Source organism: Parendozoicomonas sp. Alg238-R29 (assembly GCF_947331445.1).
In the GTDB taxonomy this organism is placed as follows: Bacteria; Pseudomonadota; Gammaproteobacteria; order Pseudomonadales; family Endozoicomonadaceae; genus Sansalvadorimonas.
In genome coordinates this window covers 56,813-114,483 of the sequence record NZ_CAMZOG010000002.1, presented here as the reverse complement: position 1 = coordinate 114,483, position 57,671 = coordinate 56,813, and the positions used below count along the sequence as shown (strand labels likewise).

47 protein-coding genes (2 of these 47 running past the window's edge) are annotated in these 57,671 nt (G+C 48.8%); 15 read left to right on the top strand and 32 right to left on the bottom strand.

What is annotated here, in order from left to right; genetic code table 11:
- On the top strand, positions 1-904 hold part of the coding region annotated (locus QMA35_RS01090) for an autotransporter outer membrane beta-barrel domain-containing protein (protein WP_281645271.1) (this coding region is incomplete at its 5' end). 527 nt of the annotated region lie to the left of the window's left edge; 904 of 1,431 annotated nt are visible.
- Positions 905-974: 70 nt separating this feature from the next.
- Here the strand turns inward: QMA35_RS01090 and hemN are convergent.
- From hemN to ccoN, 10 genes are all read right to left on the bottom strand, one after another.
- Positions 975-2,360 (bottom strand): oxygen-independent coproporphyrinogen III oxidase, encoded by a 1,386-nt coding sequence (hemN, locus tag QMA35_RS01085; RefSeq protein ID WP_281645270.1) that lies wholly within the window; start codon positions 2,358-2,360, stop codon positions 975-977.
- Between the two features lie 257 nt (positions 2,361-2,617).
- A complete protein-coding gene (locus QMA35_RS01080; RefSeq protein ID WP_281645269.1) occupies positions 2,618-3,457 on the bottom strand; it encodes a sulfite exporter TauE/SafE family protein in 840 nt (279 codons plus the stop codon).
- A 25-nt stretch (positions 3,458-3,482) separates the two neighbouring features.
- A complete protein-coding gene (gene ccoS / locus QMA35_RS01075; RefSeq protein WP_281645268.1) occupies positions 3,483-3,653 on the bottom strand; it encodes a cbb3-type cytochrome oxidase assembly protein CcoS in 171 nt (56 codons plus the stop codon).
- Positions 3,654-3,656: 3 nt separating this feature from the next.
- The gene (locus tag QMA35_RS01070) at positions 3,657-6,101 is read right to left on the bottom strand and encodes a heavy metal translocating P-type ATPase (RefSeq protein ID WP_281645267.1); all 2,445 of its coding nucleotides are present in this window, start codon (positions 6,099-6,101) and stop codon (positions 3,657-3,659) included.
- Between the two features lie 24 nt (positions 6,102-6,125).
- Positions 6,126-6,674, bottom strand: coding sequence for a FixH family protein (locus QMA35_RS01065; RefSeq protein ID WP_281645266.1), 549 nt, complete (start codon positions 6,672-6,674; stop codon positions 6,126-6,128).
- Positions 6,671-8,080, bottom strand: a complete 1,410-nt coding sequence (ccoG, locus tag QMA35_RS01060; RefSeq protein WP_281645265.1) for a cytochrome c oxidase accessory protein CcoG — start codon at positions 8,078-8,080, stop codon at positions 6,671-6,673. The genes QMA35_RS01065 and ccoG overlap by 4 nt, the downstream gene beginning before the upstream one ends.
- 133 nt (positions 8,081-8,213) lie before the next feature.
- The gene (gene ccoP, locus QMA35_RS01055) at positions 8,214-9,125 is read right to left on the bottom strand and encodes a cytochrome-c oxidase, cbb3-type subunit III (protein WP_281645264.1); all 912 of its coding nucleotides are present in this window, start codon (positions 9,123-9,125) and stop codon (positions 8,214-8,216) included.
- Positions 9,118-9,324 carry a cbb3-type cytochrome c oxidase subunit 3 gene (locus tag QMA35_RS01050; RefSeq protein ID WP_348650919.1) on the bottom strand — a complete coding sequence of 69 codons (207 nt, stop codon included), beginning with the start codon at positions 9,322-9,324 and terminating at the stop codon, positions 9,118-9,120. Before QMA35_RS01050 ends, ccoP begins: the two co-directional genes overlap by 8 nt.
- Positions 9,325-9,936 carry a cytochrome-c oxidase, cbb3-type subunit II gene (gene ccoO, locus QMA35_RS01045; RefSeq protein ID WP_281645263.1) on the bottom strand — a complete coding sequence of 204 codons (612 nt, stop codon included), beginning with the start codon at positions 9,934-9,936 and terminating at the stop codon, positions 9,325-9,327.
- Positions 9,937-9,949: 13 nt separating this feature from the next.
- Positions 9,950-11,371 carry a cytochrome-c oxidase, cbb3-type subunit I gene (gene ccoN / locus QMA35_RS01040; protein ID WP_281645262.1) on the bottom strand — a complete coding sequence of 474 codons (1,422 nt, stop codon included), beginning with the start codon at positions 11,369-11,371 and terminating at the stop codon, positions 9,950-9,952.
- Between the two features lie 581 nt (positions 11,372-11,952).
- Between ccoN and QMA35_RS01035 the strand changes: the two genes are divergently transcribed.
- The 7 genes from QMA35_RS01035 (at position 11,953) to QMA35_RS01005 (ending at position 19,205) form a co-directional block, all read left to right on the top strand.
- Positions 11,953-12,612, top strand: coding sequence for an alpha/beta family hydrolase (locus QMA35_RS01035; protein WP_281645261.1), 660 nt, complete (start codon positions 11,953-11,955; stop codon positions 12,610-12,612).
- Positions 12,613-12,727: 115 nt separating this feature from the next.
- Positions 12,728-13,801: a 23S rRNA (cytidine(2498)-2'-O)-methyltransferase RlmM gene (rlmM, locus tag QMA35_RS01030; protein WP_281645260.1), complete on the top strand. Its 1,074-nt coding sequence runs from the start codon at positions 12,728-12,730 to the stop codon at positions 13,799-13,801.
- A gap of 289 nt (positions 13,802-14,090) precedes the next feature.
- On the top strand, positions 14,091-15,170 hold the full coding sequence (locus QMA35_RS01025) for a hypothetical protein (protein ID WP_281645259.1): 1,080 nt from the start codon (positions 14,091-14,093) through the stop codon (positions 15,168-15,170).
- The gene (locus QMA35_RS01020) at positions 15,170-16,633 is read left to right on the top strand and encodes a hypothetical protein (protein WP_281645258.1); all 1,464 of its coding nucleotides are present in this window, start codon (positions 15,170-15,172) and stop codon (positions 16,631-16,633) included. Before QMA35_RS01025 ends, QMA35_RS01020 begins: the two co-directional genes overlap by 1 nt.
- A gap of 2 nt (positions 16,634-16,635) precedes the next feature.
- Positions 16,636-17,226: a hypothetical protein gene (locus tag QMA35_RS01015; protein WP_281645257.1), complete on the top strand. Its 591-nt coding sequence runs from the start codon at positions 16,636-16,638 to the stop codon at positions 17,224-17,226.
- Position 17,227: 1 nt separating this feature from the next.
- Positions 17,228-17,713, top strand: a complete 486-nt coding sequence (locus QMA35_RS01010) for a DUF6160 family protein (RefSeq protein ID WP_281645256.1) — start codon at positions 17,228-17,230, stop codon at positions 17,711-17,713.
- A gap of 142 nt (positions 17,714-17,855) precedes the next feature.
- On the top strand, positions 17,856-19,205 hold the full coding sequence (locus QMA35_RS01005) for an MATE family efflux transporter (protein ID WP_281645255.1): 1,350 nt from the start codon (positions 17,856-17,858) through the stop codon (positions 19,203-19,205).
- 17 nt (positions 19,206-19,222) lie between these two features.
- On the opposite strand, the gene QMA35_RS01000 is transcribed toward QMA35_RS01005, so the two are convergent.
- Positions 19,223-19,504 (bottom strand): antibiotic biosynthesis monooxygenase, encoded by a 282-nt coding sequence (locus QMA35_RS01000; RefSeq protein WP_281645254.1) that lies wholly within the window; start codon positions 19,502-19,504, stop codon positions 19,223-19,225.
- A 136-nt stretch (positions 19,505-19,640) separates the two neighbouring features.
- Here QMA35_RS01000 and tusA point away from each other — a divergent pair, with 136 nt between their 5' ends.
- Both tusA and QMA35_RS00990 read left to right on the top strand, forming a co-directional pair.
- Positions 19,641-19,889, top strand: a complete 249-nt coding sequence (gene tusA, locus QMA35_RS00995) for a sulfurtransferase TusA (protein WP_281645253.1) — start codon at positions 19,641-19,643, stop codon at positions 19,887-19,889.
- A gap of 90 nt (positions 19,890-19,979) precedes the next feature.
- Positions 19,980-22,142 carry a hypothetical protein gene (locus tag QMA35_RS00990; RefSeq protein WP_281645252.1) on the top strand — a complete coding sequence of 721 codons (2,163 nt, stop codon included), beginning with the start codon at positions 19,980-19,982 and terminating at the stop codon, positions 22,140-22,142.
- Here the strand turns inward: QMA35_RS00990 and QMA35_RS00985 are convergent.
- Both QMA35_RS00985 and QMA35_RS00980 read right to left on the bottom strand, forming a co-directional pair.
- A complete protein-coding gene (locus QMA35_RS00985) occupies positions 22,087-22,869 on the bottom strand; it encodes a hypothetical protein (protein WP_281645251.1) in 783 nt (260 codons plus the stop codon). The genes QMA35_RS00990 and QMA35_RS00985 overlap by 56 nt on opposite strands.
- 72 nt (positions 22,870-22,941) lie before the next feature.
- Complete coding sequence (locus QMA35_RS00980; protein ID WP_281645250.1) at positions 22,942-24,351, bottom strand: MATE family efflux transporter; 1,410 nt, start codon at positions 24,349-24,351, stop codon at positions 22,942-22,944.
- A gap of 208 nt (positions 24,352-24,559) precedes the next feature.
- Here QMA35_RS00980 and QMA35_RS00975 point away from each other — a divergent pair, with 208 nt between their 5' ends.
- Positions 24,560-26,038: a DASS family sodium-coupled anion symporter gene (locus QMA35_RS00975; RefSeq protein ID WP_281645249.1), complete on the top strand. Its 1,479-nt coding sequence runs from the start codon at positions 24,560-24,562 to the stop codon at positions 26,036-26,038.
- Positions 26,039-26,044: 6 nt separating this feature from the next.
- Here QMA35_RS00975 and QMA35_RS00970 read toward each other — a convergent pair whose 3' ends face one another.
- The gene (locus QMA35_RS00970; RefSeq protein ID WP_281645248.1) at positions 26,045-26,599 is read right to left on the bottom strand and encodes an elongation factor P hydroxylase; all 555 of its coding nucleotides are present in this window, start codon (positions 26,597-26,599) and stop codon (positions 26,045-26,047) included.
- Between the two features lie 94 nt (positions 26,600-26,693).
- Here QMA35_RS00970 and pdxB point away from each other — a divergent pair, with 94 nt between their 5' ends.
- Positions 26,694-27,881: a 4-phosphoerythronate dehydrogenase PdxB gene (gene pdxB, locus QMA35_RS00965; RefSeq protein ID WP_281645247.1), complete on the top strand. Its 1,188-nt coding sequence runs from the start codon at positions 26,694-26,696 to the stop codon at positions 27,879-27,881.
- Positions 27,878-29,020, top strand: a complete 1,143-nt coding sequence (locus QMA35_RS00960) for an ATP-NAD kinase family protein (RefSeq protein ID WP_281645246.1) — start codon at positions 27,878-27,880, stop codon at positions 29,018-29,020. The genes pdxB and QMA35_RS00960 overlap by 4 nt, the downstream gene beginning before the upstream one ends.
- Positions 29,021-29,294: 274 nt before the next feature.
- On the opposite strand, the gene htpX is transcribed toward QMA35_RS00960, so the two are convergent.
- From htpX to QMA35_RS00945, 3 genes are all read right to left on the bottom strand, one after another.
- On the bottom strand, positions 29,295-30,164 hold the full coding sequence (gene htpX, locus QMA35_RS00955; protein WP_281645274.1) for a protease HtpX: 870 nt from the start codon (positions 30,162-30,164) through the stop codon (positions 29,295-29,297).
- Positions 30,165-30,252: 88 nt separating this feature from the next.
- Positions 30,253-30,963 (bottom strand): class I SAM-dependent methyltransferase, encoded by a 711-nt coding sequence (locus QMA35_RS00950; protein WP_281645245.1) that lies wholly within the window; start codon positions 30,961-30,963, stop codon positions 30,253-30,255.
- Positions 30,964-31,027: 64 nt separating this feature from the next.
- Positions 31,028-32,269: a pyridoxal phosphate-dependent aminotransferase gene (locus tag QMA35_RS00945; protein ID WP_281645244.1), complete on the bottom strand. Its 1,242-nt coding sequence runs from the start codon at positions 32,267-32,269 to the stop codon at positions 31,028-31,030.
- A gap of 97 nt (positions 32,270-32,366) precedes the next feature.
- Here QMA35_RS00945 and msrB point away from each other — a divergent pair, with 97 nt between their 5' ends.
- Complete coding sequence (gene msrB, locus QMA35_RS00940; protein WP_281645243.1) at positions 32,367-32,780, top strand: peptide-methionine (R)-S-oxide reductase MsrB; 414 nt, start codon at positions 32,367-32,369, stop codon at positions 32,778-32,780.
- A 5-nt stretch (positions 32,781-32,785) separates the two neighbouring features.
- Here msrB and QMA35_RS00935 read toward each other — a convergent pair whose 3' ends face one another.
- The 14 genes from QMA35_RS00935 to arcA form a co-directional block, all read right to left on the bottom strand.
- The gene (locus QMA35_RS00935) at positions 32,786-35,134 is read right to left on the bottom strand and encodes an ATP-binding protein (protein ID WP_281645242.1); all 2,349 of its coding nucleotides are present in this window, start codon (positions 35,132-35,134) and stop codon (positions 32,786-32,788) included.
- A 141-nt stretch (positions 35,135-35,275) separates the two neighbouring features.
- Positions 35,276-35,455, bottom strand: a complete 180-nt coding sequence (locus QMA35_RS00930) for a hypothetical protein (RefSeq protein ID WP_281645241.1) — start codon at positions 35,453-35,455, stop codon at positions 35,276-35,278.
- A gap of 224 nt (positions 35,456-35,679) precedes the next feature.
- A complete protein-coding gene (locus tag QMA35_RS00925) occupies positions 35,680-40,965 on the bottom strand; it encodes a hypothetical protein (RefSeq protein WP_281645240.1) in 5,286 nt (1,761 codons plus the stop codon).
- Positions 40,966-41,245: 280 nt separating this feature from the next.
- The gene (gene arcC, locus QMA35_RS00920) at positions 41,246-42,196 is read right to left on the bottom strand and encodes a carbamate kinase (RefSeq protein WP_281645239.1); all 951 of its coding nucleotides are present in this window, start codon (positions 42,194-42,196) and stop codon (positions 41,246-41,248) included.
- Between the two features lie 788 nt (positions 42,197-42,984).
- On the bottom strand, positions 42,985-44,832 hold the full coding sequence (locus QMA35_RS00915; RefSeq protein ID WP_281645238.1) for a V-type ATP synthase subunit A: 1,848 nt from the start codon (positions 44,830-44,832) through the stop codon (positions 42,985-42,987).
- A gap of 87 nt (positions 44,833-44,919) precedes the next feature.
- Positions 44,920-45,612 (bottom strand): DUF2764 family protein, encoded by a 693-nt coding sequence (locus QMA35_RS00910; protein ID WP_281645237.1) that lies wholly within the window; start codon positions 45,610-45,612, stop codon positions 44,920-44,922.
- Positions 45,613-45,713: 101 nt separating this feature from the next.
- The gene (locus QMA35_RS00905) at positions 45,714-46,388 is read right to left on the bottom strand and encodes an ATPase (protein ID WP_281645236.1); all 675 of its coding nucleotides are present in this window, start codon (positions 46,386-46,388) and stop codon (positions 45,714-45,716) included.
- A gap of 31 nt (positions 46,389-46,419) precedes the next feature.
- Positions 46,420-46,866 (bottom strand): ATP synthase subunit C, encoded by a 447-nt coding sequence (locus tag QMA35_RS00900; protein ID WP_281645235.1) that lies wholly within the window; start codon positions 46,864-46,866, stop codon positions 46,420-46,422.
- Positions 46,867-46,868: 2 nt separating this feature from the next.
- Positions 46,869-48,665, bottom strand: a complete 1,797-nt coding sequence (locus tag QMA35_RS00895; protein WP_281645234.1) for a V-type ATP synthase subunit I — start codon at positions 48,663-48,665, stop codon at positions 46,869-46,871.
- 14 nt (positions 48,666-48,679) lie between these two features.
- The gene (locus QMA35_RS00890) at positions 48,680-49,330 is read right to left on the bottom strand and encodes a V-type ATP synthase subunit D (protein WP_281645233.1); all 651 of its coding nucleotides are present in this window, start codon (positions 49,328-49,330) and stop codon (positions 48,680-48,682) included.
- A gap of 3 nt (positions 49,331-49,333) precedes the next feature.
- Positions 49,334-50,734: a V-type ATP synthase subunit B gene (locus tag QMA35_RS00885; protein WP_281645232.1), complete on the bottom strand. Its 1,401-nt coding sequence runs from the start codon at positions 50,732-50,734 to the stop codon at positions 49,334-49,336.
- A 364-nt stretch (positions 50,735-51,098) separates the two neighbouring features.
- Positions 51,099-52,037 (bottom strand): carbamate kinase, encoded by a 939-nt coding sequence (arcC, locus tag QMA35_RS00880; RefSeq protein WP_281645231.1) that lies wholly within the window; start codon positions 52,035-52,037, stop codon positions 51,099-51,101.
- Between the two features lie 304 nt (positions 52,038-52,341).
- Entirely contained in the window at positions 52,342-53,343 is a 1,002-nt protein-coding gene (argF, locus tag QMA35_RS00875) for an ornithine carbamoyltransferase (RefSeq protein ID WP_281645230.1), read from the bottom strand.
- Between the two features lie 151 nt (positions 53,344-53,494).
- Positions 53,495-54,715: an arginine deiminase gene (gene arcA, locus QMA35_RS00870; protein ID WP_281645229.1), complete on the bottom strand. Its 1,221-nt coding sequence runs from the start codon at positions 54,713-54,715 to the stop codon at positions 53,495-53,497.
- 639 nt (positions 54,716-55,354) lie between these two features.
- On the opposite strand from arcA, the gene QMA35_RS00865 reads away from it, so the two are divergent.
- Positions 55,355-56,758 carry a YfcC family protein gene (locus QMA35_RS00865; protein ID WP_281645228.1) on the top strand — a complete coding sequence of 468 codons (1,404 nt, stop codon included), beginning with the start codon at positions 55,355-55,357 and terminating at the stop codon, positions 56,756-56,758.
- A 488-nt stretch (positions 56,759-57,246) separates the two neighbouring features.
- Here the strand turns inward: QMA35_RS00865 and QMA35_RS00860 are convergent, their stop codons facing one another.
- Positions 57,247-57,671 carry the 3' portion of a hypothetical protein gene (locus QMA35_RS00860; protein ID WP_281645227.1) on the bottom strand. The gene runs 109 nt beyond the window's last position, so only the last 425 of its 534 coding nucleotides appear in the window; its start codon lies off the right edge, out of view; the stop codon is at positions 57,247-57,249.

Sequence of the window (57,671 nt, the reverse complement as noted above, 5' to 3'; positions counted from 1 at the left end):
CATTGAGCGTGTTGATGCCGGTGCAGTTGAAGCCTTAGTCAAAGGTGGTTTGAAGGACTCTCTGCAGCCCGGTGGTGTTTACAGCTATGTGCGAACCTACGGTCACCGTGGCTCAGCCAAGATGAGTTCTGGCCTGCCTGGGTACAGCAACAGTGGTTATGGTTTCGACATCGGAGCGTTCAAAGCTTTGGATACCGAGCTTCTGGTGGGTGTGATGTTCTCCGCTGAGAATAACAAAACTTCCCCGAAGGGTAAGGGTGGCAGCACCGATATGACCAGTTTGCGGGTTGGCCCATTCTTCTCCTGGAAGCGTGACAACTTCCATATCGACGGTGCTCTGACTGCTGGTCATCACGATGTGAGGGCGAAAGGCAAAGATAAGATCAGTGGTGACAGTTATAAGGGTAACTTCACCATGAACGACTGGGCAGCCTGGATTGGCACCGGCTACGACATTCATCTTGATGAACTTGTACCGGGGCTGACCCTGACACCAATCGCTGAGTTTATGTACATCGATAGCCGTCAATCTGGCTTTGATCTGAAGAGTCAGCACACAGATAAGGTGAAGGTAAAAGGTGGCAGCCGTCATGGCCGTATCGACCGTTATGGTTTGATGATGGATTATCAGGTATCTGACTCCCAGTACCTGACCAGCATTCACGGCGGTGTCGGTGTTCAGATGAACCACTTCGCAGACAATAAAACAACGATGACTCATGTTGAGAGTGGTAATAGTGTGACTGAGAAGCGTGAGCAGCGTGATCGCAAATTACAGTGGTACACGTTGGGCGTGAATTCACAGTTCAGCGATTATAGAAGTCTGTCGTTTGATCTTGAGGGAACCCGCGGACGTGAGAGTCACACTTATGGTGCGTCACTGACCTTTGAGAAGAAGTTCTGATAAATCAGGACTGTAAGATAAAAGAGGGCTGCAATGGTAGCCCTTTTTCTATCTGAAAAAAACAGAAAGGTTAAATAACCCGAGAGAACTTCTGTTGTTCCTGCGCGGCTGCCATATACCGGTCAAAAGTCATGCAGATATTGCGAATCAGTAAACGGCCACGAGGCAGAACACTGATGGACTCGTTATCCAGAACCAGTAGTTCGTCTTTTGCCATCACGGATAATGCTTCCAGTTCTGGTTTGAAGTGCTTGGTGAAATTGATGCCAAACTCAGACTCCACATCGTGGAAGTTCAATTCGAAATCACACAGCAAACGACGAATAATATGGGAGCGCAACTGATCTTCGGCAGAGCTTTTTAGCCCTTTGTTGACAGCAAGGCGGCCTGCATTAATAGCTTCACTGTAACTGGCCATATCAGTGAAGTTCTGGGCATAGGTGTTGCCAACCTGACTGATAGAAGACACGCCAATACCGATCAGATCACAGTGACCATGAGTAGTATACCCTTGGAAGTTACGATGCAGGACACCATCTTCCTGAGCAGCAGCCAGGTCATCGTCGGGTAAGGCGAAGTGATCCATGCCAATGTAAACATATCCGGCTTCAGTCAATCGTTGTGTGGTTGCTTCCATGATGCGCAGCTTTTCTTCCGGGGAAGGAAGATCTTCACTGCGTATACGACGCTGGGGCATAAACCGGTGAGGCAAATGAGCGTAGTTAAAAACAGATAGTCTTTCTGGTGCGATCTCAATGACTCGGTCAACAGTCTTGAGAAAGCTGTCACAGCTTTGTAGGGGCAGTCCGTAAATCAAATCAACATTGATTGAGTCGAAATCCATAGCCCGGGCAGCGTCGATCACGCTTTCGGTCACGGCTCTTGGCTGAATGCGGTTAACGGCTTTTTGTACGGCGGGATCGAAGTCCTGTACGCCGAGGCTTATGCGGTTAAAGCCAAGATTCCGAAGCAATCCCATCATGCCCCAGTCGGCTTCACGGGGGTCGATTTCAATGGAGTAGTCGGAAAATTCACTGAAATCCAAATGGAAATATTTGTTTGCAGTTTCCATTAGCTGGGTTAGCTGTTCCTGACTAAGGAATGTGGGGGTTCCTCCCCCCAGATGCAACTGTTCAACCGTTGCTTTGTAACCAAGATTTTTGGCGTGCATAGCCATTTCCTGGCACATCAGATCCAGATAGGGCTGAGCCTGTTCACGACGTTTGGTAACGATCTTGTTGCAACCACAGTAATAACAGACCGTATCGCAGAACGGAATATGGAAATACAGAGAGATGGGTTTTCTCTGGTGTCCGCTGTCTTGTTCTGCCTGAATAAAGGTATCTGTTTCGAACTCACTGGTGAATTGCACCGCTGTCGGGTATGAGGTGTAACGAGGTCCCGGGCGATCATATCGCTTTAATAAACTGGAGTCCCAGATCAGTGAGTTGTTCATCTATGTTTCCTGCAATCGAAGGTGCAATATTATTTTTTTCGCAAAATGGCAAATTGAATACGATTGCCTGCACTAAATACTGATTGACAGTTTATAGTTTGCTGGTTCTAGTGCCTTGATGTGTATCAATAGAGAACAACTTTTACTCTCAGCTCGTTTTGCTGAGTGACAAAAAGTTGAGTGGGGGTGTGGTCAAACAGCGGGCAGGGGCATCCTTCTGCAAATTCTACAGAAGGATGCAGTAAAAGACATTGTGGTCAATGCTCCATCTTTGAGTGATCTACTGATGGAGGTGTTGTTTGTTTATGGCTCATTTGTGAATGATTCATGTTGTTATGATCCATGCTGCTGTGACCCTTATCGTTGTGCATGTTGCCATGCATCTGATGAGGTTGATCACTGAAATCCAGTTTCATCATAACCCACATCTGATGAGGGCCGGGTATCGTCCAAAGGCCAAACAGAATAACCAGAGTGCCTGCTGCTGAACGAAAGTACTTATTCTGCAGAAGGTTGCGTATCTGTTCAGCAAGAAATCCGGTCAGAAGCAATACGGGAAGTGTTCCCAACCCAAAAGCCAGCATAAGCGAAGCAGACTCAATGGCGTTGCTACTGGCAGCTGCCCAGATGAGCGTGCTGTATACCAGACCGCAGGGTAACCACCCCCAGAGTGCACCAACACCAATGGCTTTTACAGGGCTGTTTACAGGTAGCATGGCAGATGCTGTTGGTTGAATACGACGCCAGAGTTTGTGACCAGCTTTTTCCAGTATAGTAATGCCCATCCACCAGCCCGCAAGATACAACCCCATACCAACCAGCATGATTCCCGCAAACACTCGCAGGGCAATACTGGTTTCTTTGCTGAAGCCACCAATGAACCAACCCAGCCAACCCATCAGGAAACCAATAACTGTGTAGCTGAAAATGCGGCCCAGGTTGTATCCCAGCAGAATATTAAAACTTTTTAACGATCGGGGAGGTGCGCTGCTGCCTATACTCAGTGCCGACATGATACCCCCACACATGCCAATGCAGTGCCCGCCCCCCAGAAGACCCAGCAGGAAAGCTGCTGTCAGGCTCAGTTGGTCAGTCATTACTACTCCTGGATATATTTTTAACCTAAGGCTGCTTATCTTTATTTTGTTTGGTTTCTGGTTCATCGAACAGAATGCTGTGGGCCGGGCCTTCAAGGTCATCAAACTGGTTGTTATCCACAGCCCAAAAGAAGACGGAAACTGCCACAGCGACAAAAACCACGGCAATGGGAATAAGAATGTAGAGGCTGTCCATTGATTATTCTCCGTGTGTTGCGCGATCTTGTTTTGGTGGTTTTGAAAGCCGCAGTGCATTGCCAACTACAACCAGCGAGCTTGCAGACATCCCAATAGCAGCCATCCAGGGCGCCAGCCAGCCAGACGCTGCTAAAGGTAGTACCAGCAGGTTGTACCCCAGAGCCCAGGTCATGTTTTCCCGAATGATTCGACGTGTGTCGCAGGCCTTGTCGATACTGGTCAGCAACTGATTCAGGTCTCCAGACAACAACAGGGCATCGGCATGGGTACGAGCCAGATCAGAAGCGGTGTTCATGGCAACCGACAGATCTGCTGCCGCCAAAACTGGAATATCATTCACGCCGTCTCCAATCATCAAAACGCGATTGCCCTGCGCTTGAAGTTGTTGCACGTAACCAAGTTTGTCGTCTGGTGTCGCCTGAGCATGGCAGCTTTCGATGCCAAGTTCTTTACCAACACGGTTAACAACACCCTGATTGTCACCACTCAGCAGCCCGACTTGCAGGCCTTTTGTTGTCAGTTCGCTGATAATCTGTTTTGCCTCGGGGCGCAGAGTATCATCAAGGCCAAACCAGGCCAGTGGCATTTTGTCGCAGCTTAACAGCAGCCAGGTGAGATGATTGTCTGGCGGGCTGGCCTCCATGCCAGGGCTGACAAAAGAGGGTTTACCTATACGCCAGGTATGACCAGCAATTCTGCCTTGAAGACCTTGTGCGGTAATATTTTCAACATCCTTCACTGGGGTGGTTGAAGCGGGGAAGGCATGGGCAATAGGGTGTTCGGAATGACTTTCCAGAGCCGCGGCTACATCCAGTAATTCACTTCTGCTGTAGGTTTTGTTGAGGATTTTTACACTTGTGAGGCTAAGGTCTCCTTGAGTCAAAGTGCCAGTTTTGTCGAAAATGACGTGTGTAATCTGTGGCAAACCTTCCAAAACACGACTGTGGCTGATAAGCATGCCTTTGGATTGGAGGAATCCGGTCACAGCTGTCAGAGCCGCAGGGGTTGCCAGGGAAAGCGCGCAGGGGCAGGTTGCCACGAGTACAGAAAGAACAATCCAGAACGCATCATCTGGCTCGTGCTGGAGCCAGTAAAAGTAAACCCCAACAGATGCAATCAATACTGTGCAGACAAACCAACCTGCCACACGATCAGCTTGTCGGGCGATGGTGGGTTTATCCCCCTGAGCTTGTTCCAGTAAGCGAGCAATAGCGGACAAGCGGGTGTTTTGCCCAACATGGGTGACTTCTACTTCAATAGCGTTTTCGGTATTGATCGTTCCGGCAGTAACCTGATCACCTATATGTTTGGCTACTGGTAGATATTCACCCGTTAACGCAGATTCATTGATTGAGCTTTGACCGTTGAGAATGGTGCCATCAGCAGGAATATTTTCGCCGGTAAGAATACGAATGTTGTCGCCAACCTGTAGATCGGAGGGGCTGACCCGTTCCGTGTTGCCATCTTTATTAACCCGTAAGCAGCTTTCAGGAAGGAGTAAATGCAGGCTGCGTGACGTTTGATTAGTGTGATGGCGTGCCCGCATTTCCAGAAAACGACCACTCAACAAGAACAGGGTAAACATACTGACAGAGTCAAAATACACTTCACCGGTACCTTGTATGGTTCCCCAGAGGCTGGCCAGATATGCGCCGCCAATGGCAATGGATACAGGAACATCCATGCCAGGGTGGCGATTCTTAATATCTCGCCAGGCTGCGGAAAAGAACGGGCGGGCAGAATAAAATACAACAGGCGTCGCAATCAGGGCGCTGACCCAGCGCATCAATGTGCGAAACTCTGATTCCATACCCTGTGACCCGCCAGCATACATAGCAATGGCATACATCATGACTTGCATGGTGCCAATGCTGGCAACAGCAAGACGTCGGATAAATTGTTTATGTTCTTTTTCCAGCAGAGCATCTTGCTGCTCCTGGCGCCAAGGGTGAGCCCGGTAGCCAACCGCAAGAACCGCCAGCATGATTTCGCTGATTTTTACAGTGTCTGAAATGAAGGTCACTGTTGCCGTATGCTGGCTGAGATTTACAGTGACGGATTCGACCCCTTTTATAGACGAAATATGGTGTTCAAGAAGCCAGACACAAGCAGAGCAAGTGATACCTTCTATCAGCAACCGTGCTTCATACTTTTGCTGAGGGCTGTGTGAAGAACGGCTCGAGGGAAGGCTGCGAATAAAGCTCTGCTGAAGATCTTCCCGGTCATAGAGTTTATATTCCGCTTTTAAGGCTTGGCTTAAGTCGGCTTGCTGCGCAGGTTCAGAACGGTAGCGGTAATAGTTATCAAGCCCGCCGGATACTATGGCTGTCGCAACAGCCTGACATCCGGGGCAACACATGGGGCGGTCTTCACCATCAATAAGCGCTGTAAATTGAACAGGTCCATTGATTGGCAGATGGCAGTGAAAACAACTTTTTTCACTCATGTATATTCACATCCAGGGGCATGCCTACTCGTAAGCGGCCAATTCAACAGGCATATTTTCTTCGATCCAGATTTCACGGTTTAAGCGCCAGCCGCTCAGGTAGCCTTTTTCCGGAGTGATTTCGTCAAGGGTTTCCAGGTGCACGTAGTAACGACCTGCTGGAATCCCCTGAGATTGACCTTTATAAAGGGTGTTTTGAGCGGGTGTTTGCAGCAGGGCAATAACCTGTTTTTCCACGCCTTTGGCCGCAGGTAGAAGGCGAAGGCGCAACTGCTGGGGCCAGCTGTCAAGGGAGCCGGACATCGCCACGTTTAAAGAGCCAGACGCTTCATCGAAGTTGATGTTGGCCGCGATATTTTGCTCATGGGCCCGGCGATCACGACTCAGATCCTGGTTGATGGCCTTACCCACCTTGTAATAGTCATCAACCACAACCTCGTCAGCATTTTTAAATGAAACTATGACCTGGAATGTGCCCCAGGTAATAGTGACAAGAATTACACCAACAATGTACCAAGCCCATGGTTCCTGGTACCAGTATGTAAATGGCTCTTTTTCTGCATTTGGCGTCATGGCGTTGTCCTTGGGGACAGGAAACGGCTCTCTGCGGAAGTCGCTGGACCGTCTGCACTGTCACTGTTCGCATGGAACTCAATAGTGGTGTTGGTTCCGGTTAATACTTCAGGTGGAACGGTCAGTCGCACAGGAAGGCTTGCTACAGAACCCGGGTCCAGTGTGATACGGGTATCGCCGCGGATAATAACACCTTTCAGGCCAGACACACTGATATTCAGTGTTTGCGGCTGCTGAGATTTGTTAACCAGTTTGAGTGTGTAGATGTTTTCAATCTGGCCCGCAGTGTTGGTGCTGTACAGGCTTTGACGATCTCGCAGAGCTTCAAATTCCAGCACCGTGCGTTGGGTCAGGGTAACAATAAACAAGCCGGTAATCAGACACAGGGCGATGAAGTAGCCAATCAGACGTGGGCGGAACAAGTGAGTTTTGTTGCCTTCAATGGCGCTTTCACTGGTATAGGTGATCAGCTCACGATCGTAGCCCATCTTGTCCATAATGCCGTTACAGGCATCGACACAGGCTCCGCAGCTGATGCACTCGTATTGCAGACCGTCACGGATATCAATGCCAGTGGGGCAAACATGTACGCACAGGTTGCAGTCGATGCAATCACCAATACCCAGTTCTTTCGGGTCGGCATTGCGTTTGCGGGGGCCACGGCTTTCACCGCGAGTGGCATCGTAGTGAACAGTCAGAGTGTCTTTGTCATACATGACGCTCTGGAAGCGGGCGTAAGGGCACATATAAATGCACACCTGCTCACGCAGCCAGCCAGCATTACCGTAAGTGGCAAGAGTGAAGAAGCCAATCCAGAACACGGCCCATGCCGATGCTTCTATGGTCAGCAGATCGCCAATCAGCGCGCGAATTGGGGTGAAATAACCAACAAAAGTAATACCGACGGCCAGAGAAATCAGCAGCCAGAGCAGGTGCTTGGCAAATTTTCGGGCAAACTTTTCGGTACTCATTGGGGCTTTGTCGAGGCGCATGCGTTTGTTGCGATCACCTTCGGTGACTTTCTCAACCCACATAAATACCCAGGTAAAAACACTTTGCGGGCAGGTGTAACCACACCAAACCCGGCCTGCCAGTACCGTGATGAAGAACAGGCCAAAGGCGCAGATAATCAGCATCCAGGATAGAAGGATGAAGTCTTGAGGCAGAAAAGTTTCGCTGAAAATATGAAATTGGCGGGTGCCCAGATCCCAGAGTATGGCCTGACGGTCGCCCCATGTGAACCAGACTGTACCGAAATAAAGAAGAAACAGGAGTGCGCCGCCGTAGTTACGCAGATTCCGGTAGAAACCTTCAAAGGCGCGGGTGTAAATCTTTTCCCTGCGTTCATAAAGGTTAATTGTTTCTATTATTTCCGGTTCATTCTGCTGGTTTTCAGGCTTGATCACGGGGCATTCCTCAACCGTTATTCTTCAGGCTCTCGACGCTTCTTGGTTTTATTTGTTGTAAGGCTGGGGAGAGTTGTTCTTGGACTTAAAAAGATAAGCAGGCAACTAGCTAAGTTGCCTGCTGTTATGCAGTTTACTGTGTTGCCTTGTCTTTATCGGACAGGCTGTAAACATAGGCAGAAACGAGGTGAACCTTCTGTGGGCCGAGAATATCTTTCCAGGCCGGCATTACACCGTTACGTCCCTTACGGATAGTGTATTCCACCTGAGTCTGGCTGTTACCATAGAGCCAGATATTATCGGTTAGATTTGGTGCGCCAAACAGCTTGTTACCGCTGGCATCGGCACCGTGACACACAGCACAGGTAGTCGCGTAAGCGGCTTTACCGGCTGCCAGATCTTCTTCGCTGGCGTTGACCGTGAGGCCGCTCAGGTCACGTACATAAGACGCAACATTGCGAACACCCTTTTCACCAAGAACCGGTCCCCAGGCGGGCATCTGGCCGTTACGGCCATTCAGTACCGTGGCTTCAATGTCTGCAGCAGAACCACCCCACAACCAATCGTGGTCGTTCAGCTGAGGAAAACCAAAAGTACCGCCAGCATCGCTACCGTGGCACAGGGCACAGTTATTCAGGAAGATACGCTTACCCATAGACAGTGCCTTGGGGTTGCTCTGCAGTTCTTCAATACTTTTGGCTGCGTACTGATCAAACAGTGGCTGGTATTGACGTGCATGTTTTTCCTGATCGGCTTTCAGCTCACCCCGAGAGGTCCAGCCAAGGATGCCATCAAACTTGCCAGGCCAGATACCTGGGTAGAGTACCAGGTAAACAGCACTGAAAATCATGGTTCCCAGGAACAGGCCAATCCACCACATAGGCATGGGGTTGTCATATTCAGTGATACCATCAAATTCATGGCCGACAGTTTCTTCAGTGGCCTTTTTACGCTGAACTTTCCAAGTGGAAAACAGCACGAAACTGATAAATGCCAGGCATCCCAGAGTCAGGACCAGAACCCATGCGCTCCAGAAATCAGACATGTGGAGCCTCCTTCTTATTCTTGTGTGTGCTGCCCGTTAGCCCTTCATCCTGAAAGGGCAGATTGGCAGCTTCTTCAAAATCCTTATGCTTACGGTCGCTGTAAGCCCAGAGTACAACTGCGATAAAGGCCACCAAGCAGAACACTGTTGCCAGGCCTCGCAGGGTATTAATGTCGATATCCATTGCACTTTCCCCCACTTAACGCTTCTGGGTAATAACGGTGCCGAGGTTTTGCAGGTAAGCAACCAGAGCATCCATTTCAGTCTTACCCTGCACAGCCTCAGAAGCACCGGCGATATCTTCGTCGGTATAAGGAACACCCAGAGTTTTCAGGGCTTCCAGCTTCTTAGGTGTAACAGCACTGTCAATCAGGTTTTCATTCAGGTGTGGGTAGGCCGGCATGATAGAAGCTGGCACCACGTCACGGGGATTGTACAGGTGGGCGCGATGCCACTCGTCAGAGTAACGTTCGCCAACACGAGCCAGATCAGGACCGGTACGTTTGGAACCCCACAGGAATGGATAGTCGTAGACCGACTCACCAGCGACAGAGTAGTGACCGTAACGTTCTACCTCAGCCCGCAGTGGACGAATCATCTGGGAGTGACAGCCTACGCAGCCCTCTTTGATGTAAACGTCACGACCTTCCAATTGTAAGGCAGTGTATGGCTTGAGGCCTTCAACGGGCTCAGTGGTTTCCTTCAGGTTGAACAGAGGAACAATTTCCACGAGGCCGCCGAAGCTGATGGCGAAAATGACGCCAATAACCATCAGACCAATGTTTTTTTCAATAATTTCGTGCTTGAGCATGTCCTTATTCCCCTTACGCCATGGCCGCAGCTGCTTCAGACTTTTCGGGCTCGGATGCGCGAATTGTCTGCCAGACGTTATAAAGCATGACGAACATGCCGATCACAAAGAATCCACCACCAATAAGGCGAACAACATAACCAGGCATACTGGCTTCTACTGATTCAATAAAGCTGTACTGCAAGGTGCCATCTACGTTAACAGCCTGCCACATCAAACCTTGTGTGATGCCGTTCACCCACAGGGCAACGATGTATAATACGGTGCCAATTGTCGCCAGCCAGAAGTGAGTATTGATCAGGCTTGTGCTGTACATGCCGTCGCGACCAAACACTTTTGGAATCAGGTGGTAGAGAGCACCGATAGAAACCATGGCAACCCAGCCCAGAGCACCGGAGTGTACGTGACCGATGGTCCAGTCTGTGTAGTGAGACAGGGCGTTAACAGTCTTGATGGCCATCATCGGACCTTCAAAGGTAGACATGCCGTAGAAGGACAGGGATACCACCAGGAAGCGCAGGATTGGATCAGTACGCAGTTTGTGCCATGCGCCGGAGAGAGTCATGACACCGTTGATCATACCGCCCCAGGAAGGTGCCAGCAGGATCAGGGACATAACCATACCAAGGCTCTGTGCCCAATCAGGCAGAGCGGTGTAGTGCAGGTGGTGTGGGCCAGCCCAGATGTAGATAGCTACCAGCGCCCAGAAGTGCACGATAGACAGGCGGTAGGAATAAACCGGACGCTCTGCCTGTTTGGGGACGAAGTAGTACATGATGCCCAGGAAGCCGGCAGTCAGGAAGAAGCCAACAGCGTTGTGTCCGTACCACCATTGGATGGTGGCATCCATGGCGCCGGAGTAAGCCGAGTAAGACTTAAACAGCGTAACCGGGATTTCCATGTTGTTAACTATATGGAGAACAGCGACAGTTACGATGAATGCTCCGTAGAACCAGTTAGCCACATAAATGTGACTGGTTTTACGCTTCATTATCGTACCGAAGAAAACGATGGCGTAGGTGACCCAGACCACTGCAATCAGGATATCAATAGGCCATTCGAGTTCGGCATACTCTTTGGAGGATGTCATACCCAGAGGCAGGGTAATGGCCGCCAGAACAATCACCAGATTCCAGCCCCAGAAGGTGAAAGCTGCGAGAGTGTCTGACAAGAGTCGAGCCTGACAGGTCCGCTGTACAACATAATAAGATGTTGCGAACAGAGCTGATCCGCCAAACGCAAAAATCACCGCATTGGTATGCAGTGGTCTGAGTCGGCCGAAGGTCAGGTAGGGTTCAAAATTCAGTTCTGGCCAGACCAGCTGGGCGGCGATTAGGAGCCCGACGGTCATGCCGACAATCCCCCATATCACCGTCATCACTGCAAACTGGCGAACCACTTTGTAATTGTAATGTGTGTCCGTTGCGTTGCTCATGTCGCGATCCACGATTGCGGTTGTACGTATAAACCGAGAGGAGTATGAAAAAAACGAAAGCTGCCAACAATGACCCAGATCAATAGGTGATCATATAACAGGCAATTTTGCAGTTTTCAGACACATTCTACAGCTTATGATGTAGTGGAGCGTACTACCTTATTGCTTTTTTTAGAGTGGTATGCGGTGCGCGAATGCGGTAATTGCTACGCCACCGGCTCCATTTGGCGGCGCAATCATAACAGAAGTTAGGTGTATGTACGCAAGGGTGCTTTGCAATAACCAGATAGAAAATATGGTTATTATCTGTCGTTTAATCAACCGGCAGGGCTGCGCATTCGTACTGTTCGCTGGTCACTTCTGCTATGGATAGGTACATAGCCGATGCTCCACAGATTATACTTTCATAACCGGCAAAGGTTCTGATGCTGACAGAGCCAGTAAAATCCCTGGTTGCTAATAGAAAAACAACAACGCGAGAGATGCCAAATTGTAGAACTTTTGGGTGGCGAAGGGTTCCGAAAAACATAAATAGCGTGAAAGCGCCCCCAGAGCCCCATCAATTTTCAGGATGTAAAAGTATGAGCGAATACCTGTGGAATAAAGCTAAGGGGCAGGAAAAGGCCGTTCTGGTTCTGGCCCATGGCGCGGGCGCATCTATGGACAGTTCTTTTATGGAGGATATTGCCCAACTTCTCTCTGGGCGGGGCGTAACGGTTGTTCGCTTTGAGTTCCCTTATATGGTTGAACGCCGGGTTAATGGTAAGAAACGTCCACCTGATAGAGCTCCCAAACTACTGGACAGCTGGCGTATAACAATTACCGATATTCAAAAGCAGGTTTCGAGCGTGCCTCTTTATATAGGAGGCAAATCCATGGGCGGCCGAATGGCGACTCTTGTGGTAGCCGAAGGTGAGGGTGTTGAAGGTGAGGGTGTTGAAGGTGTAGCTGGTGTCGTATGTTTGGGGTACCCCTTCTACGCAACGGGTAAACCAGAAAAGCCTCGCATAGATCATTTGCGGAACATCTCTCTGCCAGTATTGGTGTTGCAGGGGGAGCGTGATGCTATGGGAAACCAGGAAGCTGTTGCGGGTTATGACTTGTCTGATCGAATAGAGATTTGCTGGCTCGCGGATGGTAATCATGATCTGAAACCTCGCAAAGCTTCCGGTTTAACCCATGAGCAACATCTTGCAACCACTGCTGAAAAAATTGAGTCCTGGATTATGGGAGTTAGGTGAAGTTGTAAGAGAAGCTGCTTGTTGGGAAGAGACTGGCAGTCACGAAGGGGTTGGTGATTCTGACCGTCCGAGCATAGAATGTTTGCCGTTTTCTTAGCCGTTGTATGAATCAATTATGTCCCGTAATCATCTTCTACTGTATTGCCGTCCCGGGTTTGAATCGGATATGGCAGGGGAGATTCAGGATAAAGCTGCTGTTGCTGGCATTTATGGTTATGTGAAAACCAAAAAAGACAGCGGCTATGTGGTGTATATCACCCAGGAGCCGGATGGTGCCTGGAAGTTAATGGGCAATCTACGCTTCGACGATTTAGTCTTTGCCCGCCAGTGGTGTGCGGCAGTGCCTATGCTGGAAAATATTTCGCAAACCGACCGGGTTTCAGCCATTCTTGAAGCTCTCAATGAGCATGACTTCCCGTGCTGTGGTGATGTTGTGCTGGAAACGGCAGATACCAATGAAGCCAAAGAGCTTTCCGGGTTCTGCAAAAAGTTTGTGAATCCGTTGCGGCAGTCATTAAGAAAGGCAGACAAGCTTACTTCCAAGCCTAACGAGAAGATTTCACGACTGCACTGCTTCTTTCTGGATTCTACCAATGTGTATGTGGGAATAACCGATACCCGTAATAGCAGCCCGTGGTCGGGTGGTATTCTCCGACTGAAGTTCCCCAAAGCTGCACCCAGCCGTTCAACACTTAAGCTCGAAGAGGCTTTTCACACCTTTATTCCTGCCGATGACAGGGACACCCGATTAGCGCCGGGCATGAAAAGTGTTGACCTTGGTGCAGCCCCTGGTGGTTGGACTTGGCAATTAGTGAACCGTTCCATGATGGTGATAGCCGTTGATAACGGCCCAATGCAGCAGGAACTTCTGGATACCGCGCAAGTGGATCACCGGGAAGAAGATGCCTTTACCTTTCAGCCTCCTAAGCAGGTTGACTGGATGGTTTGCGATATTGTTGATAAACCCTCTCGTTCTGCAGAATTAATGGCTCGCTGGCTGGTTAACGGTTGGTGTCGGGAAACAATTTTTAATCTTAAGTTACCGATGAAACAAAGATGGCAGGCAGTGCAGAGTGCCTTGCAGATGGTTGAGGATATTTGTGCCGGGCAGGGTGTGCAGGTGGAATTGCGTTGCAAGCAGCTGTTTCATGACCGTGAAGAAGTCACTGTACACGGAATCTCCGTTTGATAACTGACATGAGGCTGAACTTTAGTTGTCGAAGTGCATTTTCGGGTATGCGACTCTTCCTTTTCGGTTGACCTTGATGACGAATGTTGTTGGTGTAAATGTCAGTTCTTGGTGCTATTGACGGGGGATTGCGGCGAATAGGTCATTGGAAAAATAAAAGCAATATTTGTTGGCACTATAGTTCTTGTACTATGGTATTAAGTTTATGGTTTTTCGGTGTTTTTTGTTGTGAATGTGCAAAATCGTGGGATATAGTGGCGAGCATAAATATAATAAGAAAGAGTTCGCTATGTCCTTCAAACGACAACAACTATTTCACTGCCTTTCTCTTATTACCATTCTTGCCACAGGTTTTTCGTTGCCTGTATTGGCGCTTCAAAGTCTTAATGATGATGAACTGGGTGATGTCACCGGTCAGGCGGTTGTGAATCTGGTAACAGATACTATTGGCAGTGGAGCCAATGAAACCCGATATACCCGTGTGGATTTGGGTATCGACGTAAAAACCCAATTAAACGCAGATCAGATCTCTCTGGGTACCCGAACCCGTGATGGCGTCGAAGGCGCAGACCTCAATATCGATAATCTGGCCCTTGGTTACATCACTGATAATGGCAACGGTGAAATTGAGCCTTTCCGTATACGTAATCCCTATATTGAGTTTGCCTACCAGGGGGATGAAATTGTGGGTATGCGGGTGGGATTTGGTGAAGCGAAAGGTTATCTCTCCGGGGATATCAGCCAGCTGAGCGGGAATATTGCTGTTGGTATTAACGGCACATTAGGCGAGATTCGTGATGCCTTGCGGGCAACGGGTCAGGATGTTCCTTTTTTGATTAATCTGGCAGCGGGGATTTCATCCGGGGCCAATATGGAGGCAGAAGCGGAGCTGGTACTGGAAAATGGTGTGCCCAGTAATGTCCGCGCCACACGGGTTGGTATACCCAATGGGGAATCTCTGGCAACGGATGATCCTCTGGTGGCTGCCATCGGTGGTTTGCTGGGTATATTAACCTCCAATGATTGCGGTGCTGCCGGTTTGAGTACTTGTTTTCCTCTGACCAATTATCGTTCACTGCCGGTTGGAAATGTGGATGTCCCAGATGATCTGACAACAGATAATATTGAAGGGGCAGCGAGAGGGATGTTCCTTGCCTTTGGTCATCAGGATGTGCAATGGCGGGATTTGGAAAATACTGCAAATACTGTGTCATCGGCAGCGGGTGCTTTTTTGAATGTGCCCAAATTCCGGAACGAAGATGGGGAGTTGCAGGCGCCTATCAATGTGAATTTCACCCAGGTATTCAGTGGTATTCAACGCTTGGCCAGCTGTTATAACAGTGGTGGCCAGGGGACGGTGGGTTGCTGATGGGTTGTTCACAGAGTGTTCGTTTGAGAAAGGCCTGGTTCGTCCTGGTCGCACTTTGTCTGACTGGCTTTGTCAGGGCTGAACTGCAGGAGCTGGATGATGATGATCTTTCCAGTGCTCAGGGTTCAGGTGTGGGGCTTGTGATCGAAGACTTCAGCTTCGACGGCTCCACCGGGTCGCTCTCTGTCGGCGGTGTGGAACAGAAAACACCCTCCGGAAGTGATGTAGAAGTGGGTATTAGTGTAACCCGCCTCTATCTTAAGGGTGAAGGCAGTCGCCGTGGTATAGACGACGTTCGGTATGGTTTTGGCAGCATTGAGAACCCTTTGCGGCTGGATATTCTTTCCGGCTCGGATATCGCCAATGTACCCGATACCAGTACTGTGCTGCAGGTGGCCTGGCCAACGTACCAGGAGCGCTCAGTTGATGAGGTTCTTAATGATAACAGTGTTGATCTGAACGGCTTGGATGGATTGCTAGCCGAACGACGCGTTGCATTGCAGGATAACCTCGCCGCTGTTGCGGCTATCAACCCTACGGATTTGGCTCGCTGGGAAGCAGAGGCGGCTGTAAGAAATGCAGAAATTGCTCGACTGAATGCATTGAGGGAAGATGTACTGGATCGTGCCAGAGACGCTGGTATTGATATCGAAGATATTACCGATGGGTGCGGTTTGTTTGGTAGCCGGGCTTGTCGCAGACTTCGGGATGAATATCAAGAGTATGGCGATGATTTACAGGATGAGAGAACAGCTTTGAGCAGCGTGCTTGAAGATTTGACCCCTGCCAGAAGAACTCTGTCCCAGACCCCGGGAAGAGAGGCCCAGGTGAAATCCATCGAGGGGGTCATCCAACGTCTGGGCGGGGGGATATCCGGTGCAGATGTCGGGATCAGTTTCAGTTATGAGGTTGCAGACTTTTCCAGCCTTGCTTCCGATGCTACGCAAACGGGCACCAGAGTAGATCATCATTCTTATGACCTCACCGGTGTAGATATTTACGGAACGTCTTTACGGTTGTTTGGGAATTCCAGAGCTGGAAAGCGCACACTGGATGGTGAACTGGATCTAAAACTGTATGTGAAATCCCTTGACTTAACCAGTTGCGATATTTCTCAGGGGGCCTGTCTGAACAACCCTGTTTATCGTGGCAACAGAACCTATTATTTTTCCGATATCTTTTTTGACCTGCGTTTGGGCTATGGCACCATACAGCCGCTGGAATTTGCTGTCACGCCGGAGGGACATATCAATCTGCGACTGGCACCTGTTACATCAGCAACGGCCGCAGACTTTTATGCTAACAGCCCTAAATCCAATATCTACATTGGCCATGTTGATCACGGTGGTGTTCGCCCTGCGGGTGGAGGGCTGCCTTCAGGTTCTGGGCACCAGTCATTTGGTGCATCTGAGGTGGCGGGTTTGAGAATTCAGTATCTTGATGTCACAACACACGATCTGTAATTATGAAAAAACAAATAATAAAAAAGATTGCAGTTACTAGTTGTTTTTTGTCTATCAGTTGCTTTTTTTCTGGATTGGCTCAGGCAGAACTTGAAGCCTTGGATGATGACATGCTGTCTGGCAGTACTGCGCAGGGGGTTACGCTCTCGGGAAATTTTTCTCTGAATGAAAATGGCGGCCCACTTTGGCGTGCCCCGGATGGAAATTGCTCTGTGTCCACGAATAATGGCGAGTGCGGAACGCGTATAGCCATTCAGGAAGATGAGGGGAGCGGCTGGATTATTCTGGATATTTTCCAAGGCAGTCTGGCGTTTGGTAGTTACGCAAACTCTGATCCGATGGTTCTTTCTATTGAAGAACGCCAGATTGCGGATAACCCGAATACTCCCGAAAATGAAGCGCGCTCTCTGGATGTTATCAGTGCTGATTACGAAGGGCGATTGGAGTATGAAAACCTGAGTCTTAAGATTGCCTCTCAACCATTGAATCAGGGGCCGGAGCCAAACCCAGCCAGCCAGCGCGATCTGATGTCTCTGAACTTCAATGGTTACAGTACTTTTACTGGCAACCTCTTGCTTTTCCCGGTGGACTGATATGAATACTCTCAGAATATTTTTGACGACCGCACTGCTTGTCTTTTTGAATGCTGCCTCTTTCAATGCTGTCTCTGAACTAAAGAGCTTGGATGACAGTGTATTAGGAGAAACCAGTGGTCAGTCGGGCGTGACTATTGAATACAAGACAACACTTGCAAAAGGTTCAGAAAGCCAGCCTCAGAACAATATCCGATGGAAGAGTAATGACTCTGATCCGAACACATTTATTGAGTTTCAGAATATTCATACTGAAGATGTGGATGCTGGTAATGGGTTTGAAGGCTTGAGCGTGATTACTAAAGTTGATGTGATCGAACGGTCAGGAGCGGCCGTCAACAATGGCAGCTTTCTGGTTCTTGATACTGTGACCGAAACAGAAAAGCTCAATGTTGGCCGAGTCAACCTTGGCAATAATACAGCGTTGCACTCGGTGCAGATCTTTAACCCTAGTCTCAGAGCACAAATGGAAATAGGTGCTCAGTAGACGTCGTATATACCTAGCCATTTAGGCAAAGCCCACGGTACTTTACATAAGAAAGCCCGGTAAAATCCGGGCTTTCTTATGTCAGCAATAAAACCAATAACAACTGGCATTCTCAAGCTCAATACTCCACCAGGAAAATATCTTGCCCAAGCCTCCTTCTTCCGTGCCGGTTTCGACTAATCGTCAGGTCTGGCAGTTTGCCTGGCCAGTGATTCTCTCCAATATCACTGTATCCCTGTTGGGTTTGGTGGATTCTGCTGTACTTGGGCGACAGGATTCCCCTATCTATCTCGGTGCTGTTGCCGTTGGTGCCAGCCTGTTCAGTTTTATCTTCTGGGCTTTTGGTTTTCTGCGTATGGGAACCACGGGTGAAGTCTCCCGTGCTTATGGCCGGGGGCACTATCAACGTATGTATGATGTGCTGATTCAGGCGCTCACCATTGCTGGTGTTTTGGGGGTTGCCATAATCGTAATATCTCGACCCATTCTTGATCTGGCCTTGCCATTCTTTAATCCTGGCCAGGCTGTTAGTTCGGAAGTGGGTAACTACTTCTTTATCCGGGTACTATCTGCACCGGCGACACTGGCTAACTATGCTGTGTTGGGCTGGTTGCTGGGTCGGCAGGTTGCTAAAGCGTCTTTGATTCTGCTGGTGTTTCAAAACCTACTGAATATCGTTCTGAACCTGCTCTTTGTTCTTGGCTTAGGGATGGCAGTAAAAGGTGTGGCACTGGCAACAGTGATCGCAGAATACGCCAGCCTCGGCTTGGGTCTTTATCTTTGTTTGCGTTATCTCAGCGGTGTGAGTGGGCACTTTCGTTTTCGAGAAGCTTTGTATTTGTCTCAATTAAAAGCACTGATGGTTGTTAACCGGCAGCTGTTTATCCGCACACTGTGCCTGCTATTAACCATGTCTATGTTTACCGCATGGGGCGCTCGGCAGGGGGATGAAATTCTTGCCGCCAACGCTTTGTTGATTAATCTGCTCATGCTGGTGATTTATGCGCTGGATGGTTTTGCTTTTGCAGCGGAAGCTCTTATTGGAAAAGCGACAGGTGAAGGTTGTATTCGCCTAATTAACAAACTTCTGACGTCTACTTTTCTGTGCTCTGTGTTAATGGCCGCGGTATTCAGTATTTTCTTCGTTGTATTTGGTCAGTTGTTACTGTCGTTTTTAACAGATATTGAAGGCTTGGCTGAACTGGCTGGAAATTACCTTCCCTGGTTGATTGCGATGCCGTTTCTTGGTGTGATTTGTTTCTGGCTGGATGGCGTTTACATTGGCATTGGTCGAACAGGGTTGATGCAAAATATTATGGTGCTTTCAACGTTTCTTGTTTTTATCCCTGTACTGTATCTGACCCGTTCAGCTGGGAACCACGGCTTATGGTTTGCGTTTGCCGTATTCACCGCCGCGAGAAGCAGCGGTATGCTGATGTCTTTCTTGCCCATTTATCGAAAAATACGCAAGGGGCAGAGTTTTAGCTTTTAAAGTGTCGTTTCTGGGGTTCAGTGGGTCAGTACTGTGATTTCTTCTTCGTGATCCAGTAAGGGATCAATCTTATTGTGGAGAAGACGGCGGTTCTCGGAATGCAGCCACTGGCTCCAGCACTGGACATTATCCCAAAGGCTGACGGTGACTCTGTGGCAGGAATTTTCTATATCCCGCAGAGTCTCACTTCCCAGAAAGCCTTTGGTATCCTGAATCAGGGGAACAGTATCCCGCAGGCAGTGGTCGTAGTGTTGTTCCAGTCCTTCGGCTATGGTGCGGTCTATGATCACCTTGATCATGGGGTATGTCCTTATCAAAGTCGTTTCTGGATCGGATTAGGCTATCGAGCCTGTTGGGGTTTTATTCCTGGGCTCAGTGGCTCTAAAATATTTTCGCCCGTTTCGAATATTTTTTAAGTGTAAGCGTATTTTTGTAATGACCTATAGCATTTCCCGTACTCTCGATACCTGTGGCCTTAACTGCCCTGAACCTGTAATGATGCTGCACAAGGTCGTGCGGGATATGGCGGCGGGGGATATCGTCGAGGTCATTGCCACCGACCCCTCTACCAGCCGGGATATTCCCAAGTTTTGTAACTTTCTGGATCATGACCTGTTGACCCAGGAAGAGCGGGATAATCGGTTCTATTACCATATTCGAAAAAAGCAGCTTGATGGCCTCTAGCTATCAGGCTTGTCAGTTCCGCTTACGCACAGATTGCTGATTTCTGCTGTCTTACAAAAAATGTGAGGCTAATGTGCAGGATGAGTCATTATGAAATCAGTGAAATCAGTGAAATCATCGTTGTTGCCGACCTCTTCTCCAGTGGATTATTTACAATCTGGTTCTCGGGGGAGAGGTCGGGGATCTTTGGCGGCTGATCAGAAGCGGACTCCGGGACTTACCATAAGCCCACCACAAAAAAAAGCTGTTGTAGGTGTAGGTGTAGGTGTAGGTGTAGGTGTAGGTGTAGGGCAAACTCGCAGGAGTTGTGAAGTTGTCACAGGGCTGGGTTCTGGAAGGGTAGCCACATCAGATAAAGATAGATACCTGAGTGCAGGGTCGCTTGGAGAAAGGGAAAGAGTCGAAAAGCGAGATGCTCAGCGTAGTACTGCTGTTCATCCATTGGGAAAGGATAGGGTAGAAGAGTTAGAGGGGCTCTGTAGGGCAGTAGATCAGTGTGATAAGCTCGATGAGAAATTGGGGTCAATATGCAATAAGCTTTTTCAAGAGCTTGAGAAAGGTCTAAAGGGAAAAGCTGCTTCCCCAATTCTGCATGCTCTTATTAAATATATAAGAATGCTAAACAATGCCAGTCAGTATTCAAAAGCGGTTCAATGTTGTGGTGACTTGTATCCTTATAAAGCTGTTATGAGTACTAGACAGAAGGGTTATATAGATAAACAATTGGGTTACTCTCTGGATAAGATGAGTAAAGACCTCTTTCATGCAGATTTTTCTGGCATTCGCGCTAATAGGGCTATGCCTGAGCGACTCAGGCTTCTGTTGAACGTTTTTTATGAAGCACCTGACACCTTCAATTTGATGGAAAAAAAACATCAACTGGGATTTCTTGCCAGTGCCTTTCAGTATGCAGCAGAGCTTGCCGAATATGAAGAAATTAGTCATATCCTAAGGTTTGTAAACAAAGATGACTTGTTAAAGAGTCGTGTCTGGGAAACTGAAGACCCGATCTTTCCATATAGCTGGATGTGCTGGATGAGCTGGATTGGGATGGAAGCAAGATGCCGACAAAATTCTAGCGCTGAAGTTACAGCTGAAATTGAAAATCTTAAAGAATTTGAAAAAGTCCTTTCCTCTGTGACGTCTAAGACAGCCAAAGATCGCTTATATATGCAGTACTTGCATGTGCGCGTTTTGGGGCTTGAGGCATTTTTTATTGAAGAAAAAGATAATGATGAAGTCGTAGCTAAGAACCTGATAACAGAATTGAGTGACGAAAATAAAGGGGGGGTGTCCATATCCAAGGGGTATGCAGAATATCTTCTTACCAAGAGCCAGATAGTACTGAGCAGGATTCTGTTAAGCCGTGAAAGAATAGAGGAGGCTAAGCAGGCACTGGACGAATGCGAAAAATACCAGCTTTACCAAGGGAAGGTTGTGACTAAGAGAATGGTGCAGGCAGAAATTGATTTAGCCCTCTATGCCAAAAAAGCAATAAGTAATTCAGATTTAGAGAAAAATATCCCCAGCTTGGAAATGTCTATATCTGAGGAAAATTGCGAATCTGCCAAAGTGATTTTGGCACAAATCTATATAGCACTTGGAAGCAGGGATAAGGCTGAAGAGGTTCTGAAAACTTACCAGGGGAAAGGTTTAAGAGGTTTAAAGATACGAGCAATGAATCTTACTTATTTGAAACAGTTCGAGCTAGCGAGTGAGCTGTATCAATATATAGAGCCATTGGCTGGTGTCGGCGCCTATTCTACGTACGTTGATCATGGCGCATGCCTGTCAGACTGGGCGCTATCCATTATAGAGCAAGATAAAACGAGTGCTGTTGCCCATATGAGCGCTGCGCTAACGAAGTTCACCACAGGCATTAATATGAGGCCTGGATGGTGCGGTGGCTGGAACTGTTTTGCCCATCGGCTGGGCTCGTTAAGCGATACGCCATTGCTTCAATTCGATGTTTTCAAAAGGAAGCTGCCTTCTCCGTTGGACAAAGCAAACAGTTGGGGTCTCGCGACAAGAATGGCATTTCATATTTCAGGCTCAAACTCTGTCACAGAGACTATTCAAGGGTATCGCAGTCTTACCCGTGTGCGCGACATCCGCTCATATGCGTCGCGTTCTAGGTACGTTCCCGGGGGGGCTGAGGGGCATACAAGTAGTCGCTGGCAACGGCTTTCGGACACAGCTACTGATCCAACAAGCGCGAAAACGCAGCTACGGCTTCGGGATCCCCAGCTTTGATCTTATTGGCGATAATATGGTGGAAGAAGTATTTGAAATCACTGTTTTTCTGAACTGGATACAAGCATTCGTCTCCCGGCAGCACAGGGGTGTTGTCAATTTTGTCCGTATCCGCAATCATGGCCTGAATTGTTCCATCATCCATTAAACGCCAGCTGGTGATTTGGGTGAGGGTGATGGTGTGGAAAGAGTTTCCGGTCAGCACTGCATGTGTGCCAATATTATCAGGAATTTCCTGAATAATCTCAGGCTCTTCATTACCTTCTGCTCCCACTCTCTCCATTCTTTCTTCCAGGCTCTGGAAATAGGTCACAGCACCTTCCAGCTCAACAACCTTATGAACAGGAGGCTCGTAGAACAACCGCTCAAGTTTATTATCGTAATAACCTTCCCAGTGTCCGTTCAGAGGATCTTTCAAATCCTGCGCCGGAACCAGCCTGCTTAGCCAAGGCACCATGGCATCAACCTGGCCATTCTGTCGCAGCGCCCAGCACAGTATTTTCATGCTGAACATTTTATCTTTGTTGGCGTCGTTGCTGTAAAGCATTTCCAGACCATCTAGCTCAGGAGCCATTCGTACAATGCGATTGGTGTTGTTATCAATCACCTTTTTTCGGGTGAAGATATCAACCACATTATCGGGCTCAGACTCAGGCTTGAGTGGTGCCGAGGTATTTTCTTTACGGTTTTTGTTATTACGACTTTTCTCGCTAAATCGATCAGACATGCCACATCCTTGTGAACACCGCTGTAAAAGCAGGAAAATCCTTTTCCTGATCTTTTCAATCTAGTCGTTAACTTAAGTTGATGCTTTATAACTTGAAGACATTAATGTGACAGAGTGTTGTTCTGTACGTTTGATAACAATCAAAAGGCGCGTGCCAAGGAAAATAGCTGCAGCGGTTAAGCCGCTAACTAGTCCGATCCAGAATCCTGCTGAGCCCATAGGTTGAGTAATGATGCTGGTTAATCCCAGGATGTAGCCAATGGGTAAGCCAATCAGCCAGTAAGCGATACTTACCAGAATCATAGGTGTCCTGGTATCTTTAAATCCTCGTAGTGCGCCATTAGCAGAAGCTTGTAGGGAATCGGAAATCTGGTAAACGGCCGCATAAACCAGCAGAAGGGCTGCACCCTGGGCAACAACAGGGTCTGTTGTGTAAACGCGAATAATGGCTTCCGGGAACAGCAAAATACACACAGCTGTGATTGTTGCGAACATTATTCCGAGAATTGTTCCGCTTAGAGTTCTTAGCTTGGCTTCACTGAGATTATTGGCTCCAATAGCATGTCCTACGCGGATGGTGATACCGAAAGAAATACTGAGTGGCACCATAAAGGTTAAACCTGAAAAGTTCAGGGCAATCTGGTGAGCAGCGACGGCGGTAGCACCCAGCTGACCAATCAACAAAGCGATGATGGCGAAGATGCTGCCTTCAATAAAAATAGTGATACCAATTGGAATCCCCAGTTTTAGCTGTTCACCAATTCGGTGGCCAATCATTTTCAACTGATTGCCTGCAGGCAACAGGTTTGTGTAGCGGTGGTGACTTTTGAGATAGAGAATCATAAGCAGCGACATCACACAGTACACCAGGCTTGTTGCCCAGCCACAACCAACAGCACCTAACGCGGGTAATCCCAACTTTCCGTAAATCAACACGTAGTTCACTGGAACGTTCACCAATAATCCGGCGATAGCTACCACCATCGGAGCGCGGGTATTGCCCATCCCTTCACACAGGCTGTTGAGGGTGAAATAGATAGCAATGCCGGGTACACCAAACGACAGCGCATACAGATAACCGGTAGCAATAGGGATAATTGCCGAGTCAACATCCATAAATGAGAGGATGTGTCCTGCGATATTCAGGTAAACAATAAGAATGACACTGGAAAAAAGGGCAATCCAGAGTGTCTGGCTAAGATCAGCAGGGATTCTTTGTTCCGTTCCTGCTCCCCGGTGGTGAGCCACTATAGGGGTGAGAGCCATCAGGGTTCCGCGCATCAGCAGGTTAACTGGCATCCAAAGGCTGGCGGCCACAGCAATAGCGGCCAGGTCTCTGGCACTGGCCTGCCCGGCCATAGAGGTATCTACAAAACTCATCCCCTGGATAGCAAGCTGGGAAATGATGATCGGCATGGAAAGAGCAAGAAGGGCTCTGGCCTCTGTAAAAAAGCGAGGCAAATAAGATTGAGCTTTATTCATTAATTGTGAGTTGTATCTGCACGGTTTGCCGGGGTTAGGGCGATATGGCGAAGGGAGGCAGCCGTGGGATAAACCTTTCGGATCGTGGGCATTTTATCCCGTCAAGAGCCCGAAGTCTTTTGTATTTGTTCTGTATCTTTGAGGCCTGCAGTTATGGATACCGAGAGGAGGACGATATTTCTCTATAAGAGAATGGCGGGATACCCTTGTGAGCTTAAATTCAGAACAACAGGTCGCTTCAGAGCTGTCAGAAGAGAAAAACCATAGACTCTGGCGAGTCGGCTTTGTCGCTGGCTGGGTACTTCTGTTACTTCCTTTGTTTGTGGATGCCCCGGAAGGCATGTCTGATATGGCCTGGCGCTGTTCTGGCCTGGCTTTGATGATGGCGGTCTGGTGGTCTCTGGAAATTATGCCCATTGCCATCACCGCACTTCTTCCTCTGGTCATGGGGCCGCTTTTAGGGCTTGGCAAGCTGGACACTGTGGCTGCGCCCTATGCACATCCGGTTATTTTCCTCTACCTCGGTGGATTCATGCTGGGGTTGGCTATGGAGCGCTGGGGGCTGCACCGGCGTATAGCTATTCACATCATGCTTAAGGTGGGAACGGGCGAACAAAGGTTGGTGATCGGTTTTATGCTGGCTACGGCTCTGCTCAGTATGTGGGTCAGTAATACCGCAACGGCAGTGATGATGTTGCCCATCGGTGTTTCCGTGATTCATATGTTGCGGGAAGAAGGGCAAGGGAAGGCAGGATTCTCTAATGCCTTGCTTCTGGCTATTGCCTACGGTGCTTCCATTGGTGGCATGGCCACACTGATAGGAACTCCCCCCAATGCCTTGATGGTCGCATTTCTAGAAGAACAGTACGGCTTGAAAATTGGTTTCGCTCAATGGCTGATGATTGGCCTGCCAATCTCTGTATTAATGTTGATCTTTACCGGCTGGTGGCTAAGTAAAGGTGGCTATCAGCTTGAGTCAGTCAGCAGTGACAAGGTTCATCAGGAACTAGCCAAAGAATTGAGTGATCTTGGAGGCTTGGGCCGTGGTGAGAAAATGGTGGCTTCTGTCTTCTCTTTGGCCGCCATTTGCTGGTTGTTTCGGCCTTTGTTGGTAGACATGCTGCCTTGGTTGCCGATCTCCGACACCCTTATTGCACTGATGGCCGGCATTACCCTGTTCCTGTTGCCAGTAAATCTTCGCAAGCTGGAATTTGTGATGAACTGGGGGGCTATGAAGAAGCTGCCCTGGGACATTTTGCTGTTATTTGGTGGTGGCTTGAGTATTGCGGCAATGATTCAGAAGAGTGGTCTGGCAGGCTGGACAGCCAGCCTGTTTTCCTCAATCCCCGGGGGGACAGAGCTGTTAGCTGTGATCTTGGTTGTTACGGTGATTATTTTCTTAACCGAGATTACCAGTAATGCTGCAACGACTGCGGCATTTCTTCCACCTTTGGGAGCTTTGGCATTGTCTTTGGGGATTCCTCCCGCGATGCTGGCCATTCCCGCAACACTGGCCGCCAGCTGTGCCTTTATGTTACCGGTGGCAACACCACCTAATGCCATAGTGTTTGGGTCAGGCATGATTACCATTCGCCAGATGCTGAGAAGCGGCCTGATTCTGAATCTGATGGGGATTATGATTATTGGTTTGCTTGCTTACTGGCTGGCAGGCTTTGCTCTGGCGTAACATCATTTAAAGAGTGGCTGGATCAAGCTCGCTGGCAGCAGGTGATGTATCTTCTCTAAAGTGTCGGGACAGTGCTTTGGCAAAATGCTGAGGCCGTTCCGGCAAGCCATTCTCCAGATACTCCACTGCTTTGTTATAAACATTTCTTTTGAATGATTCACTGGCTCCTATGGTGCTATTGAGGTTGTCTGCACTGATTCGGAAAGGAGCGTTGCAGCACAGAGAGAAAATCCATTCTAAAGCCTGGGGCTCGATTTCCACAGATTCAAACAATGCCTGTTGCTCTTCTGTACGGCCATCCGGCTCATACCAGTAACCGTAATCTTCCAGAGTGCGCCGGTATTCACCGGCAATACACCAGTGGGCAATCTCATGAAGGGCGCTGGCGAAATAATCCCGGGTAAAGTGAATTCTGGCTGGCTGATCAGGTGTGGCCGGTGTATACAAAGGCTCTTCGGCATGTGCAGACAGAGTTGTGTGATAATCACGGTAAAAGCACTGATTAAACAGGGTGATCAGATCGTTATGGTTATAAACACTGTTATCAGGTGTAGTGAGCATGGATAAGATGTCATGTTTCCGAATTGCTGGTATAACGCTCGGCATTATAACATTCTGTTCTCAATCGTATTGTGTGGAGTAACCACGGACGCTGATGAAAATCGTTGCCGATGAAAATATTCCCCTTTTAACCAGCTTCTTTGGTGGTTTTGGTGACATTGTGTCCTGTCATGGGCGCACCATGACTGCTGCTGATGTGAGAGATGCTGACCTTCTCCTTGTTCGTTCTGTTACAAAAGTGAATGAGCAGCTGCTCTCTGGAAGCTCGGTTAAGTTTGTCGCCACAGCCACGAGTGGAACAGATCATGTGGACAAAGATTGGCTTCGGGAAAATAACATTGGTTTTTCCTCGGCTGCGGGGTGTAATGCCGAGGCCGTAGTGGATTATGTGATGGCGGCTCTGGATACTTTGATGGAGGAGCAGGGTTTTCACCTTCAAGATAAAACCGTTGGTATTGTTGGTTACGGGCAGGTGGGGAGCCGCCTGTATCAACGTCTGACGGCCTTGGGCGTTAACTGCCTCAACTGTGACCCTTTCAAAGACGCTCCTGATAACACCGAGATTGACGAGCTGATTGAAAAGGTTGATATCCTTTCTCTGCACACGCCTTATACCCGTAACTGCCAGCACCCAACATTTCATCTGTTAAATGATAAGCGGCTTCGTTATTTCTCAGAGAATGCCGGCAATGGCATTTTGATTAATGCCGGGCGCGGAGAAGTTGTAGACAATGCCGCGCTGAAGTCGCTTTTAAAAGAAACTCATTCTTTAACAGCGGTGCTTGATGTTTGGGAAAGCGAACCTTCTATTGATCCGGAACTTCTGGATTTGGTAACACTCGGTACACCTCATATTGCTGGTTACAGTGTGGATGGCAAAGTTCGCGGCACAGCAATGATCTATCAAGCTGCCTGTGAGTTTTTGAATCGTCGTGAAGATGTGAAATACGATGAAGTGAATCCGGCACCTTTACTGCAATCTCTGACTATTGCCAGCGATAATCATCAGGAAGCGTCGGCTGCCACTATTCGCATGGTTTACGATATTCGCCGGGATGATATGCGTTTACGCAGGGCAGTGGCTCGCCATCCTGAAAATATTGCCAGGGAATTTGATCTGCTGCGCCGCCATTATCCCCGCCGTAGAGAGTTCAGCACCTTGTGCCTTGAACTGGAAGACTGCTCGCCAGAGGTTCGTGAGTACCTTGCTGGTTACGGCTTCTCTATTAACGACAACTCTTACAATAACAATTCTTCCAAAAGCAGCGCAGGCAACCGATGACGCAGTTAACCATTGGGCTGATTATTAACCCTCTCGCCGGTATCGGTGGCTCCGTAGGATTGAAAGGCAGTGACGGGGAAGACACCGTTACTAAAGCGCTGGCTATGGGAGCTGTCCCTAAAGCCGAAAAGCGCGCCCAAACGGCGCTGGAAAAGCTGCTTCCGTATAAAGAACACATTGAGTTTTTAGCCTGGTCTGGCCCAATGGGAGAAAACCTTCTCAAGGCGATGGGGTTCTCGTTTCAGGTTGTTGGCAGTATAGAAAGTGAACAGAGTTCTGCAGAGGATACCATTGCTGCTGTTCACTGCTTGTCTGAGCGCAAGGTTGATCTGATTCTGTTTGCTGGTGGTGATGGCACCGCCAGAAATATCTGCGACAACGTACCGGAAGGGCAGCCAGTTCTCGGGATTCCTGCCGGAGTCAAAATTCATTCTGCGGTTTATGCGGTGACCCCTTCTGCTGCTGGTGAAGTTCTGAAAGGTTTAATCACCGGTGAAATGACCGATATCCGCAATCGTGATGTAAGGGATATTGACGAGCAAGCGTTTCGAGAAGGGCGTGTGCGCGCCCGCCATTATGGCGAAATGCTGGTGCCGGAAGCCGGTCAGTTTCTGCAAAACGTAAAGCAAGGCGGTCGGGAAGTTGAAGAGCTGGTGCTGCAGGATGTTGCCGATGATCTGCGGGAACAGTTAGACGACGGCACACTGATTATTGCTGGCCCGGGTTCGACTACGCGAGGTGTAATGGAATGTCTGGGGCACGACAGCACTTTGCTGGGTGTTGATTTGTTCCGGGATGATGAATGTCTTGCGGATGATGTCCGTGAAGAAGGTATTCTTGAAGTGTTGCGCCATCACGATGGGCCGGTGTTGATTATGGTGACCGTAATTGGCGGTCAGGGGCATGTACTGGGGCGTGGGAACCAGCAATTGAGCCCGAAAGTTATTCGCACCGTATTGGAGCGGGAAGGGCGTGATGGTTTGCTGGTCATTGCTACCAAAACCAAGATCAAAGCCCTGGAAGGACGACCGTTGTTGCTGGATTCTGGTGATCCAGAACTGGATGCAGAATTATCCGGAACTTTGAAGGTCATGACCGGCTACCGGGATGCAGTGCTTTATCCGGTCAGTGCGCTGTAAGTATCTGCTCAGGGGGGCTAACCCCTCTGTTATCCACATTAACCGCACCCTATCTGAACAATTGCACTCTCAGTGGTTTATTAAGTGGTTTATTGAGCAATAGGTCACAGGAATTATGTGTACATGTTATCAAACCCCATCAGAACCTCTCCTTGTTTATGATCTGCAAGCATTCAGGAAACGGTAAGTATCTGGGAGCAATCAACAACGGTATCAACAACGGTTTAGAGGAAAGCATGGCTTCGGGATATTTCCGAAACCATGCCATTGGGCATTACAGGCTTTGCAGGTGAGCGATACGCTTTTCCAGTGGCGGATGGCTCAGGAACATTTCAGAAACGGTGCGCTTACCGTTAATGCCGAAAGCCATCATCGAACCTTCCAGCTGTGGCTCATGGCTTTGCTGCAGACGACGCAGAGCCGCGACCATCTTTTCACGGCCAGCTAACCGGGCTCCACCTTCATCGGCACGAAATTCTCGCTGACGGGAGAACCACATAACAATAATGCTGGCACCAATACCCAGAATCGCTTCAAGAACAAAAACAACGCCCATATAGGCAAACATGCCCAAGCCACCTTCTTCATCATCCCCTTTCAGGAAATTATCAATCACCATGGCAATCGCTCGGGCTATGAAAATCACAAAGGTGTTTACCACTCCCTGAATCAGAGTCAGGGTAACCATATCACCATTGGCAATATGAGCGATTTCATGACCCAGGACAGCTTCTGCTTCGTCCTGACTCATGTTGCGTATCAAGCCCGAACTTACGGCAACCAGAGCTTTGTTCTTGCTGGCACCAGTGGCAAAAGCATTGATATCGGGGGAGTCATACATGGCAACTTGTGGCATGCCAATGCCGGCCGCCTGAGCCTGACGGGCAACAGTTTCAAGAAGCCACTGCTGGGTGCTATTACGGGGTTGCTCAATAACTTCGGCACCTGTGGTTTTCAATGCCATCCATTTGGAAATAGCCAAAGAAATAAAGGAACCACCAAAACCGAAGATCAGGGCAAAGACCAGAAGGCCTCCCATACCTCTAGTGTTCAGCCCCAATAGAGGCAAAACAATACTGGTGACTGTACCCAGAACCAACACCACGGCCAGGTTTGTCGCTAAAAATAAGGCTATTCGCTTCATCAGGAATAATTCTCCACTGCTTCCCATTCCATTACCCCATTTATGTGGGTTTTTGAAGAGGATTCAAGGGGGAAAGTGTATTGAATTGTCATACCTTAGATTTTCTCGTTATATAAATATTCATTGGTGAGACATGGAGCTCATCTTTCCAGGGGGTATCGTCCTCTGGTTTTCCGAGAGGTTGATGGAGTTCGATCAGTTCAAGGTTTGCGGTTTCAAACGCCTGTTTATAGTCGTTGTCCGTCCAGTAATAATCTTCGAAGACTATATCTGTGCCCCGAAGCTGGCACCGCACACGGCTGCCGCTGCATAATGGGGGAAGGTCGGGGAAGTCGGTTTTTATGTGAAGCCACTGGTTGCTTGGTGTGTAGCGTGCCTTATTTCCAGTAATAGCGATAAGAATGCCGTTAGGTTTTAATACTCTGTGAATGTCTGTTAACACCTCAGTTATTTCTGTGATGGTGCCAATTTCAACTAACACAAAATTTAATATAACGAGATCATAGCTCTTGTCTGCTTTGGGAATAGCGGCAGAGTTAATATGGAAGAAAGCTGTATTCTTCACATTAGTTAGTGCCTGAGAAAGCATACTAGGTTCTATATCCATTCCATCCACCAGATATCCTTCGCGCTGCAATAAAGGAATGAAGGTACCGGTGCCACATCCGTAATCAAGAGCTTTTCGTCCAGTGGTGACGTAGTGGCTGATTAAAGTCGGTATATCTCTTGTGAGAAGAGTGGTGATTTCCGTGGTTATTAGCTGTTGGTATTGTTGGCTTAGCTTTTGGGAGTATTCCACTACTTAAGGTTCCTTGATTAAAGGAACCTTAAGGTAGCAGTGAGACGATCATGAAGATTAATATTTAACCGGGCATGGAAACGACTTGATGCTTTCTTTTTAGCCGATCAAGAAAACGGGCAAATTTTTCCATGGCTTCTTCCAGCACATCAACCCGGGGAAGGGTGACAATCCGAACGTGATCATGGCTGGGCCAATTAAACCCGGAGCCCTGTACCAGTAACACTTTCTCTTGGCGGAGAAACTCCAGAACCATCTGTTCGTCATTTTCAATGGGGTAGATTTTCGGGTCAAGCTTTGGAAACAGATAAAGCGCTCCTTTGGGCTTTACGCAGCTCACTCCCGGAATGGATGTCACCATCTCCCAGGCTTTATCCCGTTGTTCTTTCAATCGCCCACCGGGTAAAACCAAATCATTGATGCTTTGGTATCCGCCCAAAGCTGTTTGAATGGCGTATTGAGAGGGAACATTGGAGCACAGACGCATCGAGGCCAGCATCTGCAAACCGTCGTGATAATCTTTAGCCAGATGCATGGCGCCACTCAGAATCATCCAGCCTGTACGAAAGCCTGCGGCTCTCCAGGATTTTGAAAGGCCATTGAAGGTGACACAGAGAACATCCTGAGTCAGAGAGCCCATAGGAATATGTTCGGCTTCGTCATATAAAATTTTGTCGTATATCTCATCGGAAAAAATAATCAGGTTATGTTCCCGGGCCAATTCAACAATACCTTCGAGAACCTCCCGGGGATAAACGGCACCAGTCGGATTATTGGGATTGATGACAACAATACCCCGGGTTTTGCTGGTGATTTTGCTGCGAATGTCGTCTAAGTCCGGGCACCAGTCCGACTGTTCATCTTTGATGTAATGAACCGGACTTCCTCCGGCGAGGGTAACGGCCGCTGTCCAGAGCGGATAGTCTGGAGCTGGAACCAGCATCTCATCGCCATTGTTTAAGAGCCCCTGCATGGCCATCACAATGAGTTCGCTGACTCCGTTACCGATATAAACGTCATCAATGGTGACGTTGTCGATCTGGCGCTGCTGACAATATTGCATCACCGATTTACGGGCGGAGAAGAGGCCTTTGGCATCACAGTATCCCTGAGACGCAGGGATATTGAGGATCATGTCTTGAATGATTTCTTCAGGAGCATCAAAGCCAAAAGGGGCCGGGTTGCCGATGTTGAGCTTAAGTATCCGCTGACCTTCTTCTTCCAGCCGACGGGCTTCATGAAGAATGGGGCCACGAATTTCATAACAGACGTTCTGGAGCTTGCCTGACTTCTGTATATCCTGCATGGTGCTGGTTATTGTTATCTGATAATAATGTGATAGGCATATTATCAGAGATTTTGAGAAATTTTGGTCTGAACTCTGAAAAGTTCGGGAGTGGGACATGGCTAAGCAGAAAATAACGAAAACAGAATCCGCCTGGCGTGAGCAACTTACGCCAGAACAGTTTCACGTTTGCAGGGAGAAGGGCACTGAGCGTCCCTTTACTGGTGAATACCTGAATCACAAAGAAACAGGTTTGTATGTGTGCACCGCATGCTCCTCTCCGCTTTTTCGTTCTGATGCCAAGTTCGAAAGTGGTTGCGGCTGGCCGAGCTATTGGGCGCCGGTATCAAAGGACGCCATTGTGTATATAGAAGATAACTCTCTGGGAATGACACGAACAGAAATTCTGTGCGCCTGCTGTGAGTCTCACCTTGGCCATGTTTTTCCCGATGGTCCTGAGCCTACCGGGTTACGGTATTGCGTGAATTCCGTGTCTTTGGGGTTTAATGAATCAGGTAACCAGGGGGGGTAAACCGCTCAACGGGTTGTTTTTATCCATTGACTCAGCTTGGCTTGCAAAACCTTCCTGTCCAGAGGTTTACTCATGTAGTCCTGCATGCCGTTATGAAGGCACCGGTCTTTGTCGTGTTCAAGGGCATTAGCCGTCAAGGCAATAATGGGAACGTCCTTCAGGTAGTCGCTTTTACGAAGGTTACGACTGGCATCGTAACCATTCATAACTGGCATATTGCAGTCCATTAAAATCAGATCAAACAGAGTCTCTTTACAGATATCCAGACACTGCTGACCATTGCGGGCTGTTTTTACATGAAACCCCATTTGCTCGAGCATACCTTCTGTCACCATCAGGTTGGTGGGGTTGTCTTCAACAACAAGAATTGTTCTTTGTTCAGGTTCCGGGCTGTTCGAGATAACCTTAATCTCTTGATCAGGTTTTTGTCCTCTCAGGAAGGCTTCGACCTCTTCTTTTAGTGTTCCGAGAGCTTTCTTTCTGATTGGCGAGTGAATAACAGGAGTTGTGGGTTTTTGGGGCAAAGTCTGCCCATGCTGGTATACAGGAATACAGAGTTTCGGTGCTTTGGGAAGCAGGTGTTCTGGCAGGTTTGTTATGAATACCCCTGCCAGCGCATTATTCATTTCGTCAGGGTGCCATGGGCCATACCAGCTCAAAACAGAGGGGTTGAGTCCGGGAGTGTCGAGAGAATATTTATAGAGAGCTTCTGCCAGCAGAGGCGGCGCAAGAATTGTAATATCTATCGAGGAAACCAAGGCTTCCTGTTCGCTGGTGGCTTGCTGAACATTCTGGTAAGGCAGCTGCAATTCAAACCGACTGCCTCCACCTTTAATATTTCTTGCCTGAAGCCTTCCTCCTAAGGCTTCTGCCATATTTCTAGATAGCGCCAACCCCAGCCCAGAGCCCCCGAATACCCGATGTGTTTCTGCAGTGGCTTGTGAAAAAGGTTGGAAAATAGTTTCCAGCCTGTTCTCAGGAATACCAATACCCGTATCAGATACGGCAATATTTATCAGTGTTTTGGCGTTGGCAACGGCTCGTGCTTCTACCAGAACGGCAACATGACCTGCTTTTGTAAATTTAATCGCATTGCTGACTAAATTGGTAATGATTTGCTGAAGCCGGGTCGGGTCACCTTTTACCATTTGTGGAACAGATGAATCAATAATGCATTGTAAAGCAATCTGCTTTTGAGCAGCTTGTTGGGAGAACTGCTCTACAGTCATTTCAACTTTATTGTGAATATCAAAATTCAATGATTCAAAGACGAGTTTCCCCGACTCGAAACGGGAAAAGTCCAAAATGTCATTCAACAGTTGGAGGAGTTGCTTTCCAGATTCGTGAGCAAGCGCCAACCTTGTTTGCTGACTGTATTCTGTGGCGTTTTCTTTTGCCAGATCAACAAGCCCTAACAGGCTGCCGAGAGGGGTTCGTATTTCATGACTCATGCTTGCCAGTAAGGTGGCTCTTGCCTGCGCCATTTGTAGCGCCCTCTGCCGAGCATCCTCTAATTCCTGATTCGAATCAGTCAGCTGACGGTTACGAGCATTGAGTTCGGCGGTTCGACTGACAATGCCGCTTTCCAGGGTGGCCAGATGATCTCTTAGCTGACGCTCTGCCCGGTAGCGGCGTTTGGTATTACTGCTGATGGAATAAAGCAGGTTATTGATCTCTTCGATCAGCAGGCCAATTTCATCACTCTTATGCGCTTCGGGACAGGTAAGGTGAGATGACGGTGATGGTTCATGGCTGCGCAGTTTGCTCAGGGATTTTGTCAGCGCCATCAGAGGGCTGGTTAACATACGGTAAAACAGCAGTAGAAGTATGAGAGCCATCATCAATCCTTTCACCAGCCCGGTGAAAAAGGTGGTCAGGGCGCGTTGCAAAAATGAGCTGCCGTAATTAAATGTGTCGACTTCAAGTTGGATAAAGCCCAGCGGCTCATCCGGGTCATAATCCACCTTAAGAACCTGACGATAAATACGACTGCGACCGAACAGGGAGTCACTTATCCAGCGTGCCTGATCCTGACGACTATCTCGGCGAACATAACCAAGCCTTTGATTAGTATCGTCCCGTATTTCTGCACTGATAACAGAGGGCGATCGGATCAGGCCATTCAAAAGCTCCTGAGCCAGTTCTGAGTCAATGTTATAGGAAATGCGTGAAGCAGGAGCGCTACTGATTTCAAGGAGGGCGGTTATTTCATCGTCAATGGCTTGATTCTGGTGGCGGTAATCCAGAGCGATTTGCAAACAGCTGAAAACCAGTCCGGTTACAAATGCGACGACAAGAGTATATTGAGTCTGGCGAAAGGAAAGCCTCTTGCTGAAATGTGTGGTTTTCTCCACGGCTGTTGCGCCTTCCTGATTATTATTGATTTTCTCTTTCCTGCATTCTATCGCCGTTATGAAAGGATGACTATCTCTCGCTTTCTTAGTGTGGTTTTTATAGACGTTGCCGCAGATGGAAAATACAAGAATAAAGGTTGTCTATTCAAAGCCTCCAGAGTCGTCTTCTTCTATATCCTGACTTTCCTGTTCATCCTGCCAGTCTGCATCCATACCGCTGGACGTGTCATCATATTCATCTTCTTCCAGGTCACTCTCTTCGGTATAAATACTATCCTCATTGAAGTCTGCCTCAAAAGCAAAGCTACTTTGCAAAGACAAAAGGTAACCTGTGCACAACAGGGCACATGAGAAAAAGGCGAAATATAGAAGCCTTGGGAAATGTTTGAGGGCGTTCAGCATAAACATTGGCCTCTTAAAAACAGGGTATCTTAAAAAATAGGGCATCTTAAAAACAGGATGACTTAAATAACCAAGCCCCCCGTAGAAAAACTACGAGAGGCTGGTAGAGGTTCGATTAAAGTCCGTTGTTGGTAGCAGAAATCCTAATCATCATCTTCAGGCAATGATTCTGACTCGGAAACTGTTGAAGGATCAAAACCGTCTGTTATTCCAGCCTGACCCTTTAGCGCTATTGCAAAGCGCTTGGCTTCTCTGGCTTCCTGATTGAGTTTTTTCTGTGTTTCCTTTAGAGCGCTGTGCTTCTTCTCAAGTTCACCTAGCTGACTGGATACAGTCTTTTTCTCTGAGCGCAAACGTTCCACCTCAGAATTAGCGTTGTGAAGCTCAGTCTCTATCTGTAAGGTCTTGTCCCTGGCTGCTTTCAGATCTTTCAGTTCTTTCAGTTCGGCTTCTACAGTTTCCAGCTCGGTGCTCACTGAGCTGACGCTTGAATCAGCGTTATCACGATTGTCTGCCAGTTGAGTGACTTTCTCTTCAAGTTCTGCCAGTTGCTCCGCCACCTTTCCAGCTGATGTGGCTTCGTGTGCTTTTCGTTCCAGCTCTTGTTGCACTGTCTTGGCTTGGCCAAGTTCACGATTCAGCCGCTGAGTATCATCTTTGTGTTGAATGAGTTGCAGTTCCAAATCCAGATGTTGAGACTGAGCAGTACGTGCTTGATCATCCAGTTGATTTGCCTTGCGCTCTGTCTCTTGAAGCTCAGCTGTGAGTTGACTTACTCTATCTTTCCATTCAGGGATTGATTCTTTTGATAAGGATTCACGCGCTTTTTGGAGCTCTGTTTTCAGCCCTTGTACATCGGTTTGGGTATTATTCAGATGACTCTTCGTGGTCGCTAGCTTTTGTTCTGCTTGACTCTTGTCAGCACTTAAGTTTTCTAATGCAGCTTGTTTGTTTACAACCTGTTGTTTGGCTTGTTCGGTTTCAGCTTCAGACGATTGAAGAGCAGTCCTTGTATTCTGTACGGTGATGCTTACATTCTTATGATGTTGCTCAACGTGTTGCCAATGATCCTGTACGGTTTGTTTTTTCTGATCAATGCTAGTAATTTCCGTAGTAACTTCTTCGAGGTTCTGCTTAGCAGTGCGTATTTTCTGTTCCAGTTGTCTATGGCTATTGATCGAATCCTTGGCTGCATCAGTAGCCCTTTTAACAGTTGTATTTGCCTCTTCTAGTTGAGCATCAATCTTCTTATCTGTTGTTTGGGCGCTGTCCAGTTGACTCTGCAAGTTATCTATTTGCCCTTGAACTGTTGTGACTGCATTCTCCAGCTCTTTAGTTTTACTTGCATTTTCTGTCAAGCGAGGCTCTGTTTCGATCCGTTGAGTATCAGTTTCTCCCTCCTTGTTAGTATGGCCGTCGGTAATCTGTTCTATTGGAGAGTCAGTGATTTTCGTGAGACTTTCGCTTAATTTACTGCCTTGTGGTTCCAGTTTTTCAATTGCTTCCTTGTGGGTGGTTAGTGCAGAAAGTGCAGCCTGTTTATGCTCATTGGCCTCTTGAATTCGTTTTTGAAGCTGGAGGATGTTTTCCTTAGCTATTTGATGCTCGCTAGCCACTGTTTCTGCATGAACATTAGCTTTTCTCAAAGCCTCGTGTTGCTCCGCTCTTAAAGGCGCTCCCTTCCCTATTTCCTCTTGCAGTTGTTTGATCTCTTCATATAGCTCATTTCTTTGTGCTTGAATACTCTCTAGCTGGCCATTAAACTCTTTAGTCTGTTTTTCTTCAGCTTCGCGAGCTGTCTTCAGTTTTGGCTCAAGGTCTTTGAGTTCGGATTCTGCTTTCTCAAGTTCGGTCTTCAATTCAGTGGTTTTACCTTCCAGTTCGCCCTGCTTGGTCCTCAGTTGTTGAGCTTCCTGATTCTCGTCGTCCAAGCGTTGTGCAAGACCCTTATACTCGATCTCTGCGGCAGAGGCTGTATTCTCAAATTCTGAGATTGTGTCTTGCATTTGTGCGAAGTTACCCTCTAGGGTTTTAATCCTCTCGTTGGCTGTTTGATGGGCTGTTTTGGCTTTAGTCAGAGCTTCCCGTTCCTGCCGCTCCTTGGCTCTGAGATTTTCCAGTTCAGTTATGGCTTTCTGATGGTCGGCTTTAAATGTCTTAGATTTGGCTTCTTCCTCACGGCTCCTCCGGGTCAGCTCAGCCACATTATCATCAGCCGTCTTCACTTGAGATTCCAGATCGGCCATGTGTCGAGCTGCATCACTAACCTGGGATTGGAGATCTTCTGCGAGTTCTTTAATCGAGCTCTTGTCTGTGGCGGTGTCCAGGCCAGCTGTAAGTTGCTTTAGCTCTTTCTGAAGTTGTTTTTTATTTGCTTTAGCGGTTGCATGTTGGTTTTTCAGGTTATTGGCACGGGTTTCGGCGTCCTGCAGTCTCTTGTTTGTCTCATCTCGTTTTTTGTTAGTTTTAGAGTGTTGAGCCGCTAGCGCTTCCGCAGCCTGTTTTTCTTGCTCATAGTCTTCGTGGGTTTGGGCTAATTGCTGCTCATGGTTCTTTATGTTTTCGGCCAACGTGGTGTTGCGTGCTGTGGTTTCATCAAGTTCCTCTTTAACCTGTTCTCGTTCCGCTTTTACAGCTGTGTAGCCTGCTCTCAGCTGTTTGGAGTGTTCAATTTTTCCCTGCAACTCGGCTTTTTGCTGTTCAAGTTCACTCTCCTGTGCGCCTTTTTCTTGCTCCAGTTCTCTCTTAGCTATTTCAGCTGCTTTCAGATCATTTTCAAGTCGGCTTATTTCGGCCATCGCAGTTTTCTCAGCGTCCTCTTCACTGGCGGTACTCAGCTCTTTCTTCTTAGTGGCCAGAGTTTTGTTGATGGCATCAATATCTGTTATCGCGTACAGCAGCTTACCGCTGGTCTCATCCAAAGCCTGCTGTTTGTCTTCAATAGTTTTCAGCTCATCGTCCACTTTGGCTTGACGTTGTTTCTCCTGACGTTGCTTCAGTGCTTCCTTTGCCGCAGCCTTCGCATCCTGTGCTCGTTTCTCCATAGTTTCTTTGTGATACGCTAGCTCTGCCTCTGGTCCAAAGTGAGAACCAATAACAGGAATGGAGCCAACGAGGTTTTTAAAGAAGGCTTTGGTTTCGTACCAAGAGCCACCGGGTAGAGTCCAACGACTTTGGCCCACCTTGCGCATATCATTGAGCATGCCTTTAAGGGTATCTTCACTGGCATCAGCCTCAACACTTTTGCCAAGCTTATTCAGTTGATCTAGCACAGAATGAAGAACAAGCGTTTCATGTGAGGTGATATGCGCATCCCTCGCTGCTTTCTTTGCCTCAATATCGCTCTGAGCCCTAATTATTCTGTCTTGCAGATTGTTTTTGTCTTTTGTGGCTTTCGTTAATTCACCCCGCTGTTTGTAATCTGTTTGAAGCAACAACAATGTTACTTTTGTAGGAGATTGCAGCTTGAGTGATTTTAAATAATCGGAAAAACTTTTATCGGCTGCGTCAAAACCGTCTTTCCCTTTTTTATTTTCAGCCTCATCTTTAAGTGTCCGAGCTGCTTTCAGATTTTGGGGCGTTAGCTTGTGTTTTTCCATCAGGTCTTTGTAGGTTCTTTCGAGATTTTCCTGCGCTTCAGAAAAGGCCTTCTCTACGTCGCTCTGTGCCTGCTTTGTAGGCACTTTGGCTTCTAGATCCTTAAGTTCCCCCTCAAGTTTAAGGAGCTGGTTGTATTCGTCTAATTCCTGAATCTCGGCCATCGATTGCTCAAGAGCTTCTTGGGGATCCATCCCTTGAGTTGCTTCGTCACCCAGCTGGTTAATAGTTGCCATATCGCTTGCCGTAAAGCTGTCTGGCATATTTTTTATGTAGCGTTGTGCCATCTCTTGCTGGGCTTTAAACTGTTTGGAGCGAACCATCATTAATCGCTGTACAACCCAGCTGTAGGCCTGACCTTTCGCCCAGGTAAAGGCAATTTTGTAACTACCACGGTACTGTAACCATGGCATGTGTTTCTCAAGCTCCAGTAAAGTGGCAGTTTTAACATCGTCGGAGCTACTTCGGGTTACCATCACCATGATGGGTAGTTCTGCCCCCTGACTGTAGTGGCCATCCATAAACAGGAAAGCTTTCTTTTTGCCAGCTTGTATTACGGTGTGATTCATTGATTGCTTGGGTTTCCCGGGGTAGCCAAGATTCAAATCATCTTCTGTATCAACAACATCCGGCTCAGCAGCTGTATGTTTCTGTTGCTCAAGGTTAAAGCCGTAGTCGTTGGCAATAGGTTCATTTGAGGCCCACTCAATTAATCCAGGCAGTTTTTCAAGAATGCCATCGGACAGCGGTGTAATAACGCTGCTTTTGTAGTCCATCAGGCTGTTGAGGTATTTGACGATGGAATACTGATCGTCGTTATAAGTCCGCTCAAGGATTCCCCGATCCATCGCGTCTGTCCACCAGATACGAGTGCTGCTCGAACCAAATCGTGCCGGGAAACGTACCAGTGGCCCTGGTTGATGGTTGAAGTAAGGACGTATAAATAGAGCCAATTCACCACCTTTTCTCTGATCCCCCATAACCGATGGATAGAGACGAATGCGGGTAACATTATGGGTGCGGCTGGCTTTATCGAGCGCAACAAGCGCTTCTTCAAATCTGCCTTTTGGGTCATCAAAAGGCTTTGGCTGGTTTACAAAATCAAGGTCTAAGTAAGCGCTGTCTGGCCTGCCTGGGTCATCTGCGGTACTGGAACTGATAAATGTCAGTGCAAAATGTTTATTAAGCGATGCTGTTTCGAATGGAATTCCGACAAATCCTACAGAGTTCACAACATGCTGACGGAGAGCGTCTGGAATATTACTTCCGATCATATAGCTATAGGCTAAGCCTCGCTTCAAAAGTCGCCATGCGATGGCTCCATTCTGACTGTCGGCAAAGTCTGGTGATTTAAAGAAATCAGCGTTGGTAGCAAACAGTCGCCACATCAGTTCAGTGACAGTGTCAGTTGTAGCGAGGTCACCAATCGCCTCGCCGAAGCGCCAGGCGTAGTCGGCGACCTTTTCAGGATTTGCCCGCCATAACTGGTGGAACTGCAGACCTGCGGTGGTGGATAAAGAATGAAGCGCAACAATCGTGAGCAGGGGCATTATTTCGCCAGAAATGGCTTCATAGGCACGATCAGCAAAGGTGTAGGGGGTTTTTGAAAGGCTCTCGATTTTATAGCTGGGCAGCCATCCCCACTCAGGGTGGTGACGGAGGATTTCCTGAAGCTGTGGTGATGAAGCAAACCCGTTGCTACCAGCAAGAGCTCCCCCCAGAACCCTGAAGTTATCCACATCTGTAGAAGCCATAGCTTGTGTGGAAACAGCAATACTGGCAGTTAGCAATAGACGACTGGAATCGATCTTAGGGCTCTGAATACCTGGCATAGTCCTTCCTCTGCACACTCCGGCAGAATGAGCGTTAAACGCATGATTAAAATGGATAGGGGGTATATCTAGCAGGGGTTTACGGTCTTGCAAGGAAGGGGATATAAAAAGCCGAAATAATAGTGCCTGATTTATCTAATGTTATATGGGTTCATACATGTATACGTTCAGGTTATAAAAACAGGGGTGTGATAGAAGATAACTGTCGGGTAGTTTGCTTTTTTGGGGAGGAGAGGGGCAGAGGGGAAACAGGCGGGGAGATATCCCCGCCCAAGTTTGATCAGGCTTCAGCAGCGTTTTTCTTTTCGTAGAAAGAGATGCCTTCAATCTCGTTGGTGATCCAGGTGCCTGCCTGGCCTTCAACAATGTGCTCAACATCGTACAGGCTGCCGATAGCGGCGAAGCGGCCTCCCTGCTCAACGAAGTTGGCGCAGGAATCGATCTTTGGTCCCATGGAACCGGCAGGGAAATCCAGTTCGCCAATACTCTGGGTGGAAGCTTTGTGGATTTCTTTCTGGTCTGGTTGGCCGAAGTTTATGCAAACAGCGGACACGTCGGTCATGATAACCAGAGCATCAGCGCCCAGTTGCTCAGCCATCAGGGCAGCTGTCAGGTCTTTGTCTACTACAGCTTCAACACCAGACAATTTGCCTTCTTCGTCTTTACGAACGGGAACGCCGCCACCACCGGAGCAGATAACCAGGGCGCCCATTTCAGACAACTTCTTAACGATATCAACTTCTACGATGCTCTGAGGCAGAGGAGAAGGTACTACACGGCGGAAATATTCGCCGTCAGCTTTGATGTCCCAGCCTTTTTCAGCGGCCAGGGCTTCAGCATCTTCCTTGCTGTATACAGGGCCAACAAACTTGGTTGGGTTCTGGAATGCGGGATCGTTGTTGTCAACCAGAGTCTGGGTTACCAGAGTGGCAACCTGGGCGCCTGGCATCTGGTTATACAGTTCCTGCTCCATCATGTAACCGATCATGCCGGCCGTTTCTGCACCCAGAACGTCCAGTGGGTAAGGGGATACTTTGTCGTAAGCGGCGTTCTGCAGAGCCAGCAGGCCAACTTGCGGGCCGTTGCCGTGGGTCAGAATCACTTCGTGCTTCTGGGCAACACGGGCAATAACTTCAGCAGCATTACGGATGTTCTCACGCTGAATGCTTGCTTCCAGAGGTTGACCGCGCTGAAGCATGGCGTTGCCGCCAAGTGCGATAACAATACGCATCTTGTTTTCCTTGAATCCAATATATGTTCGGACGCATAAGAAAGAGGGTAGCTCTAGATTACAAGCGTCCAGTCAGTGGTGGAGGTGCTCTCCGGTAGGTACTTGCCATCTTATTCCTATTGAAATCAGAAGGAATAAGTAGATGTTCTTAATACCCATTAACTCTGCTAATGTTCGGTGGTGTTCTGAAAACCTTCAGTCAGACTTAACCTTGCAGTCGCCTGCATTGTCACTTCTTCCCCTCCTTCTGCCGTTTTATAGTAAAAAGAGTCCAAGCTCTGACGCCAAAATCCAGGAAGGAAAAAATGCATACATCTTGCTTTATAAAACTCGTTATTGTCGGGTTTGCTCAGGCAGGCTTTTCAACGAATTGAATTCTTTGCGGCTGTGAACAACAGTCAGCCGGGACATTCCAATGTCAGCGAGACAACTCAGCGAGACAATTCAGCGAGACAACTCAGTGAGACAATTCAGCGAGACAACTCAGTGAGACAACAAAGATGGCCGTTACTATTTTTAAATGGTGTTTACATTTGCTGAGGCATGACGCCAGAACACAGCTCACCTGTGGTACTTATGAAATGCAAAGCGACCTTATCAGTTGCAGAGAAGTCTCAGGGAATATCTATATAAGACAGCTGAAAGACCTTGGATAACAGGGTATAGAGGTAGGAGAAGTTTCTATCTTCTTATGCTTAAAACTTTCTTTTGTTTGCTAATCGTCAGGCATAAAAGAACCGGCGAAGTTATTCGCCGGTTTTTGTATAACAGCTCAAAGGATGAGCTGATTATGCCGCTTCTACAGAGGACTTGAACTCGCCCAGCAGTTCTTCGATTTTGGCAACGTACTCTTTGTACTCGCTGGATTCGAAGTGTGCGTAGTTCAGGTTCTTGAACAGACCGGTCAGTTTCACGAAGAAGTCGCGGGCTTCTTTCTTGTCTGCAAACTTCAGCTCACTATGAGCGATGTCGGCGATCAGATTGAAACAGAAACGCTGACGTTCCATTGGGCATGCAGAATCAATTTTGTCAAAAGCATCCTGCTGCAGATAAACCATATCCATGAACAGGGCTTTCTGGAAGGTAAGGTAGTCAGCGAGCGTGACACCTTCTTCACCCGTTACCTGCATCATCTGGTTAATGCTTTCACCTGTAGCGATCAGGTTTTGCATCTGCTTAACATCATCCACCCAGGTGTCGGAGATATTCTCTTTGTACCATGGGGCGAGCTGTTCCAGATAACGAGACCAGGAGATCAGTGGATCTACAGCCGGGAAGAAACGCTTGTAGGCACGGTCATAAGACAGGCCCAGAAAGCACTTCACGGTGGCCAGAGTGGACTGGGTCACTGGTTCTTCAAAGTTACCGCCGGCTGGAGATACGGTACCGATCATGGTCATGGAACCACTTTCGCCGTCTTCATTGGTGATAACACCGGCACGCTCATACAAACCCTTGATAGCGGAGTCGATGTAAGCCGGGAAGCCTTCTTCACCTGGAATCTCTTCCAAACGGTTGGAGGTTTCACGCATCGCCTGCGCCCAGCGAGATGTAGAGTCGGCCAGCAGAAGAACGTTGAAGCCCATCTGACGGTAGTATTCCCCCAGAGTCATACCGGTGTAGATAGAGGCTTCACGTGCCGCAACAGGCATGGAAGAGGTATTACAGATGATGGTGGTACGATCCATCAGAGTACCGGAGCCCGTCGGATCAGACAGCTGCGGGAATTCGGTGATGGTTTCTACAACTTCACCCGCACGCTCACCACAGGCGATAACGATAACGATATCAACAGAGGCGTACTTGGATAAAGTGTGCTGCATAACTGTTTTTCCTGCACCGAAAGGTCCAGGAATACAGCCGGTTCCGCCACGAGCGATAGGGAAGAAGGTATCAATCAGACGTTGCTGAGTGATCAGAGGCTCAGAAGGGAACTGACGAGCGGTTTTACCTTTACGGCCCAGAGTTTCGGCAATGGATTGCTTAACAGGCCAGCGCTGAATCATGTTCAGCTCGATCTCTTTGCCTTGTTCATCACGAACACGGGCAACAGTTACGTCTACAGTGAAGGTGCCTTCCTGAATCCATTCCACAGCTACAGTGCCGCGCTGGTTGAAAGGAATCATGATTTTATGGGTGAAACGGCCTTCCTGAACGGTACCCAGGGTTTCACCGGCACGGAGCTTGTCGCCAACGCGGGCCGTTGCAACGAAAGACCACTCTTTGGTACGGTCCAGTGCATCAACCTGAACACCACGCTTCAGGAAAGTGCCGTGCATTTGTGCCAGACGTTCCAGAGGGTTCTGAAGACCATCAAAGATCTGACTCAGACAGCCTGGGCCGAGTTCTACAGACAGCAGTTCGCCAGATTGGTAAACCTCGTCACCAACACCAACACCACTGGTGTCTTCAAAAACCTGAATGTCTGCAGTTCTACCGTTTACACGCAGAACTTCGGACATCAGTTTTTCGTCAAGGTCTTCGTTCTCTTTGCGGCTTGGAGCCACATAAACCACTTCGTTCTTGACCAGGCGAGTCTCATCGCTGGCCGCTTCAATGGTGAGGATGTCACCATTTACCGCAACCACTCGGGCTGTGGCAGTTGTCTCACCTTTGGTTTTAAAATCAGTGCTCATAATATTCTGTAATCCTCGCCCCTATTCATTTACGCAAAGCTTGTCGTTTACGAAAAGCTCACTTCAGAGTGGCTATGAAAGGCTCGCTTAAGTACGGTTACTCGCGGGCAGCTGATCTTTAAAGTCACCAAGACTGTTTTCGATCAGGTTGCGGAAGCGAACCCGGGCTTTGTCAGTATCGTAGGCTGTCCACCGTGCCACCAGGTTCCAGCGCAGTACGTAGATAACGACAGCTTCGAAATCGTGGTGGTGCTTCATGGCTAAATGGTTCAGATGTTCCCAGACAGCCTGAAGCAGAATTTTTTCAAGAGCTACGCATTCACCGTTGCGCAGACATTCATTCACCTTTGGAATCCATGGGAATGCGCTTCCCAGGCCAAGAGTGGGTGAATTCCAGTGGTTGCGGATATATTCGTAGCGGGTGCCGTAGCTCCACTTTGGAACGGTAGGCGCCTGCTGTCCTGCGTGTTTTCTGCGCAGGGCAGCAATAATCGTGCGCATATCCAGACGCCAGTCGATCAGGTCGTTCAGAGCCTGACTTCCCAGAGTCGCCCGGGCGCGCTCGGCCTGACGAATCAGGACGGTCTCGTCAACATCGTCGCCCAGATGATCCCAGTGCAGCAGGTTCTCGATCGTTACCAGTCGTTGCTGGTCCGCGGTGTTCAGCATGGACAGACGTTTGTCGAGCTGAAAGCGGGAGATCGGAGTGATCTTGCTGCTGAACAGGGAGTCAATATGAGGCAGCGAAGTCAGTAAGGTGTAATAGGCATTTTCTGCCATGACTTGCTCCGTTGCGTTTGTTCAAAGACTGCTTTACAGAGGCTGTTCGGGAAGCAGGACTGCTGCTGCCCGAACAGAGTGCAACCTTACCTGGTGGATGGTTACTTGATAGTACCTTCCAGCAGCGCACGGAAGCGGGGCTGCAGATGCTTCAGCAGCATTTCGCTGACAGCTGCATCGTCCAGTTCCACCTCAATGTTTTTGTCGTTCAAGCGGAAAGTCACGCCGGACTTCTGCTCATTGCTGACTTCAAAGGTTACGCCGTCTTTCAGCATTTCCATGCCATTACGGGCTACAAAGTAAGCCAGAGTGCCTTCTTTCAGCTCTTCCGGATTAGCGCGCAGGTCATCAACACCCACTACCTTGCTTGGCAGGATAGCTTCGATGTTGCTTTCAGCTTTCAGGGAGCTGCGACCGGCTACTTCCAGAATCATGCTCTGAAGAATGCCCTGGTTTTGCATTTCACTGGTAACGGCTTCGCCAATACGGTTGGAGAACTTCTCCATCAGGTAGGCTTTCAGTTCCAGTACTGCGTTACGGCCAGCCAGTTCCAGAGACTCTTCACCGGATTTGATGGTGAAGTCAGCTTCTTTCTTGGCTTTGGAAGTGATGGACTCAGCTTCCTTTTTTGCTTCAGCAACGATACGGGCAGCTTCATCACGAGCCTGCTCGATCAGGCGTTCGCCTTCAGTGCGGCCGGAGCTCACACCCTGGCTGCGCAGCTTTTCGATCAGCTGCTGAACGCCTACTGAGATCTGTTCGTTAGTTACGCTCATCAGTATCCCTCTCTATTCTTAATGGGTCGGATCAGACGATTGCCTGACCCAGAACCAGTGCGAATACAAAGGCGAATACCGCAAAGCCTTCTACGATAGCCGCAGGCGCGATAGACAGGCCGAAAACTTCAGGCTTGTTCTTGGAAGCATTAATACAAGCGGCAACGGCTTGACCCTGATAGATGGCAGAGTACATCAGAGCAATACCGGTCAGCAGACCAATACCGAACAGGCCTGCAGAGGTCGTCATGGTTACACCCAGACCAGACAGGGTGAACATGATTACGATACCGTAGATAACCTGGGAGGAAGGCATCGCGGAAACACCAACGAATTTACCGTAACCAGATTCAACATCCAGCATGGCGCCACAGGCAGCCTGACCAGCCACAGAACAGCCGATAGCAGAACCAACGGCACCCAGTGCAACCGGTGCGAATACGCCAACCCAGCCCAGTGCGATAATCAGTTGTTCCATTTTCAGTCCTCTTGTTTACGAAACGCTTTAAACGGGTAGCCTTCGTCAGACATACCCCAGTTAACAAATTCAATAACGTTGAGACGCATACCGTGTACCACGCCACTCATGATGCAGAGTGCGAAGTTCAGTACGTGACCCAGCAGTAAGATCAAGCCAGCGAACAGGACACCGGTTACCGGGCTGCTGTTCAGGGCGTCTGCTGCCAGATTGTTGAAAGTCATAGCCAGAGATGCACCGGACAGACCTAAGGCAAACAAACGCATGTAACTCAAAACATCACCAAATGCACTGGTGACGTTATAGACGCCTTTCAATCCGTCGAGTATGCGCAGCAGAAGATTGGTGATGCTGGTGATTTTCCGTTCACTGGTGAACAGGAAGATCATGGCAGCACCTAGAATCATCAGCGCAGGACCTGCGGTATCGGCAAAAACAACCGGCAGGTAGTCACTCTTGGCCAAGTAAAGGCCGAGACCACCAGCCATCAGCACAGCCCAGCCCAGAGGTGCCAGAGCGGTACTTCGATGTCGGTTCACCCAAGCACTCATGCTGTTGGCAATCACCAGATGGGCAACACCGATAACGATAGACAGTGACATCATGGCGCCATAGTCATTGAGATCGATAAACGCGATCTTGCCGAGCAGCGAGATTTCATCGGGAGAAACACCAAAGTAACTGCCGATCAATACACCCCAGATCACTCCTAGCAGAGACATGAAATAGCCCATGTTTCTCAGGCGGATACCACCAGTGCTGCTGTTAAGCTTGCTGCGATTCATAAAGATAATGCCGGCAAAAATCGCACAGTAAGCGGCATCACTCATGATCATGGCGAAGAACAAAGCAAAGGAGTAAAACACCATGTTGCCTGGGTCCCACGCCCGGTAACCGGGTACCTGGAAGAAGCTGAAGGCTTCGCTGCCGCCACCGGTTGATTCCGCACTCTCAAGTAGAGTAGGGGGCACATCATCTTCCGTTGGCTCTTCAATGGTGACAGCCGCAGGCTGTGCATCAATGAAGTCGCGGACATCTTCTTCCCGGTCTGTAGGCATCCAGCCAGACAGCAGGAAGAACTGGTCATCGTCCAGAACGCTGTTGCTGACATCTGCCAGAACCTTTTCATCTTCAAAGCGGGCAACCGCCTGGCCGATGATATAGATCCAGCGAGTCAGACTTTCGCGTTCACCCTGGACGTCTTCCAAACGCATTTCTGCTGCTTCTAACATCTCTTCCAATTCAGAAAGAGAGTGCTCGCCTACGTGGGAACGCTTAACAGGCAGGATTTCCGTGTCGGGCTCTTCTTCAGAGAGAATCACCACATAGCAATCCTTGTTGTCCCGGTGAACAACCTCACAGGGCAACTCCAGAGCGTTAACGGCTTCCATATCTTTCTGCGGCACGACATAGAACCACAGGCGGATGTTGGCCATGTCACTCAGATACGGGAAGGAAAATTCACCCCATGGGCGAACTTCCTTAATCCGTTTCACCAAAGCGTCACGCTCGTCTGAGGCATGACGATGCTGGATCTTGTTCTCCAGAACGCTGGCCACAATCGAGTCGGCTGTAAAATCACCCGCAGCCTTGGCTTCACGACGTTTTGTCGGGCAGCTGGTCAGCCAGTTCAGTGCGTCCTTGGCAGACTGAGGTTCGGTCAGTTCGCCTTCACCGCTCTGAGCTTCTGTCAGTGGGATCAGATGCATGCAGCCCAGGCTTTGCAGCCCACGCAACAGAGCATCTTTCTCACTGGCCAGCCCGTAGAGGGTGATTTTTTTGAGCGCTTTAATACTCATACACGTCCTCTCCTTTAGCTGGCCGCGGCGGCTTTGGCAGCAGCCCGCTCTTTCAACATAAGCGCTTCCGCGGCATCCATTTTGCCTTTCGAGATCTTGGCGTTAACAACGCCGGCCCGATCCTGGTCGGACAGGAAGATCTTGATCTTGGCAATGTTCTGCTTGGTCTTTGGAATCAAAACCTTGGAGAACAGGTTCACCCGCTGAGAAGTGGTTTTGGTCGCAGCGCTGATTTCCTGGTAACGCAGTTCACGTACCTGGCTTTCAACGTACAGTTCAACCATCTCTTTCAGCTTTTCAACCAGAAAGTCGACCCAGTGAGGTTTAGTCAGAAAGCTGTAAGGCTTTACTTCGACTTCGACCCGTTCCAGCAGAGGAACACTGGTGCCAACAATATTTTGTTCAGTCAGAACAACATTGGTGACCTTAACCAGATCATCGATATTGATATCTTCGCAGGCCAGCATAGGTAGCTGTGCAGCGATATCCGCTTCGATGTGCTCAATACGGTCATGCACCTCTCTAAGGGCTTCTTCCGCCTTTTTGCGCTCGGCCATTAACTGCTGACGCTTGAGTTCAAGCGCAGGAAGATAACGGTTAAACGTTTTAAGGCTGGCTTTTTCCTTATTGAGCGAGCTTTTGTTCAGAGATATTTTGGTGGCCATGATTTAGGCCTCCGCTGCTTTTTCCGGGCTCAGGGCAGCTACAGCCTCGGCATTGACCTTGGCCTGAACATTGGCGGGCCAGTACTTCTCAACCAGGCTTTGCTTCATCAGCGTTTCTTCGGGAGTGAAGCACTCCGCCAGAGTCTGCCAGCAGGTATCCAGAGCTTCTTCCAGAGGCATGGCGGCATTCAGGGCCATGAATCTCTCGCGGAAGAAATCACCGAACTTGATAGTTTTGAGGTCATAGTCGGACAGCTCAAAGGCCATGGCTTGCTTCTGCTTCGCGTTCACGGAGTCGGAGTAGAAACGGATCATGGTGTTCATGATCTGGGAGTGATCCTCACGGGTCTCCTTGCCGACAACCATTTGCTTGAGACGAGACAGGGAGCCGAACGGGTCCAGTACGCCGTCGTGCAGATAGAACTGACCTTCGGTGATGTAACCCGTGTTATCTGGTACCGGGTGGGTCACGTCATTACCTGGCATGGTGGTTACAGCCAGAATGGTTACGGAGCCAGCGCCCTTGTAGTCAGCAGCCTTTTCATAACGTTTGGCCAGCTGGGAGTACAGGTCACCCATGTAACCACGGTTTGCAGGGATCTTGTCCATCGCTACACCGATTTCCTTCATCGCGTCAGCGTAGGAGGTCATGTCGGTCAGCAGTACCAGTACCTTCTTGCCTTCTTCTACAGCGAAGTGTTCCGCAGTAGCCAGAGCCAGGTCAGGAATCATCAGACGTTCTACCGTTGGGTCAGATGCCTGGTTGGAGTACATGATGGTACGGGAGGATACGCCCGCGTTCTCAAACTCGGTTTTGAAGAAGTGGTAATCGTCGAAGATCAGACCCATACCACCGAAAACTACAACATCAGCTTCTGCCTGGATTGCAATACGAGCCAGGAACTGGTTGTAGGGTTCGCCGGATACGGAGAAGATGGGGATCTTCTGGGATTCAACCAAAGTGTTGAAAACGTCGATCATAGGCACGTTGGTACGTACCATGCGGGATGCCAGAACACGCTGGGCCGGGTTTACGGAAGGACCGTCGATAACAACCTTGGGCTCCTGATCCAGTGCGGGTCCACCATCGATGGTTTCACCGGCACCGTTAAAGATACGGCCCAGAATGTTAGGAGAGTAGGTAGCCTGCATAGGTTCACCCAGGAAGCAGACTGCCGCTGTGGTAGAGAGCCCCTTGGTGCCAGCGAAAACCTGCAGTGAAACCTCACTACCTTTCAGCTTGATAATCTGCGCCATGGAGTATGGCTGACCATCCTGCTCAATCAGGGCCAGGTCACCATTACGGGCCTGTGATTGAGCGCCATCCAGGTTGGGAACTTCCACCCGGATAATATCACCCACAATACTGAGGATGTTGGTATAGCGTATTAGGCTCTGGGACATATTTGTTTCCTGTCCTGAAAACGGAATCGAGGATAAACAGACGCACCGTGCTCATCGGGCGTATATCCAAAAACACACAACTGTTTTATTTCGCTCATAAAGATGCGCCGGAATAACAGAGATCACGCGTGACAGTGATCAGCTGGTATCCCGATAGACGGCTGTACGCTTGTGGATAAACCCCGATGGGGTTCACCTGTTGATCAGACTCCAAGTCAATCAACATGGAACATCGTTAGTACAGTGCTTTGGTGGTCGAAAATTAATGCGACGCACAATTTAACGCGACGCACAATACGGCTCACCCACGAAATCATGTTCGCAGGTTAGGAATGCGATAGAGTAAAGGCGTATCGACGCACCTTTAGTCGTAGTATTTGATTCCACCTGGGACATCAACCTTTACAAAGGTCCCTGACTTGCCAGTCAATATGTCTTCCGCAGAATCCAGCGCACCGATGGCACCAAATTTACCACCTGCTCTTACGAAATGGCATACGGATTCTACCTTAGGTTTCATGCTGCCAGCCGCAAACGGAAAAGCCTCAAACTCCTGCGGTGTGCACTCTTTAATTCTGCGGGAGCCTGGTTGTCCGTAGTTGGTTTCTACTGCCGGTACGTCTGTCAATAGGATTAATCCGTCGGCTTCAATGCCTTCTGCAAGGGCTCTTGAAGCGCGGTCTTTGTCGACAACGGCCTCGACCCCATGGAGTTTTCCTTCGCTGTCTCTACGTACCGGAATACCGCCGCCACCGCCACAAATAACAGTTATGTCGCCAGAAGCCACAATATGGCGGAGCGATGGCAGTTCGAGAATTTCTTTAGGGTGGGGTGAAGGTACAACTCGACGGAAGTAGTTACCGTCTTCTTTCAGAACCCAGGCCGGGTTGGCATTCTTGATGACCTGTGCTTCTTCATAGGTATATACGGGGCCAACGAACTTATCGGGGTTTTCAAAGGCCGGGTCACTGGGATCAACAATGGTTTGTGTGGAAACTGTGCAGATTTTTTTGCCGGGCATCTCGTTGCGCAATTCCTGTTCGAACATAAAGCCGATCATGCCCTGGGTTTGCGCGCCGAGAACATCCAGGGGATAGTTGTTCACTTCTTCATAGGCTTCGTTCATCAGTGCAAGCAGGCCAACCTGCGGGCCGTTGCCGTGGGTAAGGACCACCTGATGATGTTTGGCGACAGCTGCGATGGACCTTGCAGCTGTACGGATGTTTTCACGCTGTATATGAGCTTCCAGTGGTTGGCCGCGTTGGAGTATGGCGTTTCCGCCCAGGGCCATTACAACAAGCATGTTCCGATTCCTTCTGAAGCCATTCATTCCAGACTGGGAATGAAGTTATTTGGCTGAATACAGTTGGTTAACGATGCAGCTTCCTGCAGCACCTTCTCTAGGTTCTTCACGTCTTTTTTTTAGAGTGCTCAACATTGTCATAACCAGCCAACACTTATGTTGACTTTGAACAAGTTTTTCGACTCAAAGACAAAGACATGGATGTTTATATAGTCAATAAAGGCGAGGGAGCAAAAAAAAAGAAGAAGACAAAGAGCCTTCTTCTTTTTTGGGGATGTCGGTTTGCACCGAAATCCAGCGGCAGTTAGTCACCCAGAGTGGCAACCATAATAGCCTTAATAGTGTGCATGCGGTTTTCGGCTTCATCGAAAACGATAGACATATCAGATTCAAATACGTCTTCAGTCACTTCCAGGCCGTTCATGCCGTACTTCTCGGCAACTTCGGCACCAATAGTGGTGTCTTCGTTGTGGAATGCAGGCAGGCAGTGCATGAATTTCACGTGTGGGTTGCCAGTTTTACGGACTACATCCATGTTCACCTGGTAAGGCTTCATCAGAGCAACGCGTTCGTCCCAGGCGGAAGCAGGCTCACCCATAGAAACCCAAACGTCTGTGTACAGGAAGTCACAGTCTTTAACAGCTTCGTCAACGCTTTCAGTCAAAGTGATCTTGGCGCCAGTCTCTTCAGCGATCTTCTGGCATTCTTCTACCAGCCACTCTTCAGGCTGGTAAGCCTTAGGGGCGGCAATGCGGAAGTCAACGCCCATCTTAACCAGGCCAACCATCAGGGAGTTACCCATGTTGTTGCGGCCGTCGCCCAGATAGCAGAACTTCATTTCATGCAGTTGCTTGCCACGACCGTGTTCGATCATGGTCAGCATGTCTGCCAGAATCTGGGTTGGATGCCATTCGTCGGTCAGGCCGTTCCATACAGGAACACCTGAGAATTCAGCCAGTTCTTCAACGTGAACCTGCTTGGAACCACGGAATTCGATACCGTCGTACATGCGACCCAGTACACGGGCGGTGTCTTTTACAGTCTCTTTTTTGCCCATCTGGGAGCCGCCGGAGATGTAAGTTACGTTTGCACCTTGGTCCATAGCGCCAACTTCAAAGGCGCAACGGGTACGGGTGGAAGCTTTTTCAAAAATCAGAGCGATGTTCTTGCCTTTCATACGCTGCTGTTCGGTGCCAGCGTACTTGGCGCGCTTCAGGTCGCGGGACAGGTCCAGCATGTACTGGATTTCCTGAGTGGAGAAGTCCAGCAGGCGAAGGAAGCTACGGTTGCGCAGATTAAAAGCCATGATAATGATCCTGGTCACAAGATGATTAACGTTAATAAAAACGTAGTTTCAAACTTTCCTGCCGAAAAGTCGGCAGGAAGAAAACAGTCGGCCTGTTACGAGCTTTATAGCGCATATCCTACAGGCCGGGCTGTGCTGTGCGAAGCCGTTATTAAATGCCGTCACGTTCTATTGGGCAGCTCATGCAGCGAGCGCCGCCGCGGCCGCGGCCCAGGTCTTCACCTGGAATGGTCAGTACTTCGATGCCGGCTTTCTGCATATTTTCGATGGTGTAAACGTTGCGCTCATAAGTTACAACGGTACCAGGCTTAACGGCCAGAACGTTGTTGGCATCGTTCCACTGCTCACGCTCAGCTTCGAACACATCACCGCCGGTTGGGATCATGCGCAGGGAGTCAAGATCCAGAGCGCGGGCGATGGAGTTGGTGAAGCCATCTTTAACCTGAGTGAAGACGATGTTTTCGTTGTCACCAGGCGTCAGTTCCCAGCAGTTGTTACCTTTCATGATGTCTGGGTAGTAGGTGAAGCAGTCAACATCCATGTGTGTGAACACGGTGTCGAGATGCATGCAGCTACGTGCTCTAGGCAGCTCCAGAGCGATAACCTTGGTAGCCTGACCAGTCTTGAACAGGGAGCGTGCCAGGTTTTCAACGCCTTGTGCTGTGGTGCGTTCGGACATGCCAATCAATACGGCACCTTTACCGATAACCAGTACGTCTCCACCTTCAATGGTGCCCATGTCGTAGTTCTGATCGGTGTCGCCGTAGTAAGTGTGGAAGTCGGCACCGTTGAACATTGGGTGGAACTTGTAGATAGCACGCATGTGAACAGTTTCACGTTTGCGGGCAGGTTTGGCCATTGGGTTTACAGATACGCCGCCGTATACCCAGCAGGACGTGTCACGGGTAAACAGGTGGTTAGGGATTGGGTCCAGAATAAAGTCGGTCTGGCCCATCATGCCCAGAGTAGGGCTGCCACAGGCAGAACCCAGTTCGTTTACAGTCAAGCCACCGATCAGGTGAGAAGCCAGGTCAACATTGTTCAGACTTTCGAAGTAGGTGCGAACTTCATGAGCCAGAGTGGCACCGTAACGGTTCTGGTTTACCTGACGCTCCAGAACCCATGCTTTGGCTTCTGGGTTGGCGAGAGTTTCAGCCAGAACGTCACGCAGCAGAAAAACTTCGACGCCCTGATCCCGCAGAACCTGTTGGAATGCATCGTGCTCAGCGCCAGCTTGTTCAATACGCAGAACATCATCAAACAGCAGGTCTTCACAGTTGGTTGGAGTCAGGCGACGCAAGGACAGCTCTGGACGGTGGAGCAGAACTTTTTTCAGCTGGCCAACTTCGGAGCCGACGTAAAAACGGGACATTACAGATCTCCTGTTGAGAAAGTGAACAGGGTTGTTTGAACGGTTATTCGTAAACCGTGACGCTCAGATCCCCTGCCCTGCATACCACTATCTTAGTGGCTGCTTAGTAGTGGCTGCCATACCTGACTGCGGATAACTTATATGACTGTCAGTTCATGTTTCGGCTCTTGATACGCCACACTGGCAGTTCCACATTAGTGTTTCTGAACGGCTATAAGCAAACCTGTTTTGTGGTGCATAGATTATCTACGCCGGTTTTCTTTGGCATTGCGCACAAGTACGTAATTCACTGCGGTGTTGGCTAGATCATAGACTACTAAAGTTGACGGATATGTAAAAAACATAAACAAAAGTAGATGGGTGTTTGGAAAAACTGAGTTGACTACGGATGGTGTGTGATTTTACGAGATTGTTTTGATGTGAGTCATGGCGTTACATGGTCGTTTTCTGTGTGGCTTCCCCTTCCTGTTTTTATGCAAATATGCATCGTTTCGACTATAACAAAGCTCACTCTGAAACCGGGTAAACTTACGTCTGTCGACGTTTTGGAGCTTGATTATAAACAGGCTCTTAGTGGTTGGTGTTTCTTGGAAGTTTAATCCTCCCGGTTTCCCGGCAATTCAGGGCAGGGTTTCTGTTATGAAGCAGTTCAGCTTTCCTTCGGCCTATACAATACTGGTCGCCATTATCATTTTTGTTGCCATTCTGACCTGGATTGTCCCGGCAGGACAGTACGATACCCGTTTGGATGAGGCGATAGGTAAGGATGTGCCGATTGCCGGTACTTATCATGAGGTTGATCCCAACCCCCAGGGTTTTGAAGATGTTGTGCTGGCGCCAGTAGCTGGTTTTTATAACCCTGATACGTATGAAGCTAACGGTATAGACGTCGCACTGTTTGTGTTATTTATCGGGGGGTTCCTGGCCGTTGTTACTCACACCGGGGCGATTGATGCCGGCATTGCCGCAGCTATGTCGGGCTTGGAAGGAAAAGAGAAGTGGATGATTCCCATATTGATGTTTGTGTTCTCAATGGGCGGCACAATCTACGGTATGGCGGAAGAAACCCTTCCCTTTTATCTTTTGTTGCTGCCGGTCATGATTGCCGCGGGTTATGACGCGCTGACCGCTGTAGCCGTCATTCTGATCGGAGCTGGTATTGGCACTCTGGCTTCAACCGTTAATCCCTTTGCAACAGTGATCGCTTCCGACGCTGCGGGTATTTCATTCACCGAAGGCCTTAACCTGCGACTGGTGATTTACGTGATTGGTTTGCTGGTATGTATTGTTTATGTAATGCGCTACGCCGAAAAAGTGCGCAAAGATCCTTCGATGTCTCTCGTTGCCAGCATGCAACAGTCTAATAATGATCACTTTCTATCCTCCAGTGAGGGTGGAGTGCCTGAGCTCAACGGTCAGAGAAAAATTATTCTTCTCCTGTTTCTTGTGGCGTTTGGCATTATGATCTGGGGTGTGTCATCCCAGGGATGGTGGATGGCGCGGATGTCTGCCCTGTTTCTGGTGATGTCTATTGTTGTGGGTATTGTTGGACGGCTCAGCGAAAAAGAGTTTACCGATACTTTTGTTGCTGGTGCTGCTGACCTTTTAGGGGTTGCTTTGGTTATCGGTATTGCCCGCGGTATTGTGATTGTGATGAACGGTGGAATGATTACCGATACGGTGTTGTTCTGGGCGGAGCGGGCTGTCAGTGGATTATCGTCTATAGCTTTTATTAATGTGATGTACTGGATTCAGATAATGCTGTCTTTCTTTGTGCCATCAACTTCGGGACTGGCGGTATTAACCATGCCCATTATGGCACCACTGGCAGACTTCTCGAATGTTGGCCGGGACCTGGTGATTACTGCTTATCAATCCGCAAGTGGTGTAGTAAACCTGATTACGCCTACTTCTGGCGTGGTTATGGGTGGTCTGGCTATTGGTCGGGTGTCTTACAATAAGTGGTTATCTTTTGTCTGGCCGTTGTTGGTTATTTTAAGCGTGCTGTTGATGATTGTTTTGAGTATTGGGGCGGTCGCTTAAATAGCTTTTAGGCAGATACCCGAACCTGAATGGCTCGGGGCATTATTTCGTCACCGCTTGGTACGCAAGCCACTACTCCTGAGGCTTTGGGTGTGCATCTTTGCCAAAGGCGTTGAGGCTTTACTTACTGAAGTTTTCGCCTTTTATATCAACCCTTTTTACTTCGATGGTTGGCATTTTGTTAATCTGGGGTGGCTTTTTATAATTGTAAGTGTGAGCAAATCTCAGGCATCCGTTATTACACCTTGGTCGTAGTCTGACAAGTGCCTTAAGAGGGAGAGTGAACCCCCGAGTTCACGGGGATTCCTGAAGGGCAGGTAAGGTCAGGTTTTGTTTATATAAGCTTATCGAACCCAGCATTCGCGAGCGCTTTACAGGTAGGCACAGCACTGCTGGGATGCTGGTTGCCTTTCAAGAGGCTGTAACGATGCTGTAAAAGTGCTCGTGAATACCCTTAGAGTCACTGGGTCGCATCAACGGAGCCTGGTTCAGGATAACTTACGGGCTTTATCAGATATAACTTCCCCGGTTTTGGTATCAACAATCATCAGACGTTGCTGCTTGAGTTTGTCTACGTAAATAATAATGCGTACATCCCGCCCATCCTGCTGAGCTGTACGGGTGCGAATAATCTTTTGAATGCTGTATTTTTCCCGCAGCTGCGTTATCAGTGTTTCCAGAGGAATGGTGGTTCTCTTTTCCGGAACACTGTAGGGGCGATCTTCGAGAACCTTCCCTGACAATGAGTCAACGGTCATAATCCGGGTTGCTTTGTCTTTCGGGAGAAAGTAGAAAACCTGGTCAACTTCTTTCCCTTGAAAGGTGGATTCAAAAGTATTGATTACCCGCATAGTTGGTTGCTTCTCGCGGGCGATGCTGATGATTCTTTCAAGCCTGAGAGTGTTGTCGCTGT

Bases quoted from the DNA above. Each gene is read 5' to 3' on its own strand.
- QMA35_RS00895 (WP_281645234.1), bottom strand. From the start codon at position 48,665: ATGAGTATTAAAGCGCTCAAAAAAATCACCCTCTACGGGCTGGCCAGT.
- QMA35_RS01000 (WP_281645254.1), bottom strand. From the start codon at position 19,504: ATGATCAAGGTGATCATAGACCGCACCATAGCCGAAGGACTGGAACAA.
- QMA35_RS01035 (WP_281645261.1), top strand. From the start codon at position 11,953: ATGAGCGAATACCTGTGGAATAAAGCTAAGGGGCAGGAAAAGGCCGTT.
- QMA35_RS01015 (WP_281645257.1), top strand. From the start codon at position 16,636: ATGAAAAAACAAATAATAAAAAAGATTGCAGTTACTAGTTGTTTTTTG.
- QMA35_RS00915 (WP_281645238.1), bottom strand. From the start codon at position 44,832: ATGAGCACTGATTTTAAAACCAAAGGTGAGACAACTGCCACAGCCCGA.
- QMA35_RS00990 (WP_281645252.1), top strand. From the start codon at position 19,980: ATGAAATCAGTGAAATCAGTGAAATCATCGTTGTTGCCGACCTCTTCT.
- QMA35_RS01025 (WP_281645259.1), top strand. From the start codon at position 14,091: ATGTCCTTCAAACGACAACAACTATTTCACTGCCTTTCTCTTATTACC.
- QMA35_RS00900 (WP_281645235.1), bottom strand. From the start codon at position 46,866: ATGGAACAACTGATTATCGCACTGGGCTGGGTTGGCGTATTCGCACCG.
- ccoS (WP_281645268.1), bottom strand. From the start codon at position 3,653: ATGGACAGCCTCTACATTCTTATTCCCATTGCCGTGGTTTTTGTCGCT.
- QMA35_RS01010 (WP_281645256.1), top strand. From the start codon at position 17,228: ATGAATACTCTCAGAATATTTTTGACGACCGCACTGCTTGTCTTTTTG.
- QMA35_RS01070 (WP_281645267.1), bottom strand. From the start codon at position 6,101: ATGAGTGAAAAAAGTTGTTTTCACTGCCATCTGCCAATCAATGGACCT.
- QMA35_RS00885 (WP_281645232.1), bottom strand. From the start codon at position 50,734: ATGTCCCAGAGCCTAATACGCTATACCAACATCCTCAGTATTGTGGGT.
- htpX (WP_281645274.1), bottom strand. From the start codon at position 30,164: ATGAAGCGAATAGCCTTATTTTTAGCGACAAACCTGGCCGTGGTGTTG.
- rlmM (WP_281645260.1), top strand. From the start codon at position 12,728: ATGTCCCGTAATCATCTTCTACTGTATTGCCGTCCCGGGTTTGAATCG.
- argF (WP_281645230.1), bottom strand. From the start codon at position 53,343: ATGGCTTTTAATCTGCGCAACCGTAGCTTCCTTCGCCTGCTGGACTTC.
- QMA35_RS00970 (WP_281645248.1), bottom strand. From the start codon at position 26,599: ATGCTCACTACACCTGATAACAGTGTTTATAACCATAACGATCTGATC.
- ccoO (WP_281645263.1), bottom strand. From the start codon at position 9,936: ATGCTCAAGCACGAAATTATTGAAAAAAACATTGGTCTGATGGTTATT.
- QMA35_RS00980 (WP_281645250.1), bottom strand. From the start codon at position 24,351: ATGAATAAAGCTCAATCTTATTTGCCTCGCTTTTTTACAGAGGCCAGA.
- QMA35_RS01020 (WP_281645258.1), top strand. From the start codon at position 15,170: ATGGGTTGTTCACAGAGTGTTCGTTTGAGAAAGGCCTGGTTCGTCCTG.
- arcC (WP_281645231.1), bottom strand. From the start codon at position 52,037: ATGCTTGTTGTAATGGCCCTGGGCGGAAACGCCATACTCCAACGCGGC.
- ccoN (WP_281645262.1), bottom strand. From the start codon at position 11,371: ATGAGCAACGCAACGGACACACATTACAATTACAAAGTGGTTCGCCAG.
- QMA35_RS00985 (WP_281645251.1), bottom strand. From the start codon at position 22,869: ATGTCTGATCGATTTAGCGAGAAAAGTCGTAATAACAAAAACCGTAAA.
- ccoP (WP_281645264.1), bottom strand. From the start codon at position 9,125: ATGTCTGATTTCTGGAGCGCATGGGTTCTGGTCCTGACTCTGGGATGC.
- arcA (WP_281645229.1), bottom strand. From the start codon at position 54,715: ATGTCCCGTTTTTACGTCGGCTCCGAAGTTGGCCAGCTGAAAAAAGTT.
- msrB (WP_281645243.1), top strand. From the start codon at position 32,367: ATGGCTAAGCAGAAAATAACGAAAACAGAATCCGCCTGGCGTGAGCAA.
- hemN (WP_281645270.1), bottom strand. From the start codon at position 2,360: ATGAACAACTCACTGATCTGGGACTCCAGTTTATTAAAGCGATATGAT.
- QMA35_RS00865 (WP_281645228.1), top strand. From the start codon at position 55,355: ATGAAGCAGTTCAGCTTTCCTTCGGCCTATACAATACTGGTCGCCATT.
- QMA35_RS00925 (WP_281645240.1), bottom strand. From the start codon at position 40,965: ATGCCAGGTATTCAGAGCCCTAAGATCGATTCCAGTCGTCTATTGCTA.
- QMA35_RS01080 (WP_281645269.1), bottom strand. From the start codon at position 3,457: ATGACTGACCAACTGAGCCTGACAGCAGCTTTCCTGCTGGGTCTTCTG.
- QMA35_RS01065 (WP_281645266.1), bottom strand. From the start codon at position 6,674: ATGACGCCAAATGCAGAAAAAGAGCCATTTACATACTGGTACCAGGAA.
- pdxB (WP_281645247.1), top strand. From the start codon at position 26,694: ATGAAAATCGTTGCCGATGAAAATATTCCCCTTTTAACCAGCTTCTTT.
- QMA35_RS00960 (WP_281645246.1), top strand. From the start codon at position 27,878: ATGACGCAGTTAACCATTGGGCTGATTATTAACCCTCTCGCCGGTATC.
- QMA35_RS00910 (WP_281645237.1), bottom strand. From the start codon at position 45,612: ATGGCAGAAAATGCCTATTACACCTTACTGACTTCGCTGCCTCATATT.
- tusA (WP_281645253.1), top strand. From the start codon at position 19,641: ATGACCTATAGCATTTCCCGTACTCTCGATACCTGTGGCCTTAACTGC.
- QMA35_RS00890 (WP_281645233.1), bottom strand. From the start codon at position 49,330: ATGGCCACCAAAATATCTCTGAACAAAAGCTCGCTCAATAAGGAAAAA.
- QMA35_RS00945 (WP_281645244.1), bottom strand. From the start codon at position 32,269: ATGCAGGATATACAGAAGTCAGGCAAGCTCCAGAACGTCTGTTATGAA.
- QMA35_RS00905 (WP_281645236.1), bottom strand. From the start codon at position 46,388: ATGAGCGTAACTAACGAACAGATCTCAGTAGGCGTTCAGCAGCTGATC.
- arcC (WP_281645239.1), bottom strand. From the start codon at position 42,196: ATGCGTATTGTTATCGCACTTGGCGGCAACGCCATGCTTCAGCGCGGT.